Below are 57,671 nucleotides of genomic sequence, written 5' to 3'. Positions count from 1 at the left end.
TCTTCTTTTAATATAATCTCCAAAGCCCTATCTATAGTATGATAAGTTTTTCCTGTCCCTGGAGGTCCATAAAGAATTTGATTTAAAGGCGTATTGTTCTTCATCATATTATAGTCCTTTATAATTTTAAAATCATCTTTAGATAAATTATTTATATAGTTTGATAAGTATAAAAATACATCAAATAACCTATCCTTTATTTCTTCAAATTTATCAATCTTTTCTTCTAATTTATAATCGAGTATATTGTCTTTTTGTATTTTAAGCAATGCATTACACTTCTCTTCTTCTTTGGCAACTATACGCATATAAATATCATCCCTTGACACTCCAAACCATATATAAATACCATGCCAAGCAGATCTACCTTTTTTAAACTTTATATACTCTTCTTCTTTAATTTCTTTATATAATGCAAACCCTTTATATTTATCCTTTTGGAGTGTTTGCAATCCGGTATATAATTTCCACTCATAGCTTTCAAAAAAATTTTGAATATCTTCTATGTCGTCCTTGAAAGTAGAATTGCGATCATTGTAAAATTTCATTGCCAAATCAATCATTTTTTTAAAAATATCTTGGATTTCTTTCTTGTTATTTTCAGAAAATATTTTTGTCATTTAACATCCTTGATTTTTGTTTTTTATAAAAAATAATTAAATTATATTAATATTTAACTTAAATTTACCATATAACAAAAGTTTTAGCTTTTCTTATATCGCTAAAATTTATAGTAGTTTTTTCTTTATTTTCTAAATTTTCTAAAGTGATATTTTCATCATCTACAGCAATGATTTTTGCTTCGAATTTTTCTTTTTCATTGGTTGTGATCTTCACAAGTTCACCTATACTTTTAGCAAAGTGTTCTATCTTACTCAGTTTTCTTTCAAGTCCTGGTGAAGATACTTCTAAAAAATACTCCCCATTTACAGGTGGCTCTACGTCAAAAATAGGCGATAAAATTTCACTAAGTCTTGCACAATCATCAAGATTTACCCCGCCTTCTTTTTGCACATAAATTCTATAAATTTTTCTGCCATTTTCACTTACTAGCTCATCATCATAAAAACTAAGTCCTGCTTCTTTGCAAAGGGCTTCAAGATTCATTTTTATCCTTTTTTATTTTTTCAAAAAGTGCGTCCATGTGGTTTTGATACTCAAGTCTATCATCAAATTTAAAGTGAAAATTCGGACACCTATACCAGCCCTGCTCACTCATGCAGTAATTTTGCAAAGCTCTACTTGCCTTTTTTAAAGAAGATAAAATTTTTTCTTGCTCATGAACATTAAAAAACATTTTATCAAGATACACAAAAGCATCGTATCTGCCTTTTTTACACTCTACATCCACTACACACAAATTTTTCAAATTTTCATCATCTAAATTTGCTAAAGCTTCAGGGATCAGCTCTTTTAAGATACTTTCAGTGCGTAGTTTTTTAATCTCACTTGGATTCATAGACTTGCTTGTTCCTGTACTTCTTTATAGCTTTCTATATAATCACCCACTCTCATATCATCGCACCCTTCTATACCTACGCCACATTCATAGCCTTTTGCCACTTCTTTAGCATCATCTTTAAAGCGTTTAAGCGAACTTACATTGCCTTCATAAACCACAACTCCATCACGGATAAGGCGAATTTTGGCTCCACGGTTAATCACCCCTTCAGTTACCATACAACCTGCGATTTGTCCGATTTTTGGCACATTGATCACTTGTCTAATCTCTGCTTGTCCTAATTGCTCTTCAGAAATAATCGGACTCATCATACCACCAAGCAAGGCTTTTACATCATCTAAAAGATTATAAATCACATTATAGGTTTTAATTTCTACGCCTTTATCTTTAGCACGCTCTTTAACTTCCCCTGTTGGGCGTATGTTAAAACCTAGTACTATAGAGTTTTCACTCGCACTTGCAAGCTCTATATCACTTTGTGTGATCCCTCCTACCCCACTATGAATGATATTCACTTTGATTTCATCATTTCTAAGTTTTTCTAAACTTGCTTTTAAGGCTTCTAAAGATCCTTGTACATCAGCTTTTAAAATAACAGGCAAGGCTTTTAGATTGCCTTCTTTGATCTTAGCTCCAAGCTCATCAATGCTAACTTTAGTAGATTTGCTAAGTTCTTTTTGGCGATTGTATTCGTGGCGTTTATTAGCGTATTCTCTTGCTTCTTTATCGGTTTTTACTGCGATTAAAATTTCACCTGCATCTGCTACTTCACTAAGTCCTACGATAACCCCACATTCGCCTGGTTTGATTTCCTTTAAAGCTTTACCTTGATCATCACTCATCGCACGCACTTTCCCATAAGCCTCACCTGCAACCACAGTACTTCCTACAGTAAGTGTTCCATTTTGCACGATGATAGTAGCTACCGCACCACGCCCTTTTTGCACAGAACTTTCTATAATGCTTGCTTTAGCAAAACTTTTTGGATTGGCTTTAAGTTCTAAAATATCAGCTTGTAAAAGCACGATCTCAAGCAAATCTTCAATCCCCATTCCTGTTTTAGCCGAAACCCCTACAAATTCATAAGATCCGCCCCATTCTACTGGCATGATTTCCATTTCTGCGAGTTGAGTTTTTACCATATCAGGATTTGCTGCTTCTTTATCCATTTTGTTAATAGCAATAATAATAGGCACACCTGCTGCTTTAGCATGATTTATCGCTTCTTTAGTTTGTGGTTTTACCCCATCATCTGCGGCCACAACGATGATTACAATATCAGTGATACTTGCACCCCTTGCACGCATAGCAGTAAAAGCTTCGTGACCTGGAGTATCGATAAAAGTAATTTTACGCCCATTTTTTTCTACCATATAAGCACCCACGTGCTGAGTAATACCCCCTGCTTCACCACTTGCAACGCGTGATTTTCTGATATAATCTAGCAAAGAAGTTTTACCATGATCAACATGCCCCATGATAGTAATCACAGGTGCTCTAGTCACTAAATCTTTTTCATCAATCTCTTCTTCATAGTCTTTTACATAATCAAACTCATCAGCCTCGTTAATGATATTGATCTCTATACCAAATTCAGCAGCCAAAATTTCAATCGCATCTTCATCTAAGAAATCATTTTTTGTTGTCATCATTCCAAGCATGAAAAGTTTTGAAATCACTTCACTAGTGCTTTTTCCTATCTTATCAGCGAATTCATACACACGAATTTCTTTAGAAATAGCAACGCTACTTACTTCTTCTACTTCCTTTTTTTCAATCTTTTTAGGTGGTTTTTTACGACTTCTTCTTTGAATTCCACCTTCAAGTCCAAAACCCGCAGAATTTCCAACAGCTTGTCTTATAAAATTAGGTTGTTTTTTATTGATATTTTGTGGTTTTTCTTGTTCTTTTACACTAAAATCAGGCAACACTACCTCATCTTCATCATCTAAAGAAATATCGCCAAAATCATGTTCATCTAAAAAATTCATTTTTTCGGTACTTTCTTTTTTACTCGCGACAAAAGATTTTTTTTCTTTTTTCTTTTTCTTTAAACTCTCATCAGCATTTGAAAACATGGTTTTTAAACTTAAGCGCTCTTCATTATTGATAGATATATCATTTGAATTTTTTACTTCTTCTTTTTTAACTTGAATTTCTTCTTCGTCTTTTTTCTTTTTAACAATAACAAGTCCGCGTCTTTTGGCTAAAGTTGCACTAGCAAGGCTTTGTGGCTTATGAGCATCAATAATTTCTTGTTTTTCTTCTTTTGCATTTTCTTTTTCAACTTTTAATTCTTCTTTTTTAACTTCTTGTTTAAGCTTTTCTTCTTTTTTAGGTTCTTTTTTTTCAGATTCATTTAGCTTTTCTTGTTCTTTTATATTTTCTTTTTTAGGCTTTTTTGCCGTAGGAGTTTTGATATTTTTCTTAAAAGCTTCTGGAATTTCTCTTGTTTGTATATACTCATAAATAGCTGCCGCAATCTCAGGTTCTACAGCATTTGATGCTGTTTTAATTCCAAGCCCTAATTCATTTGCCTTTTCAATAATTTCCTTACTATCATAACCTAATTCTTTTGCGATTTCATGAATTCTAATCTTTGCCATTTAAAAATATCTCCTTAAGTCCTTGCTGAGTAATTTTAGTATTTAAATTTTTACATATTTTAGAAAATGCTTTTTGCAAGATTTTATCTTCTTTTTCAATACAATTTTGACATAAATACCCGCTTCTTCCATGTTCTGCTTTAGGCACAATATCTCCTAAAACAACTTTAAATCTAAATAACATATTTTGCTCAAAGCGGTTTTTACACACTATGCACATTCTAATTGGTATATGTTTTTTCAAAATTATATCTTTTTTTTATATTTTTTAGCAAATTTCAAAGCCATTATCATCAAATTCTAAATATCGCACACGAAAATCTTTAAATTTTGTTTGCATTTTCTTTGCCAAAGCTAAAGCATCATCTTTGAAAGCTAAAGAAAAAAAGCTCGATCCCGAACCTGAAAGTGTGCTCATTAAAGCTTTATTTTCTAAAGCAAATTTTTGTACTTCAAAAAGCTCAGGTAAGTTTTTCATACGATTGATTTCATGAAGCTTATCTTGACTTGCAAATTTTAAAAATTCATATTTTTTCTCCAAAAAACAAGCGGTTAAAAATGAAGCATGAGAAAGGTTGAAAACCGCATCATTAAAACTTAAATTTTTAGCCAAAGCTTGGCGTGATTGTTCCGTGCTCATTGCCAAATTTGGGATCACAACCACAGCAGCTAAATCTTTATCAATCTCTTTTTTGATGCTATAAACTTTATTTTTTTCAACCAAAGAACACACAAAACCACCAAGAGTAGCTGGAGCGATATTATCTGGATGGTTTTCATAAATTAAAGCTTCATCTAAAATACGTTCTTTTTCTACCTTAAATCCACTCATATAATAAGCACTGGCAATAGCTCCAACAATCACAGCTGAAGAGCTTCCTAACCCTCTTGAAAGAGGAATGTTATTTTGAAAAATAAAGCGAAAATTATCTTTTTTTCCGCTTAGTTTTTCATAAATTTCATAAAAAATATTTACAAATATATTGTTTTTTTTAAGAAAAATATTATCACTGCCCTCACCTCCAATACTAATGCTAAAAACACCTGATTTTTGGATTTGAGTTTCATTAAAAAGCTTTAAACTAAGTCCTAAACAATCAAAACCTGGCCCTAAATTCGCACTCGTAGCGGGAACTAAAATTTTCAAATTTCATCCTAAATTGCATCTAAAAAATAAAAGGGAAGATTATCATTATTTAGTTTAAGCTCTTGTAAATTTTTTGGTAAAAAAAACTCTGCTGGGATATTTTGCTCTAAACAAATTTCACCTTCCTTATATACAAAACAAAAATTTTTATTTGCACTTATGGGTTTATAGCCATTTAATTCAAAAGCACTCACCGCAAATAAAGGAATATTTTTTACTATACTTAAAGTACTCAAACTTACATAAGAAATTTTAATCCCCATATAAGAACCTGGACCATTAGCATAGATTAAACTTGTAAAATCATATTCTTTAAGCAATTCATCTAAAATTTTTGGTAAAAATTCGCTTGCTTTTTCTTCACTTTTATAAGTTTTTATAAGTTTATCATCTTGATAAATTCCGATCATCAAAGGCTTAGATAAAGCATTAAGCAAAAGAGAGGTTTTTATGCAAATACCTTTTCATAAGCTTTTTGGGTTGTTTTTTCAAGGCTTACAATTTCATAAGCATCTTTATCTTTTAAAACTTCTTTAGTAAGTAAATGATTTAAATGATGACTCCCAGCATATGAAGTATAATCCCCAAAAACACGATATCCAAGCAAGGTTAAATCTCCAATTGCATCTAAAATTTTATGTCTTACAAACTCATCTTTGAAACGCAAACCTTCAGGATTTAAAATACGATTTTCATCTACCACTATAGTATTTTCTAAACTTCCACCTAGTGCTAAATTCATACTCCTAAGAGCTTGAACATCTTTTAAAAAACCAAAAGTTCTAGCCCTTGCTATGTTTTCTATATAATTTTTTTTGCTGAATTCAAAATTGTAACTTTGTTCACCTATAACAGCATTGTCAAATTTAATTGTGTAATTAATACGGGGTTCTTTAGTAGGAGTTAAACGCACAAATTTATTACCATCTCTTACTTCTATAGGCTTTTTAATTACCATAATTTTTTTAGGCGCATCAAGTTCTTTTACCCCTGCTTCATCAAGCATCATACAAAAACTAATACTTGATCCATCCATAACAGGAGCTTCATTTGCATTTAAAACTATGCGTACATTATCGATTCCATAAGCATTAATCGCACTCATTAAATGCTCTATTGTAGAAATAAATCCACGATTATCTCCTAAAACAGTTGCCATTTGAGTATTGATCACATTTTCAGGACTTGCCTTATAGCTTGCATTAAGATCGCTTCTAAAAAATACTATACCACTATTTGCTTCTAAAGGCTCTAAAGTAATTTCTATAGGTTCACCCTTATGAAGTCCTATACCTACGCCTTTGACAGTTTTTGCTAAAGTTAATTGTTTCATTAATTTTTTCCTAAAATTATCTTTTTACCATCATTTAAAACATTGTAAATATTATTTTCTATCCATTTTTTATCTTGCCATTGTTCAGGACGCGTTTCAACTCCTTGAACCAAAACTCCAAAATGCAAATGATCACCTAAGGCTAAACCACTTGTTCCTGTTTTGCCTATAATGCTTTGTTTATTAATCATTTCATCTAAATCAACATTTTTAGAAGAACAGTGCCCATAAAGACTATATACTCCAAAACCATGATAAACAATTAAATTTAAACCATAAATTCCATTTTCAGCAGCAAAAACAACCTTGCCTGCGTTATTACTTATGATAGGAGCTTGTGCTACGCTTGCTAGATCAAGCCCCATATGATAAGAATCACTCACAAATTGCCCATTATAAGAATAATACCTATGATCAGCAAAATCCGCTACTTTCATACCATTTTTAAGAGGTAAAAATAAATTCAAATCAAAATTATCAATTTTTTCCTCAGGTACTTTTGAAGTGATTTCATGGATAAGTTCTTCATTGCTATTTCTTAAAGTTTCATTGACAAACTTAAATTTTTCATAACGATTGAGATTATTATCTTTTGGAGCGTATTGATTAGCTAAATTCTCAATCTTTCCATCTAAAAATTTATCCGTTAAATTAATATTTGAAACACGATATTTACGATTAACAAAATAATACCTTATACGTTCTTTTGAAATATTTCCCGCTTTATCCGTAGCGATAACAAATGCGCGAAATTCCTCATCCCTTGCATCCCAAGCAATCAAAGCCGCATAATACCCTTCTTTTACATAAGGTGTAACTTTAAAGATTTTACCTTTATTTGTTTCTATATACACCTTATCTAAATTAGCATCATCGGCCTTAAAAACAACTGCCCCAGCACCGCCTTGCTCGATTTGGTAAGAATTGCTTATGATATTGATTTTTGGAGCCGTATTATCTACTAATACCGCAATTTGTTTTCTTGCTTCATTGCCACTAAAAAATTTCCAAAAACTAGAATCTTTAGCTATCACCTCCAAAACAAAAGATTTTACATTTTCTTTGTAACCAAATTTTGGCAAAGCAACTTGTAAGGTAATATCTTTTAAATTAGAAATCTTTTCATCTGCTATAACCATTGCACTAGTATTGTCGTCTTTATGCAATATAATTTGTACATTTTTGATAGAACTTTCATCATCTTTAACATGCACTAAAATAGGTTTTTTAAGATCAGTATATACAACATCTGGCATTAAAATTTGAGGAGGATTTTTTTCAAAAATACTTAATCTTGAAATAAAAAAAATCAAAATTGCTATTAAAACTAAAATTAAAACAGATAAATAAGTTTTGCCTTTTCTTTTTGCCATAACCTTCCTTAAAAATTTTCAATGTTTTTGTTGTTTTTAGTATAAATTCTATTATATTTTCAGTAAATATCTAGCAAATTTATAAAATTTCTCTTAGAGTATTAGCTTGTTTCATCCATTCTCTTAATTCATCATTTTTGTCTAATTGTATCATTTGTTTACATCTCTCTAATTCTTGTTGAAAAAAATCAATAGAACTTAATAAGTTATCTTTATTTTGTAAAAAAATACTTTCCCACATTTGTGGCGATGATTTGGCAATTCTGCTCATACCTTTAAAAGATCCTCCAGCTAAATGAACAATATTTCTTTTATCTTCTTCTTTCATTACAAAATTTGCCAAAGAAAAACTTATAACATGAGGCAAATGTGAAATGATAGCAGCATGATGATCATGGGCTTTACTATCCATAAAAACAATTTTCATCCCTAAATGAGAAAAAATTTCTACCGCTCTTTTTTGATGCAAATCATCAGCTATTTCACTATCGCAAAGAACACAAACTGCATCTTTATAAAGCTCTTTAAAAGCTGCTTTTGGACCTGAATTTTCAGTTCCTGTCATAGGATGAGCAAAAAGAGTTTGTTTGATTAAATTCTTAGGCAAACTTTCTATAATTTTTCTTTTTGTACTTCCAAGCTCTATAATTGTTACATTAGAAGGCAAATCAACTAACTTTTGCAAAATTTCTATAATAGCATTAACAGGAGTTGCGACAAAAATCATATCACATAAAGCTAAATCTTTAAATTCTATAAGCTCATGAATAAGACCTAATCGCAGGGCATCTTTTTCATTTTCTTTACTTAAATCCATACCATAAACACAAGAAATAAGCTTATTTTCTTTCAAACAAAGCCCTAAAGATCCACCCATAAGCCCAAGCCCTATAATTGCTATTTTCATACTTTCTACCTTAGTTTTTTTGTTAAATTTTTTTTGCTATTATACAGCTTTTAATAAAGCTTTAGGTAAAAAATCAATGAAAAAACATCTTATTAGTATTTGTGCTTTAGTTGCTATAGCCAATGCAGCAACCATTAAAGATATTAAATTTATCGGATTAAATCATTTATCGAACACAAGCGCTATAAATATCACGGGGCTTAAAATAGGCGAGGAAATAAATCCTGCAAAAATCAACACTGCTATTCTTAATCTTTATAAACAAAATTATTTCGAAAATATTGCAGTAGAAAACAACAATAGAATTTTGGAAATTATAGTTACCGAAAAACCAACTATAGCAAAGGTTACTATCACAGGTATAGCTTCAAATGATAGAAAACAAGTTGAAAGTATTTTAGGGATTAAAAGAGGCACACTACTTGATGAAGGAAGTATAAAAGAAGCTATTGAACGCATTAAAGCTTATTATGAAGCAAAAAGTTATTTTGATACTATTGTAGAATACAAAAAAAAGACTTTAGAAAATACCGATGGACTAGAGCTTGAATTTATAGTAAATCGTGGCGAAAATATCATTATTGATAATGTTCATTTAAGTGGAGCCAAGAAATTTTCATATTCTGATATAGAACCTGCTGTTGTTAACAAAGAAAAAGAATTTATGGGATGGATGTGGGGACGCAATGATGGAAAATTAAAAGTTTTTGAACTTAGTAACGATAGTTCAAGAATTGCTGATGAATATATGAAAAAAGGATATTTAGATGTTCAAGTATCCTCGCCTTATCTTAAAACCTACACAGATACTTATCAAGCAAATTTGACTTATTTTATCAAAGAAGGAAAGCCTTATAAAATTAAAAGTATAAGCATAGAAAATCCTTTATTTGATGATAAACAAAATGCACAAACCGTAAAAGATTTAAGATCAAGTGCTGGCAAAACTATCAATATCGAAGACATTAGAAAAGATGTTAAAACCATAGAAACACAAAGTGCTGATTTAGGCTATGCGTTTGTAGAAGTCTATCCTGATATTCAAAAAAATGATCAAACTCAAGAAGCCACCGTTGTATTTAAAGTAATCCCTCATGATAAAGTTTATATAAGAAATGTTATTATTTCAGGAAATTCACGTACTGTAGATCGCGTCATACGCCGAGAATTATATATAACAGAAGGTAATTTATACAATAGAACAGACTTAAGCGAGTCAAAAAATGCTTTAAAAAGAACTTCTTATTTTGACGATGTAAATATTAAAGAAGAAAAAGTTGATGATACACATATTGATTTGATTGTTGATGTTAAAGAAGCTTCTACAGGAGCTATTTCTGGAGGTATTGGCTATGGATCAAGCGATGGTATTTTACTTAATGCTTCTTTATCAGATACAAATATCTTTGGTTCAGGAATAAAAAGCTCTGTAAGCGTAGATAAAAGCGATGATACCTTATCAGGAAGGATTAGTCTCATAAATCCACGCGTTCTTGATAGTCAATATAGTCTGGGTGGAACACTTTATTCAAATGACTATGAATGGGATAATTATTCAGAAAAAAATTACGGCTTTGATATAACAGTTGGACGCCAATTTGCAAGATACTATAATGTAAGCTTAACTTATAATCTTGAACAAAGCGATATATATCACTTAAGTCCAACTCTTTTAAGAACAGGATATGAACTTGGCAAAAGTATTAAAAGCTCTATAACTCCAGCAATCACCTTTAACAATACAGATGATTATTATCTGCCACGATCAGGTATCATTGCTTCAACTAGTTTAGAATACGCTGGACTTGGCGGAGATCAAGAATTTATTTCATCAAGCTCTAAATTTAACTTTTATCAAGGTTTGCAAGACTATATAGGATATGATCTTATTTATCGCTATAAAGCGAGTTTTTATAAAGTATGGGATGAAGGCTATTTGCCAATTAATCAAAGAATTTATTTAGGTGGTATTAGATCGATACGCGGTTTTGAAAGCAGAACGGTAAGTCCTAAAAACCAATGGGGAGATGAAGTAGGTGGAACCATAGCTTTTGCCAATTCCGTAGAACTTAGCTTCCCTTTGATTGATAGAATCAAACTTCGTGGTAGCGTGTTTTTTGATTATGGTATGATAGGGCGTAAAAATTTAGATGAAATAAAAAGAATGAGTACAGGTATAGGCATTGAATGGATTACACCAATTGGACCTTTACAGCTTGTATTTGCCAAACCTCTTAATGATAAAAAAGGTGATGATACTAATAGTTTTGAATTTAATCTTGGAACACGCTTTTAATGAAAGAATTTTTAGATGCTTGCTTGAATGCAAATTTGCAAATACGCAAGTATCTAAACAATATCCCACAAAATGATCTTAAACTTTGCTCTAAATTAGGCTATGATGAAAATCAAGGCTATGAGCTTGACTTAAAATGTGAACAAATTTTCATAAAATATCTTAGTTGTTTTGGGCAAATTTTTTCTGAAGAAAGTGGCTTGATCGGGAAAGATAACCCAAAACAAATGATTCTTGATCCTTTGGATGGAAGTTCAAATTTTGTTTCTAAAATACCATTTTATGGAACTTCTATAGCTCTCATAGAAAAAGATCAGGCAAAAAGCGCTTTTGTTTGCAATCTTGTCAGTCAAGAAATTTTTGCTTTTAATAACAATCAATCTTTTAAATCTAATCTTTCCGATCCAAAATACTCACCCTTAACACCTAATCTATTTTCTAAAATAGGTATAGTTGAAAAAATTTCACTTTATCCAGAACTTCTCGATTTTTTAACAAAAAATCAATTAAAATTTCGCTCTTTGGGCGCAACAGCCTTAAGTCTCGCTTATGCTTCGTATTTTAGTTTTGTATTAATTCTTGGAAAAACACGAATTTTTGATACAGTAGCTGCTTTAACAATTCATCAAAATTTATATATAGAAAAAAATGAAAATTTCCTTCTCCTAAGCCAAGACAAGAAAATTTTTGATATAATCTTAGAATTTTTAAAAAATAATTAGGTGAATATATGAATTTTGCAGATATTTTTTCAAAAATAAGAAGACAACAACCTAGCGTTAAAGAAGCTCCAAATCACTGGGTAAAATGCCAAAGTTGTCATGCTTTGATGTATTATAAAGAAATAGAATCTTGTTTTAATGTTTGCCCTAAATGTAATTATCACATGAGAATTTCAGCTGATGAACGTATTAAACTTTTAAGCGATGAAGGCAGTTTTATTGAGTATGATGCAAATTTAGAGGCTATAGATCCTTTAAAATTTGTTGATAGTAAATCCTATAAAAAACGCCTTAGCGAAGGTGAAAGTAAAACAGGTAGAAAAAGTTCTGTTATTAGTGGAGAATGTGAAATCAATGGTTTAAAAACCCAACTTGTTGTATTTGATTTTTCTTTTATGGGCGGATCTTTAGGTTCTGTTGAAGGAGAAAAAATCGTTAGAGCTGTACAAAGAGCCATCACAAGCAAAACCCCTCTTGTCATCGTAAGTGCAAGCGGTGGAGCTAGAATGCAAGAAAGTACTTATTCTTTGATGCAAATGAGCAAAACTAGCGCCGCACTTAAACTTCTTAGCAAAGAAAAACTTCCTTATATTAGCATTTTAACTGATCCTACTATGGGCGGAGTAAGTGCTTCTTTTGCTTGGCTTGGAGATTTAATCATCGCTGAACCTGAAGCTTTAGTCGGTTTTGCTGGTGCAAGAGTTATTAAACAAACTATAGGAGCAGATTTACCTGAAGGCTTTCAAAAAGCAGAGTTCTTGTTAGAACATGGACTTATAGATGCCATAGTTGAAAGAGGAGAACAAAAACAATATCTTAGCGATGTGCTAAAATTTTTCAGTGGAAAATAATTTGCAAGTTAATATCTTTTGTATTCAAAAAAGTGATGAATTTAAAACTTGGAGTGAGAAATACTCTAAACTTATTTCTAAATACGCCACTTTAAAAGAAATAAATGTTTTTAATAAAAAAATAGCCTTAGCTCAAAATTTAAATGCCATAGAAGCAAAAAAAAGCTATGAAGAAGCTTTTATGCCTTATAAAAAAGGCTATTGTATCGCTCTTGATGAAAAAGGGAAAGAACTTACAAGTATAGAATTTGCAAAACTCATCCAAGATAAAAATGAATTAAGTTTTTTTATAGGTGGTGCTTATGGTTTAAGAGAAGAATTTAATCAAAGTTTGGATTTTAGACTATCATTAAGCAAACTTACTTTAGCACATCAATTTGTTAAAACCTTACTTTTAGAACAAATTTATCGTGCATTTTGCATCAACAACAATCACCCTTATCACAAATAGAAAGTTTTAAAATGAAAAAAAATGAAATACAAAATTTCAAAAATATTTTAGAAGAAAGAAAAAAAACCATCTTAGAAAATTTGCAAAGCAATTCAAATGAAATCGAAGCTCTTCACAATAGCGTCCCAAGCGATAGTGTAGATTTTTCTATCATAGAAACAGGCTCTCAAATTGACTTTACTATCAGCACCAATCTCAAAGAAGAACTTATAGAAATCGAAAATTCTTTAGATAAAATCAAAAACGGCACTTATGGAATTTGCGAATCTTGCGATGATGAAATCGACTCTCAAAGACTAAAAGTCAAACCTCACGCAAGATATTGTATCACTTGCCGTCAAATTGCAGAACAAGGAAAAAAACATGAAAATTAAACTCTTTTTACTTGCAAGTTTTATTTATATAGCACTTATTTTTGCCTTTGCTTGGCATCTAGAACTAGGAAGCTATACTCTAAATATCAGTACTTATACCTTTGAACTACCTATTATGATATGGCTTGTTATTCCTTTATTTGTTTATATGATTTTAGCCGTTTTGCACATAGCATTTTATGGATTTTTGCGTTATTTAAAATTTAAGCATTTTTTTAAAGATGCAGCTAAATTTGAAGCTTATACTCAAGATTTGCTCCTTGAAAAAGATCTTAAAACCACTTTTCAAACAAAAGAATTTAGAGCTGTGGCACAACTTTTTAAAACCCTAAAAACACATGAAAAAATTCCACACTCAAATAAAATCAATGAAATTTTAGATCTTATTGATGGTTTAAATAAAAACGAATTTTTTAACCTTAGTAAATTTAAACTCGAAAATAACAATGTTTTATATTTGCAAAATGAAAAAAATCATCTCAAAAACGATGCAAATTATGCCTATAGCAAACTTAAAAACCTTAATGAAATCAAAGATGAATTTGAAGAAATTGCTTTTAATACTCTTATAGAAAAAGCTAGTTATGAACAAATTAAAAATGTAAAAATCCCTAAAAAGCCTTCTGAAGTTCTCACACTTATCAAGCGTTTTAAAGAAGGAAATTTAGAACTTAGTGCAGCAGAATACGAAGTTTTACTTTCACACAATATACTAAGCGAAAAAGACTATCTTAACGCAGCAAAACTAAGTACTAAACTTTTAAATCCTGATGCTATTTTAGGAATTTTTAACAAAATTAAAAATGAAAAAAGCGAAGCTTTAAGAGCACATTTATATCTTTTAGCTGAATTTGGACTTTTAGATGAGTTAAGAGAGCAAATTCACAATGATGATAAGAAATTTAATGATTTTAAGGCCTTTTTAGCCTTGCGTGAAAAAAATATCAAAATCAATCTAAACCAACTCATACAATGATAGATTTTAGCAAAAAACCTTTATTTTTAGCTCCTATGGCAGGTTTTTCAGATCTGCCTTTTCGTAATGTAGTAAAAAAATTTGGTGCTGATATTACCATAAGCGAAATGATAAGTTCTAATGCCTTAGTTTATGAAAGTTCTAAAACTCTACATATGCTAGAAAGAGCTGAATTAGAAAATCCTTATATAGTCCAAATTGCAGGTGGAGATAAAGAAGTGCTAAAAAAAGCAGTGCAAATGCTAAATGAAATGGATTTTGTAGATGGGATTGATTTTAATTGCGGTTGCCCTGTAAATAAAGTTGTTAAACAATGCGCTGGTAGTGCTTTGCTAGAAAATTTAGAGCTTTTTAAAAATCTTGTAGGAGTAATTAAAGAAAACAATAAAAAAAGCCTTACAAGTGTGAAATTTCGACTAGGATTTAATGAAAAATATCCTGAAAAAATGGCTAAAATTTGTGAAAGCTTGGGGGTGGATTTTGTAAGCATCCACGGACGCACAAGAAAACAGCTTTATAGCGGAAAAGCCGATTATGAATCCATTGCCAGTGCTAAAGAGAGCGTGAAAATTCCTGTGATTGCAAATGGTGATATTAACGCACAAAACGCTAAAGAAGTTTATGAAATCACAAAATGCGATGGACTCATGATAGGGCGTGCAAGCGTGGGAAATCCTTGGATATTTTATGAAATCAAAAGCGGTAAAAGCGTAGATGAAAAACTCAAAAAAGAAATCATACTCACTCATTTTGATGAAATGATAAAACACTACAAAGATCAAGGCGTAAGTATATTTCGCAAGCATTTACACGAGTATTCTAAAGGCTATAAAGACGCTTCAGCCTTTAGAGATGAAGTCAATCGTATCGACAATACAGAAAAAATGCGAAAAAAAATAGAAGAATTTTTTAGTTTAACTTGATTGATTTTTATAATTTAAAAAACCTTAAGCCTTAATATCTATACTTTTTGGTGTAGAATTTAAAGAAAGGATTTTATTAAATTCTCCTGCATCATCATCACTAAATTTCATACCAAAAAGAAGTTCTAATTCTTTACTAGTGCTAAATTTATCTTTTAATAATTTTTTTACAAGTTCGCTTCTTGTATTATCATCTTTGTAAGTTTCTTTGTTTTTACTTTCTGCTTGTATAGGTTTAAAAGGCTTTTCTTTGCCTTCTTCTGAAGTTTCTTTGTTATTTGTATTTTTTAAAGGATTGCTATAATCTACACCTTTTGCCTTTTCTGCTTCTTCTAGTGATTTTACAAACTCATCGTGTCTTTGTTTAAAATCAAGATATTTGGTTTTAAATTCTTCTAGGCTCATATTAGAATTAATAAGCTTATTGTATTCATCTCCTAAATTCTTAATAGTTTTTATTAGTTTATCATCTCCTAAATTTTTAGCTCTATTTATATAATTCCATATTGATAAACTATCTCCCATAGGATTGCCCCAGCCATCTTGCTCGTAGGAATATTTTAAAGGATTTTTATTCATAAAGGACAAAAATTCTTTTATTTCATTGTTGTCCGTATCGCTATTAAGTCCAGCTAATTTACCCAGTAAGGTTGTTTGTCCTTTAATTGTGCTAAGATTATTTATAAAAAACGCAATTAAAGCACCACCTTTAGATATTTTGTTATCATGTATTTGATATTTATTAGAACCCAAATCTGCTATATTTTCATCAGTAAGCTTCCAAATGAAAGCATTATCGCTTTGTAATTCTTGCCAATAATTTACCCCATCTTTTTGGGATAGATTTTTTAAATCCTGTTCTTGAAAGCTTTCTCCTAATCCCTTATCTTTAACAAAAGAAGAAAAAGAGTTATAAGCATTTCCTATTGTTTTAGCAATGTCTATTTGAGAGTAAAAAGGTTGTCTTTTAATAAAGTTATTTACAAAATTATTTAAACCATCTGCATAAATCTTATAATCTTTTGGCAAACCTGCTGCTTCGTTAAAATCACTTGTAAAAAAGCCCTCTTTATCTACGCCATAGCCTAAAATTTTATCTACCGCTTGTGATTTATCACTTACAAGGTTATTATTTGCTATGGCATTAGATGATTTTGTATTTGAAGTAGTATTACTAAAAGTATTTGTGTAATTGTAGTTTGAATAAGAATTTATACCATTAATCATTTTTGCCTTCCTTGTAAATGAAATTTATTAAGATAAATCGGCAAAAATGATTTTTTTTAATATTTTTACTCATATATTTAAAATATAAAGCGCAAGTCTTCTAGCTCTTGAAAAAAATCTTACTTAATTTCCAAAGTCCTTACAATCAAACTTTTAGGCAAATTAAAACACTCTATAAGTTCTTTCTCTTTTTCTCTCATTTCTCCATTATCATTTTCATGATCAAAACCTAGTAAATGAAGCATAGCGTGGATAAAAAGCAAGCTTATTTCTTCTTCATAGCTATGCCCTAACTCTTTAGCCTTCTCTTTTGCCAAATCCACATTGATCACAACAGAACCCAAAGGCAAACTCTCATCGATATTTTCAAGCGGAAAAGAAAGCACATCAGTGGTTTTATCTTGTTTTCTTTGCTCTAAGTTAATTTCTTGCATTTCTTTACTATCCACAAAGACAAGCTCCACATCTTTAGGACTTAAAAAACTTGCTATAGATTCTAAAAAATCACATTTTTCATCACTTAATATCATAAACCTTCCTTAATCAAATGATATAAATTTTCTATTTCTTCATCATCAAAAATCGCACAATTTTTACTGCTATAAAATTGTTTTAGTTTTTTCTCTTCAAACTCAAATCCTAAAGCACATTGAGAATGCGAAGGTAAAAAAGCCCTTAGTAATGTAATGGGATTTTGAATTTTCTCATCACAGGCGAAACAAAAAAAATCTTTATGCAATCTTCCTTCAAATTCCAAAATTTTTAAATAAGCATCAACAATAACACGCTTTGGATTTTGTTTTTCAAACCTTTTCACACACTCATCAAGTAAATCAAAATAAAAACTATCAAGCTCTTCCACATCTTTTAAGTGTCTATATAAAAGACGGATAAATTCTTGCCAAATAAGCATTTTATCCCTTTGCATAATCCATAAAAATCCCAAATGCAATACATCTTTAAGTCTTGGTAAAAAACTAGGATTTTCTTCTAAAGCAAAGTCGATTTTATAGCCACTTAAAATACTAGAATGTCTAAGTCCATAAAAACGATAAGCCTTAATAAGCATTTTAGGACTTAAAATATAAACGATCAAATCCTCATCTTTAACTTTTTGAGTATGAAGTATAAAGCCTTGCATTAAACAATTTCAATACCATAAGCCCTAAGTATATCAAAAGCGGATTTTTCTAAATTTTCATCAAAACTTGCACTTAAATTTTGGTGTAAAATTATCCTTGCATTAGGCTTAGCACCAAAAGCTAAAATGATATTACAAAACACACAAATATGAGAAACAAGCCCTGCAAAATGAAGTTCTTCATAATCGCTTTTTTGTATGAAATTAGCTAGTTCTAAGCTACCAAAAGTATTTTTATAAAAAATTTTATGAGCTTTTTGTAAAAAAGGTTCAAATTCCTTTGGCATTTGCCAACCCAAACTCTCTTTAATACAATGTTTTACAGGTAAATTTAAACCTTCTTTACTTTGTAGATAATGCTCATCATGCGTATCATAGGTTAAAAGCAAATGCGTGTTATTAAAATCGATTTGATTTAAGGCTTTAAGAATATTTTCTTTGATTTTTAAAGCCTTATCAAAACCTAAACTTCCATCAATAAAATCATTTTGATAATCCACTAAAACAAAAGCTTTTTTCATGCTTTTATGCCTTTTGAAGCCAAAAACTCTCCGTGTGTAAATTGGCAAAAGCGGTTTTTAAACTTGTAAAAAGCTTAGGATGATCTTTTTCTAAATTTGCTAAAAGCTGTTTAGCTTCTTCTCTAGCGTGGGGGAATTTTACATTTTTTTCGCTGAGTTTCATACCAGGACAAAATTCATTTCCTATCACGCTAAGTTCATTTTGCGTAGCATTATCCCTAAGCTGTCTTTCTCGCACAAAAATCAAAGGGCGTATCACAATTACACCGCGTTTGCTTTGATAAATAGGCGCTAAGGTTCTTAAAGCTCCATTATGAATAAAATTCATAAAAAAGCTTTCTGCTGCATCATCTAAATGATGGGCTATAGCAAGCTTGTTAAAACCTTTTTCAAGAGCGTAAGTATATAAAGCTCCACGACGCATTCTCGAAAAATAACTACAAAAACTTGAATTTTCTCTTATGGTATCACCTGAAACTTCATAAATATTTGAATCAAGCACGCTATGTTTAATGCCGTGTTCTTCACAATGTGCATGAAGATGAGAATAATCCTCGCCCATGCCATAACTCAAAGTTACCGCTTCAAGTTCAAATTTAAAAGGAGCATGAGCTTGCATACGATTTAAAAGATGGGCTAAAGCCAAAGAATCTTTCCCGCCGCTAAGCCCTAAAAGAACCCTATCTCCATCTTTAATAAGTCCAAATTTAGCATTAGCTTGTGCAACTTGGCGTATGAGTTTTTTGCTAAGATTTATCATAATTTCTCGCACATTTTAAGCACAAAATTGGCTGAAATTTTAGCTGAATTGATCACAAACTCATCAAAATCAAATTCAGCCTTTTCCCCTGCTTTATCACTCATAGCTCTTAAGATAAAACAAGGCACCTTTAAAGCATCACAAACCAAAGCCACGCTTGCGCCTTCCATTTCACAAGCATCCGCATTGAAAATTTCTCTAATTTTTGCTTTTTTTGCTTCATCACAAATAAACTCATCACCCGTTGCAATAATACCTGCACGCAGTTTGATATTTAATTCCTTAGCAACTTCTAAAGCAAGATTGTTTAATTTCTCATCGGTTTTGATAAAAATTTCATTACCTGGAACAAAACCTAAAGGATGTCCAAAAGCGGTAATATCAAGATCGTATTGAGCTAATTTTGTTGCGTAAAGCAAATCGCCAATTTCAAGTTCAGGATTAAAAGCACCCGCAACTCCTGTAAAAAGCAAAGCTTGTGCGCCAAATTTTTCTATCATCACACTAGCACTAAGAGTAGAATTTACCTTTCCGATTTTAGAATACGCTAAAACAAGTTCATGATTTTTATACTTTGCAAAATAATAAGTATTATTAGCGTGTTCTATTTTTGTATAATCTTTAAGTGTTTCAAGCAAAGGAGTGATTTCTTCACTCATGGCTCCTAAAATTGCTATTTTCATCATATAACCTTTAAAAATTCATCAATATCATTCATATTTGTTAAAGCATAAGTTTCTTTTGAAGTGATTTTTTTATTCAAACCCTTAAGCACGCTTGCACCAAATTCTATGAAATAATCTACTTCATTTTCACATGCCTTAATGCTTTGTTTATAAAGCACAGGAGAGATAAGTTGTGCTTTTAAAAGTTCAAGGGCTTCTTCTTTGCTTGTATAAATTTTGGCATTTGCATTAGAAATTACGGCTTTAAAATTTGGTTTTAACACCTTTTCAAGCTCCACACAAAGCTTAGCTGAAGCATTTTCCAAAAGAGGACAATGACTTGCCACGCTCATATTTAAAAGCATAGCTCTTTTAGCTCCTGCTTCTTTAAATACACTTTCATAACTTGCTAAATCAGGTTTTAAACCTGCTACAACGATTTGTCCATCGCAGTTATAATTTGCAGCGAAAATTTGCTTGTTTTCTTTTTGTGCTTTTTGACAAAGCTCTTCAACCTTTTCATCATCAAGCCCTAAAACAACCATCATACCCGCTTCAACTTTTACACAATCTTCTTGCATAAAAAGCCCTCTTTTATTGACCAAAGAAAGAGCCTCTAAAAAATCAAAAGCACCATTGACAGCTAAGGCTGAAAATTCTCCCAAAGAATGCCCTAAAGCAAATTTCGAACTTAAATCAGGTTTTTTTTCAAGTAAAACACTATAAGCCATTAAGGAATTTAAAACGATGGCGGGTTGAGTAAATTCACTTTGATTGAGTTTTTCGTTTTCTTCAAAAAGCAAATGTTTAAAATCAATCTTACAAAAATCACTTGCGTTTTGAAGGAGTTCTTTGGCTTTTATAGAGTTTTCATAAAAATCTTTTCCCATGCCAAGACTTTGTGAGCCTTGACCTGGAAATATGAACGCAGTCTTCATTAATGACAACCGCAACCGCCGCCACCACAGCAACCGCCGCCACCGTGTCCGTGATGATGATCGTGTCCATGTCCGCTTCCACAACCACAACTATGACTTCCTGCAATAATACCTGTAAGAATTTCATCTTCACTTGCAGCTCTAGCATCTACGATATTTAAAGAAAAAAGTAAATCACGACCCGCATAAGGGTGATTATAATCAATTGTCACATCATTTTCACTAATTTCTTTTACAGTTACACGAACAGTTTCGCCATTTTCACCTTCGCCAAAAAGCTCCATACCTACCTTTAAATCAATACCTGCAAATTGCTCTTTTGGTAAAGTTTGAACGGCATTTTCATCGTATTCGCCTAAACCTTTTTCTTTTTTAATTACCACATCAGCATTACTAGGGCAATCAAGCTTCATCACTTCTTCTTCTAAGCTTTCTAAAATCTGACCTTTGCCTAAAATAAAAGAAATAGGTTGAGAGTATAAATTTGATTCTAAAACTTCATTTGTATTTGCGTCTTTTAACTCATAAAACATTGAAACTACACTATTTTTTTCTATAGCCATTTTATCTCCTTAATTTATTTTCTATTAGGTGAAGCTTTTGCTTCGGGTGAATTTGGATAATTAGTTTTTAAAGCTTTATAAAAACCATTTGCTGTTTTTGTATCACCTGTTTTATCCAATGAAATGGCAGTATGATATAAAAGTTTTGGGAAATAATCCCCTTTTGTACTCAAAGAAGAACTTTTTTTATAATAAACAATAGCATTGTTATAATTTTTTTGTTTATACTCGATCTCCCCTAACCAAAAATTTGCTCTTGCAGGTTTATACTGCTTTGTTATGAGAAAATTTAATTTTGCTTTGGAATCTTCAAAAGCATTTTTATCAACATCTTTTATCGCTAATTCTAAAATTTCATTATTTTTTTTCTTTTTCCAAGATTCATCAATTTGTTTTGCTTTATCATCTTGGGTATTTTGAGTATTATTGTTTTCAATGGTACTATTTGAATCTGTAGTTGAAACAACAACACTAGGTGTAATAGTTTTAACGCTTAAATTTGCATCATTTAATTCGTTTTTAGAAACATAATTTGCATTAATAGCATCTACTAAAGAACTAAGTTCGGCTAAAACTTTTTTTACTTGCTTATTATTAGCTTCTTGAATTTTTCTACTTTCTTCAACATAAGCTTTTAATTTTTGAATTTCACTAGTAAAATTATTTTCAATATTTTGATTATTCTCTTCAACTTGACTTAATCTAGAATTTGATTTAGCATATTGAGAATTTATACCTTCTAAAGTACTTTGTAAACCCTCGATTCTTTCGTTAATTTCATTAATTCTAGCATTTGTTTGTATATTTTCATTATTTAAATTATCTAACTTTTCTTTAAATAATTTTTCATTTGAAGTTAAACCATAAGAAGAATTGCTTGTTATATCTCCTGCACCAAAAGCTGAGCTTTCTGCATAAAGTAAAGTAGCTCCAAGAAGAGCTACTGTGAATATTTTTTTCATTAATTATCTTGATAATTTAAATTCAGCACGTCTGTTTTGCGCATCGCAAGCTTTAGTTTTTTCAGTGCACACAGGATTTGTTTCTCCATAGCTTTTAACAGCAATTCTATCAGCATTTACACCTTTAGCGATTAAAGCTTCTTTTACAGCTTTTGCTCTTTTTAAACCTAGAGCTTGGTTATATTCATCAGTTCCCCACTCATCGCAGTTTCCTTCAACAGTAATACTTACACCGCTTACTTCAGTGTTAAAGATATTAGCATTCGTGCTTACAACATTTTGCATATCAGGACGAATGTTGAATTTATCAAAATCAAAATATACTTTATTTAAAGTATCATTAAGTTGAGAAATTTTTGAATCAATATCCCAACCATCACTTCCACCTGAACCACGATTTGAATCAACACTACTATCACCGCTTACGCTAGTGCTTTTTGTGCTACAACCACTAATAACAACTGCAAGAGCTGCAATTGAAGTAAAAAGAATTTTTTTCATTTATGACCTTTCAAAGTTAATAAATTCTTACTATTATATCTAATTTTTAATTAATTTTAACCTAAAATTGAAATTTTTACCAATCAATTGATTGAATTTTTCCAACCCTAAGAGGAAAATAAAAAGTCTTATTTGCATTTACACGAATAACACCTAAAGCACTTTGCGCACCTAAATATTTGATAAATACTATACTTCCACCATCACTAGAAAATCTTGGAAATAAATTTTTTCCATTTGCTGTAAGTTGACGAATATAATCACTATTAATTGACATCAAATAAATATTAAAAACACCTGCTTGATTTGGTTCACGACTTGAATAAACCAAAAAATCTTTATAAGTCGAAACAGCCGAATTGTTTCTACCATGAAAAACAACTTGTTCAGCACTATTACTATTTAAATCTTGCATAAAAATATTAGGATATCCCAAACGATCGCTTACAAATACCACTTTACTATCATCTGAGCCAATAAAATTTCCATTAACATCAATACCAGAATAATTAGTTAATTGTGTTAGATTTTTGGTATTTAAGTCATATAAATAAACATCAGGCTGATCTTTTGGAGCCATGGTAACAAGTAGTTTACTTCCATCTACACTCACATCACTTGCTACAACCATACCGCCACTTGATAAAATTTTACTAGCTTTATTGGTATTTAAATCATAACGGTATAAAGTTGGCTTATCATGATCATAAGCTGTATAATAAAATAGAGTTTGTTCTTTATTTCCCCATTTTGGAAATAAATTAAGCCCACCATCAACAATAACTTTTTGATAAGTTAAAGTATAATCAGCCATAATAATTTGACTTTTTTTAGAGCTAGAATTTCTCGCGATCAAAATTTTATGATCCATCCAATCAACAGGTGCAAGTCCTAACGCATTTACAGAAGCTTTGACGCTTTTATGTGCCAAAAATGGATATTGCTCTAAACCATTTAAAGTATAAGTTTGCTCTGACTTATCAGAACCGCCAGCTTTTATTTTTACATTTAAACTCAAAGTGTTACCATTTTTATTTAAAGCGTATTCAAAAGTATAATTACTTGTCTCAGTTGCATTAGCAACAACTTCAAAATTTGAACTTACTTTCAAATCGTTCACAATGATATTATAAAAGCTTTTCTTTAAATTCTCATCACTTAAATTTGAATTATCTTTAACAATAATCTTTGGTAAAACTACACCAGAATTAACAACATCAATCACTGGATCTTCTGCCCAAAGACTTCCTAAAAAGACTAAAAAAATTGCTACAATTTTTTTCATTTTTTTCTCCTAATCATTTTTAACTTTTGCTTCATCTCTTAAATTCATGGTAATGCTTATATTTTTATTTTGCGGAGGATAAGTAATAAATTTACCTTTTTGACTTTCTAAAAATTCAGCCACTTTAGCATCATATAAAGGATTCCCACTTTTTTCAACTGAAGTATAGCCAAATTTTCCATTTTCATCAATAAAAATTTTTACCTTAACAGAAATTTTTTCACTATTTGGATAATACTGAGTCCATCTTTGAGTGATAATACGCACAACTTTCCCTAAAAATTCATCATAAATTCCAATCTTTTGCGCCTTTGTGCTTTCGCCTTGCGTTGAACTTTCTTCTTGAAGTAAACTATCATTAAGTTGTTTTACAAGTTCGGAAGCTTGAGGTTTTGGGGCACTAGAAGCTCCTGATTTAGCACTTGATTGAATTTTTGTAGTCTTTTCTTCTTGTATTTCTTTGATATTTCCAAAAAGCTCATTAAAATTACTTGCCTTTTGGTCAATATCTTCGGTTTTAACTGTTTTATTTGTAGTCTGAGCAAAAAGCTTTTCTATATCAATTTGCTCTGTTGGTTTTTGTATTTCTTTAGGAGTGTTGCTCTGAGTAATAACTTGTTTTGATGGTTCAGCAAGTTCAATATCTACAAAACTATCTTTTATATCAGTATATTGTATAGCAGGTTCAACCTCGCTTACAAGTCTAAAAAAAACAAGAATTACTATACTAATATATATTGCTAAAGCAAGTAAAAACGAATTTAAATTACTCAAACCATAATTTTTCATGATTATTCAGTCTGTAAAGCAACTTTATTAAATCCTAAATTTTTTACACTTCTTAAGACTGAAATAACATCGTCATATTTTAAGCTTTTATCAGCGCGTATAAAAACCGGATCTTCGGTATTAAATTGTGCTTTTCTTTGAGCAAGATTGTCAGCAAAACTTATAAAATCGTATTTTTCTTGATTTAAAAAAATTTCTTTTTTTGCATTAATACTAATAATTAAACTCTTAACAGTTGGAGCGCTAGTATTTTTTTGACTACCTTGTGGAAGATTAATTTTTTCTTCATAAGTAATGCTTGGAGCTGTTACCATTAAAATCGCAAGCAATACAAGCATAATATCTACTAAAGGTGTGATATTAAGCTCAGGTTTTTCATCATCAAATGGCATTTTTAACCTTATTTACTCGAACTTATAACTTTAATCTCGCTATCAATAATGCTTAAAAGTTCGAAAGCTTTTCTTTTAATGATGAGATGAAATGTATAAGCAGGAATTGCTACTAAAATACCACAACCTGTAGCAACTAAAGCCTCACTGATTTTAGGAGCTATGATACTTAAAGAATTTTGAGTTCCAAGCCCACCAAAAGTTTCAAGTATAGAAATAACTGTCCCAAAAAGACCTATAAAAGGTGAAGTTGAAGCAATAATACTAAGCCAAGTAAGTCCAGCAGAAGCGCGGCGACTTGCTAAATTTTTATAGATTTCTAAATGATTTGAAGTTGTATCATTGCATTTTCTTAAAATCGAATCAGTACGACTTAAATCCTTCTCACCCAAGAGCAAAGTTTCTAAACTTTCTTTTTCTTTATTTCTCCATGTAGCCAAATAAGTCAATCTAGCAAACAAAATACTAAATGCTAAAATAAAATATAAAGAAAGCCATAATAAAACTATATAAGTAATAATACTTGAACTATTGAAAAAATGAAATATAGCTTCAAAATTCATTAATGCATCCTTGCATTATCAAGTTTTGAAAAAGTTGCTGCTAAAGCTGCATTATCAGAACTCATAGATTTAATCAAATCTTTTGCTTGAGCAAGATTTTTTTCAATCTCACTTTCATCACTTCCACAAACCCAAACCGCACCCTTTGCTAACACGCAAATCTTATCTTCATCTACCTTTGCATGTCCAGCATCAATAGCAATTAATTCATGATTTAAATCAGCTTTTTCAATATCAATTACTCCAGATTTTAAAGAAGAAACCAAAGTAGCGTGTCCTTTAAGTACGCCAAATTCTCCCTCGCTACCTGGTAAAGTAACAGATTTTACTTCTCCTTGATAGATTACACCCAAAGGCGTAACTATCTCGAAATTAATCAAATCGTTCATAAATTAACCTTTTAATTTATCCGCTTTTGCAATAGCTTCATCTATATTTCCAACCATATAGAAAGCATTTTCTGGTAAATGATCATATTTACCTTCTAAAATTCCCTTAAATCCTGCTATTGTATCTTCAAGGCTTATATATTTTCCTGGGCTACCTGTGAAAACTTCTGCAACGAAAAATGGTTGTGATAAGAATTTTTCAATCTTTCTTGCTCTTTCAACTACAAGTTTATCCTCTTCGCTAAGCTCATCCATACCTAAAATGGCGATGATATCTTGTAAATCTTTGTATTTTTGAAGCACTGATTGAACACCACGAGCAACTTTATAATGTTCTTCTCCAATGATATTTGGGTCAAGCATTCTTGAAGTTGAGTCAAGTGGGTCAACTGCAGGATAAATACCCTTTTCAGCAATAGCTCTATTTAAAACCGTTGTAGCATCTAAGTGAGCAAAAACAGTTGCTGGAGCTGGGTCGGTTAAGTCATCAGCTGGAACGTAAACAGCTTGAACTGAAGTGATTGAGCCTTTTTTAGTTGAAGTAATTCTTTCTTGGAATTTACCCATTTCACTTGCTAAGGTTGGTTGATAACCCACAGCTGATGGAATTCTTCCTAAAAGTGCTGACATTTCAGAACCTGATTGTGAAAATCTAAAGATATTATCAATAAACATAAGCACATCAAGACCCATTTCATCTCTAAAATACTCAGCCATTGTTAAACCTGTTAAAGCAATACGATTTCTTGCCCCTGGTGGTTCATTCATTTGTCCATAACATAGAGCAACTTTGTCTAAAACATTGCTTTCTTTCATTTCATTATAAAGGTCATTTCCTTCACGAGTTCTCTCACCCACACCTGCAAATACAGAATAGCCACTATGCTTAAATGCAACATTGTGAATAAGCTCCATAATAATAACAGTTTTACCAACACCTGCACCACCAAAAAGACCTACTTTACCACCTTTTGCATAAGGAGCAAGTAAATCCACAACTTTAATCCCTGTTTCAAAAATCTCACTTTTTGTGCTTTGATCTTCAAAAGCTGGCGGATCTCTATGAATTGCCCATTTTTTATCAAAAGAAATTTCTTCACCTTCATCGATCAAATCTCCAGTAACATTGAAAATTCTTCCTAAAACTTTCTCACCAACAGGAACACTAATAGGAGCACCTAAAGCCTCAGCTTTTAAGCCCCTTACCAAACCATCTGTCATATCCATAGCAATAGTTCTAACTCTATTATCTCCTAAATGAGCTGCTACTTCTAAAACAAGTTTATGTTTTTTTCCTTCGCTTTCAAAATTTACAACAATTGCTTCATTAATTTGAGGTAAATAGTCGTTAAAATCTACATCAACAACCGGACCTAATACCTGTGAAATAAATCCTTGCATTATTTATCTTCTCCTTAAAATTTACTATTTCATTGATTCAACACCACTGATAATTTCTATAAGCTCAGTAGTAATGGATTCTTGTCTTGCTTTATTATAAGCTAAATTTAGTTGTTTCACTCTTGCCTTTGCGTTATTAGTTGCATTATCCATAGCTTGCATTCTTGCACTATGCTCTGCCGCCAAAGAATCGATTAATGCATAATACATATTATACTCGAAATATGTTTTCATTAAATCTTCTAAAAGCTCAGTTCCTTCTGGTTCAAGCTCTAAAAGAGAATTATGAGTCTGTTCAATACTCTTTGGTTCAACTGGAATAAGATGATTAATTTTAAGTTCTTGGGTAATCATATTTTTATAACCATTATGAACTAAAATCACTTCATCTGTATTTCCATTTAAAAAATCATCTACAGCAGCATGAATTACTTCACATGCTTTCTCATAGTCAGGACTAGAACTAAGATGGAAATATTTCTCTAACAATTCTATTTTTTGAAAATTAAAATATTCAATCCCAGTTTTACCTATAGCTCTAAGACGAATATTAATATTTTTTGCTTCATATTCTTTTAGCATTTCACTTACTGCTTTTAAAGTCTTAATATTAAAACCACCGCATAAGCCTTTATCTGCAGTGATAAATATTAAATCTACAGTTTTAATTTGTTCTTTTTTATGAAACAAAGATAAACGCACATCATCTTCATTGTGAACAATTTTATTGATCTGAAATGAAATTTCACTCAAAATTTCATCGATTTTTTGTGCATAAATTTTTGATCTTTTAGCTGCTTCTTCTGCTTTTTTTAACTTAGCAGTAGAAACTAGCTTCATAGCATTTGTAGTCTTTTGAGTGTTATGAACACTTTTAATTTTTCTTTTAATTTCTTTTAAATTAGACATAAAAGACCTTATAAATGATTTGCTTTAAACTCATTAATGGCTTTAGCTAGTTTTTCTTCCAAATCAGAATCTAAAGCTTTTTTAGAGCGAATTTGCTCAAAAATATCTGGATGTTTTGCCTCAATAAAAGGATAAATTCCATCTTCAAATTCCTTAATTCTAGAAACAGCAATATCATCTAAGAAACCTTTGGTTCCTGCAAAAATTAAAACTACTTGTTTTTCAACGCTAAGCGGAGAATAAGGTGGTTGTTTTAAGAGTTCAACCATTCTTTGTCCACGTTCAAGTTGTTTTCTACTTGCCTCATCTAAATCACTAGCAAATTGTGCAAAAGCTTGAAGCTCTCTATATTGAGCAAGGTCAAGTCTTAATGTGCCTGAAACTTGTTTTGTAGCTTTAATTTGAGCAGCCCCACCTACACGAGATACTGATAAACCAACATTAATTGCAGGACGAATTCCTGAGTTAAATAAATCAGTTTCTAAGAAAATTTGTCCATCTGTAATTGAAATAACATTAGTTGGAATATAAGCAGAAACATCTCCTGCTTGTGTTTCAATTATCGGCAATGCCGTCAAAGAACCAGCACCTAATTCATCATTTAGCTTGCTTGCTCTTTCAAGCAATCTTGAATGAAGGTAAAAAACATCGCCTGGATAAGCTTCACGACCTGGAGGACGACGTAAAATCAAAGACATTTCGCGATAAGCTACAGCATGCTTGCTCAAATCATCATAAACAATTAAAGCATGTTTTGCGTTGTCTCTAAAAAATTCACCCATGGTTACACCAGTATATGGAGCTAAGTACTGTAAAGCCGCAGGATCTGAAGCACCAGCATTTACAACAATAGTATATTCCATAGCACCATGTTCTTCTAGTCTTTTAACCACTTGTACCACTGTACTTTGCTTTTGACCAATTGCAACATATATACAGATAACTCCTTGACCTCTTTGAGATATAATAGTATCAACAGCAACAGTAGTTTTACCTGTTTGTCTATCACCTATGATAAGCTCTCTTTGACCACGACCAATTGGCACAAGCGCATCAATAGCTTTAATTCCTGTATGTAAAGGCTCATGAACACTTTTTCTCGCCATAATACCTTTTGCTTTTTCTTCAACAAAACGATATTCATTAGCATTGATCACACCTTTAGCATCAATTGGCTCACCTAAAGCATTTACAACACGACCAATCAAAGCCTCACCTACTGGAACTTTAAGTAATTTCTTAAGTCTTTTTACAGAAGCACCTTCTTTTAAACCTTCTCCTTTTCCAAGTATAACAATACCTACACTCGACTCTTCAAGGTTTAAGGCCATTCCTTTATCACCATTTTCAAATTCTACCATTTCTCCAGCCATAATATTCTTAAGTCCATATACCTTAGCAACACCATCAGCTACAGAAATAATCTTTCCTGTTTCTTCAATTTCAAGATTTAAATCAAAATTTTCAATTCTTTCTTTGATTATTGAACTGATCTCATCAGCTTTAAATTTCATTTACTTTTTCTCCTTAGATAATTTTCAATATATATTCGTTTAGCTTATTTTGAAGAGCTTTCATAGAAAAAGAAAGTTCATAACCTAATTCTTCTAATTCTATTTTAACACTATCATCTTGACTGATTTTATTATTTAGTTTAATATTTGCATCAAATTTTTTGTTAAGTTTGACTTCAAGATCTTTAAGATTTTCTTGACTTAATTTTTCTTTAGAATATACAATACCAACAAAAATATTTTCTTTAAAAGCTTTTTGTCTTTCAAGTTCTTTAACTATTTGAGGAATGTATTCTAATCTTGAATTTTCAATCAAAAGTCTTAAAAAATTTTGAAAACTAGAATTTTTAATATCAAAAAAAGAATCAAGAAATTCCATTTTTCTTTCTTTTTTAATCTCATTAGATTCTATAATATTTTTAAATTTTGGCAAAACAAAAGCAGAATTTAAAATACACAAATTCTGATAAAAATCATTTATATCAGCTCTTGAAGCTATCGCTTTTGCATATCTTCTTGCAATTATATTTTCCATATTTAAGATACCTTCTTCATCATAAGTTCTATTATTTCACTCTGTTTTAATGTCATATTTGGATCAGAAAAAATTTCATTTAAAGTATTTGATACTAATTCTTTTTCCATTTTTCTAAATTCATAATCTTTTTGTTCCTCAAAATGTTTTTGAAGTAAATCTAACTCATCTTGAGTCTCTTTCTTAATATTTTGAACTAAAATTTCAGCTTCTTTTTTTGCTGTAATTAAAGCGGCAGCAGCACTTGCCTTAGCTTCTTCAAGTTTTTTCATCGTGTCTAATTTCTTAGCTTTACTTTCTAAAAGTTTTTTTTGAATTTCATCAAGTTTAGAAGAAATTTTTACAATACGGTTTTTGTAAAAATTTTTAAATGGAGTTGCAACAAAATAATACAATATAGCCACAAAAATTAGAAAATTAATAGTCCTTGGAATAATATCATATTCTCCACTACCATTTGATGCACCAAAAGCATATAAAGGTAGCAAAAATATAATAAAGAATAACTTACTCATTTCTCTCCTCTTAAATTTTCTTTATGTTATTTTGCAAAGCTTGCTTAAGCTCAGGTAAATGTATGTTTAAATGTTCTTGCAACTCTTTTTTTTGAACGGCTAAATCTGCATAAAAACTGGCCATTTTTCTTTCTAATTCTTCTTTCTTGCTTCTAAGAATTTGCTCTGCCTCTTCTTTAGCAGCAGCTATAGCACTTTGTTTAATTTTTTGAATTTCTTCTCTAGTGTTAATATGAATAGCTTCTAATTCATCATTCACACCTAAAACTTCTTGAGAATTTTCTTTTACTTTATTCTCATCATTTTTTATAGAATCATTTCTTTCATCCATAAATTTTAAAAGCGGCTTATACAGCATACTATTTAAAATAACTATCATAGCTAAAAAAATAGCCATAGTAGCAAGCATTATGGAAGGATGCATATCTTCAAACATAATTCTCCTTGGTTAGAATTTTCGAAGGACTATTTTACCATAAAAAAGCTAAGATTTTGGTTAAAGCTTTTCAAGCATTTTGATTAATTTTTTAATTTTATCAATATTTTCTAAATGAATTACAAAATCATTATTTTTATTTTTGCAGTCAAATCCAAAGCGATTTAGTATTTGTTTTAATTTTTTTATTTCATCTTCAAATTCTTGATTAGGTAAGCTTTCATTATTTTTTATTTTTTTAACTATTTTTTCAGTATCTCTAACATTAAGTTTTTGACCTATTATGCTATCAACCAACATTTTTTCATCTTTTTGATCTAAACCAACCAAAACTTTAGCATGACCCTGAGAAATTTTTCCAGAAGCAATCAACTCTTGAGTTCTAATATCTAAATTCAGAAGTCTTAAAGTATTTGTTATTTGAGTACGAGACTTATGAATAAGTTCTGCTAAATTCTCTTGAGTAATTTTATGAACTTGCATTAAATCCTTATAAGAATTAGCAAGCTCAATAGGGTTTAAATTCTCTCTTTGTATATTTTCAATAAGAGCCAATTCTCTAAGCTTATTCTCATCAATATCAGCAATAAAAGCTAGAATTTCTTTTTTTCCTAATGCTTTCACTGCTCTTAAGCGACGTTCCCCAGCAATTAAAATAAATTTATTATTTTTTTTAAATACAATAATAGGCTGAATAAGTCCAAATTCTTTGATAGAATTAGCAAGTTCATCTAAAGCTTCTTGATCAAAATTCTTTCTTGGCTGAAATGGATTGGGTGAAATTTGATCAATTTCTATCATAGTGCTTTGATTTTTATCAAAACCCAATTCTTTACTATAAACAGTATCCATATCACTGATTAAACTACTTAAACCCCTATCTTTATTTAACCCCATTATAATTATCCTAATATAGAATACGCCAAATTTTGATAAGCAACAGAACCTGGCGATTTAATATCATAAAGAATTATAGGCTTTCCAAAACTTGGACTTTCTGCAAGTTTTACATTGCGAGGGATCACAATAAAGTCATCTTCGTTTCCATTAATAGTAAAAAGTTGTTTTTTAAAATTTTGTTTCAAATCATCTACAACATCTTTAGAAAGATTATTTTGAGAGCTATACATTGTCGGTAAAAATCCACGAACCCTGAGTTTAGAATTAATAGTTTTTTTGATAATTTTAATTGTATTTAAAACCATAGCTACACCCTCGAGCGCATAAAATTCACACTGTATAGGGATAATTACACTATCACTTGCTGCAAAAGCATTTATAGTAATACTTCCAAGAGCAGGCGGAGAATCAATAATAATAAAATCATATTCATCAATCACTTCTTGAATTTGATTTTTAAGCAGCATTTTTTTCTCATTATTTTCACCTTTAGCAAGCTCTTGTTCTATACCTACAAGACCTATATTTGAAGGAGCTAAATGAAGTTGTGGCAATTCTGTTTTTAAAATAATATCTGAAAGCTTTTTTCTTCCTATAAAAACATGGTAAATATTATACTCATAATTATTACGATTAAAACCAAGTCCTGTAGTCGCATTAGCTTGCGGATCAACATCAATCAAAAGTACTTTTTTTTCAGCCACAGCTAAAGAAGCGGCTAAATTTACTGCTGTTGTAGTCTTTCCTACTCCACCTTTTTGATTTGCTATTGTAATAATTTCGCTCATCTTAAACTATACACCCTTTTATCACCTAGTAAAATTGAACCATCTTCATACAAAAAAGAATTTTCAAGTGAAAAAACTTTACCTTCATGATGGACGCTAAATTTTCTTGATTTTTCAAATTCTAACATATACTTGCTAAAAATATTCTTCCATAAAATTTTTTTTTCTACTTTTTGCAAAAACTCACTCACTAAATCTTTAAGCGAAATTTCTATATCACATAAAGCTGTATTTTGGGGTGAAAATTTCAGATTTAAACCCATACCGCCTATGATAAAATTTGAAATTTTAGCACTTATAACCCCTCCAGCTTTTTTATCATCTAAATATAAATCATTAGGCCATTTAAGCCAAATTTTAGAACCTTTTTCTTGTAAAAGTTCTTTAAGTAAATAAGCAAAATAAATACTTACAGAAGCCAAAGGCAAATCTTTTGGCAAATCTTCTTCTTTAATACAAAAAGAAAGATGTAAATTTCCTTTAGAGCTTTGCCAAGAATTTTCCCTACTTCCAACTCCATTTGTTTGTTCTAAAGCATAAATAGCAAAATTTCCATCAATCTTTCCATTGCGTATTTGCTCGCATAAAAAAAGATGAGTTGAGTCTATACTTTCAACACAAACTATCTTCACTTTTAAGCCTTTTTCCATTTAAATAAGTCCTACCATCAAGAGCTTTTTTTCCACTTTCTTGAAGTTTTTTAATACGCAAAACTCCTTGTTTGCAAGCAAGCAAAAAACTTTCTTTTTCTAATTCTAAAATTTCACCCATCCTAGCATTTTGTTTTAATTCATCCACAAGTTCAAGCTCTAAGAATTTAAGTCCATTTTCCAAGAAAACTCCAGGCCAAGGGGTAAAAGCTAGATATTTTTGATAAAGTTCTCTTGCATTTTGCAAATTTATAAGCCCATCTTCTTTTTTGATTTTTCTACAAAGCGTTGCTAGACTTTCCTCTTGTTTTTTAGGGATAATTTTATCAAAATTTAAAAGAGTAGAGAGGATGAGCTTAGCGGCCAAATTTGCTAAAAGTTCAAAAACTTCACTTGAATTTTTATCTTTTATATCACACTCTAAGCTTTCAAGTACAGCACCTGTATCAAGCCCTTCTTCCATAAGCATGGTGCAAACTCCACTTTTTTCATCTTTATTTAAAATCGCACTTTGAATCGGACTGGCACCACGGTATTTTGGAAGTAAAGAAGCGTGCAAATTCACACAAGGTGCTAAATCCAAAATGGCTTTAGGTAAAATTTTTCCATAGGCAGCAACCACGATAAAATCAGGATTTAAATCCTTAATCTCTCTTATAATATTTTCATCTTTTAAAGAACTTGGAGTAAAAATAGGAATACTAGGATAATTTTGACTTAAAAAAGCCTTAGTATCACTTGGAGTTAAAATTTGCTTTCTACCTACGGCTTTATCAGGCTGGGTAAAAAGTGCTACGAGTTTAAAATTTTCATTTTCTACTAGTGCTTTTAAAATACAAGTTGCATAAGATGGAGTACCCATAAAAATAATTTTTTTCATTTTTTCGCTTTGTGTGAAATTAAAAGTTTTAATTATAACTTATTTGATTTTAAAAGAGAATTTAATAAATTAATCACTCAAACAAAGTTCCACCTATTTGCTTATCTTCTAATAAAAATGTCTTTGCCACACTTAAATCAAAGCCACTTGCTAAAAACATTTTTTTATTGTGTTCAAGTAAAAATTTAGCTGCTTTAAGTTTGGTTACTATACCACCTGTTCCGTGCTCACTACCTGTTTTTATGGTTGCTTGTAGCCATTCTTCTTTAATATGAGTGATTTTTTCTAAACGCTTTGCATCACTAAATTCACTAGGATTTTTATCATAAAATCCATCAATATCGCTTAAAATCACAAGCAAATCCGCATCAAAAAAATGCGTAGCATAAGCACTTAAGCTATCATTATCACCAAAGACAATTTCTTCTATAGCTGTAGCGTCATTTTCATTGATGATAGGTAAAATTCCTAAATTTATCATCATATCGATAGCATTTTTTGCGTGTTTAGTAGCTTTTCTAGAGTCAAAATCCTTGCCTGTAAGTAAAATTTGTCCGCCTAGTTTGTTAAATTTGGCTAAAAGTTCATTATAAACACTGATTAAAAAAGGTTGTCCAATAGCGGCTAAAACTTGTTTATTAATGAGGTTTTTTCTATCGATATCTAGTTTGGTGTGTCCTGCTGAAATAGCCGCTGAAGTTACTAAAATCACTTCATATTTTTCCATGAGTTTAGCTAAAAATGCGACTAAATTTTTAAGACGCTCAAAACTTAAAGTGTTTTCTTCGCTAATCACATGAGAACCCACTTTAACAACTATTCTTTTCATGCTTATTCCTTAAAAAATTTTTATAATTTTAGCCAAAATTTCATATAAACTAGTTATTTTTTGAAAAAATAGGGAGTGTTTGAAATTTTTAATATAAAACACTTCCTAGATTGTTAAAATTTTTATTTGTTATTTCTTAAAGTTTTAATTTCTTCTAAAAGCATGAATTTAAGTTCTTTAAGTCCTGTTTTTTCAAGGCTTGAGACTTTGATTAAAAAGCTTTGTGGGTTATTTATTTCTTTGAGATAATTTTCTAACTCATTAATGTTTAAAGTAATTTGCTCGGCAAATTCTTCTCCTAAATTAACACTATCACTTTTTGAAATCATGATACCAAATTTACGCCCAAAAAGTTCATTGGAAAATTTTTCAAGTTCTTTTCTTAGTACTATAAATTGTTCTTTTAAAGGCATTTGCCTCATAGGATCTAGCACGAAAAGTAAAAAGCTCGTTCTTTCTATGTGCTTTAAAAAGGCAAGTCCTAAGCCTTTACCCCCACTTGCTCCTTCGATAATCCCTGGAATATCAGCCATAACAAAGGAATTATACTCATCTACATCCACGAGTCCAAGTTTTGGAGTAAGGGTAGTAAATTCATAATTTGCAATTTCAGGTTTTGCATTTGAAACAACGCTTATAAGAGTAGATTTTCCTACATTTGGAAAACCTACAAGCCCTACATCGGCAATAAGTTTAAGTTCAAGTCTGACTAAGCGACTTTCTCCTTTTATACCAGGTTGTGCGTAATCGGGGCGTTGATTGGTGGCGTGTTTAAAATGAGTGTTGCCAAGTCCGCCTTTTCCACCTTTTAAAAAAAGCTCTCTTTGTCCTTCTTTGGTAAGATCGAGTAAAATTTCATTAGTTTGTGCATCGATAACTTGCGTTCCTTCGGGTACTATAAGTTCTAAATTTTCACCTTTTTTGCCATTTTTATTGCGTCCCATTCCACCAGCACCATTTTGTGCGCGTAATTCTCTTTTGCCTTTGAAATTTACAAGAGTGTGGGTATTATTATCACATACGAAAATAATATCGCCACCATTTCCACCATCTCCCCCATCAGGGCCACCAAGTGGAACATGTTTTTCACGACGAAAACTTACAGCACCTTTACCACCATCGCCTGAAGCTAAAGTAATTTTAACACTATCAATAAACATTTAAATTGCCTTTGACTTTAAATTTATAAAGCTAAATTTGAGCAAATAAAAAGAAGTTAAATTTATAAATTTAAAGTTTTCAAGACGCTAAAAAAGCGTCCTAAAAACTTATGCAGGGTATACAGAAACTTTTTTTCTATCTTTATCTTTTCTTTCGAATTTTACAAAACCATCAATCAAAGCAAAGATAGTATGATCTTTCCCCATACCTACATTGTTACCTGCATGAGTTGCAGTTCCTCTTTGGCGGATGATGATATTTCCAGCTCTAACAAACTCGCCACCAAATTTTTTAACACCTAAACGACGACCTATAGAATCGCGGTTATTTTGAGTTGAACCTTGACCTTTCTTGTGTGCCATTCTTTACTCCTTAAGCTTTGATATCTTTTACTACAACGCGAGTAAATTGTCTTCTAAAACCGCGTTTGAGTTTAGAATCTTTTCTGCGTCTTTTTTTGTAAATCACAACTTTTTTATCTTTTCCGTGATTGATCACTTCCAAAACAACTTTTGCACCTGCTACGAAAGGCGCACCTACCTTTAATTCTTTATCATTGATAGCAAGAACTTCGCTTACTTCAATACTTGCTTTGCTTTCAGCTTCAAAGTGATCTAGTTTTAGCTCATCGCCAACACTTACTTTGTATTGCTTTCCGCTGTGTTTGATAATAGCATACATTGCTTTTCCTTATAAATTGGTAGTACCATAAAGCACCGCAATAACGGATTTAAAAGCTTTAGTGGTTTAATAAAATTTCGATTTTACAAAATTTTTCTTTAATTTTTGATGAATTTAAGAAAGGATTTAGAGTTTGAGAAAAATCAAACTCTAAAAATTTAAAATCCCAGATTTACTCCGCCACCTTCTTCGGTTTGATAATTTGCATCACGACCTATAGTGTAGCCATTTCCACTATTGCTACCAATTAAAGGTCTACAAATATCGCCCACTTTTACACCACCTTCTGTGATTTTTGCATAAGAAAGTTTAGGGCTTGTGCGAGTGATTTCAATACTTCCTGTTTTGTTTTCTACTCTTCCTATATTTTCTTTTGTATAAGTATCTTTTATAGCCTTGCCAAGAGCAAAACATTCATAAACATCACCTTGATTTAAGCTTTGAGAAAATACTACTTCATTGTTTTCAACGCTTGCAACTTTCAAAGGATAAATTGCATTTAAAATATCTCCTGCAATACGATTTGCAATTTGTTTGAGTGCAGCTTCATTGGCACTAAGACTATTGTCTTTAAGATTGACTTTCATACTTAAAGTATTAGAAAATTTAATTTGTCTTGTAGCAAATAAAAGCACACGATAATCTACGATAACTTCAATTTCAGTTTTGCTTTTTCCTGTTAAATTGCTTGTTTTTTGTTTACCTTCAAGTCCTGAAATAGAAAACAATAAAATATAATCTGTTGCTAACACATTTTTAAGTTTATAAACTTCATCGCTAGCTGCGTCGCCACTTTTGATTAAAGCTTTTTCCATTTCATAATAGCCACTAGAATCACGGTCTAAAACATTAAATTTACGACTTTGCAATAAATCGGAAATGATTTTTTGTTGCAAAGCTGAGCCTATACCTCTTTTTGCAGCATCTGGAGTAGAATCAAAAACAGTAATACTTCTTCTATTATCTGCACTTAAACCTGGAGCTTGATACTTTTTTGTTGTTGTGGTTTTAAAAATCGTTACATTGGCTGTATATTTACCATTTGCATCTTGTTCAACACTATTGATTTCATAAGTATCGGCTCTACCTTTGGTGGCTTTTGAAATTTGCTCGCTGTAATTATCTTGTATGTTTGAACCTGAATTATCAGTTGAAACACTAGTGTTAGATTTCTTAAGAGAATTGATGCTTACTCCGCTCATTTTTCCTATAGCTTCTATAATGGCATTGTTTATCGCATCTTCCCTAGTCAAGCCTGTGCCTTCGCCTGTGCTTGATTTTGTTGAAGTTGTGGTTATAACTTTAGCATTAAGACTTAGGCTTAAAAATAAGCCTAAAAAAAGAATTTTAATTATTTTCATCTTTTACCTTTAAAAATCATCCATGCTATTTACAACATTAGAGCTTCTTTGTATGCTAGAAGATTTTTTAGCTTCATTTTTTGTTGTATTTGACTTTGAATTTAAAGCCTCATTTGTGTTAGCTAAATTTTCATAAGAATAAAATCTCACAGCTCCTACATGTTCAATACCATTTTCACTTGTATAACTCCATTTTTTAAGAGTACGAATACCACGAATTTTACCGCTTGCGCTTGCTTTTATTTTACTATTTACTTTATCAATAATATTTGTTATGTTTTGAGTTTGTTCTTGAGTGGAACTATCATTAACATTAATACTTTGTTTGATGATTTCCTCGTAAGTATCACCAGTTGTTCTTTCATCTTTAAGACTTAAATTTGTATTAATAAACTCTATAATAGCAGCATCAGCCATAGTAAGTGCTGTTTCTTTGGCTCTATCTTCTAAAATATTTGTTTTTTTAGCATTGCTAGGATCTGCTACATAACCCCAGTTTCCATAACTTAAAATAATAGGCGCACCATTTTCATCATAAACTAAGCGAATTCCATATTCATTTAAAAAGCCTTTTGTATCTTTTGGCAGATACTCACTTATTGCCTTGCCTTTACCCTTAATAGCACTCTGTCTTGCTAGTGCCATATCTTTTGCTAATTGGCGAGTTTTATTGGAAATAACAGCAATAACACCTACATCATACTCACCTCTTCTTTGTGTAACTATAGTTTGCACAGGAACAAGTCCACTCATAGAACCTATGGCATTTGTCATGGTTTTATTAAGAAATTCTTGCTTTAATAAAGTCTTTTTTCTGTCTTCGCTTAAAGAATTTGTATCTATACCTAAATCTTTTAATGCCTTATCAAGCTGAGCACCAGCTAATTGTGTAAGTTTATTTAAAATTTGATCAACCTTATCACCTTTTGGCAATTCATCAAATTCCTTAGCATTAGTAGAATTATCTGCTTCATAATTTTGAATCTTGCTTGTAGCAATTCTTCCAAAAGCATCTCTTATAAATTCGCTTTGTAAATTTAACATTGCTTTTTGATAAGCATTTTGTAAAGCTTGTGCAAATTGTGGATCAGTATCATTTACAGCAACAGTACTTTTTCCTGTATAAAAAGTTTTTCCATCTTTGGTTATACCATATTCTATACCGAAATTATCCGCAAATTCTTCAAAAAAATCTTCAATTGATTTTGGGGTAATATCCTTAGTGCTTGCATCAGACATTTCATTTTGAGTATTTATATCTTGTTGTGTAATTTCTACAGGCTGGGAACCTTGTGCATAAAGTAAACTTGCCATAACTAAAGAGCCGATAAATAATATTTTTTTCATTTCATATCCTTTTAAAAATCATAAAAAAAGCTCAAGCTAAACACTTGAGCTAAAAATTTTATTCATAAATTAATTTTTATTTTACCAAGTAACTGATTTGCTAGAACCGGTTTTATCAATAGTTTGCTCATCTTCCCAATAAACTAAACCTGATGTTAGATCAGTAAGTCTTAACAAGAAAAAGTATTCTACTTGAGTTTTACCATTGCTAAGTTTTACATTATCTTGTCTAATTTTACCCGCAAGAGAAAAATCAGGCGATACCAATGTCCCTTTTTTTGCTATGGTTTTTTGATTAAACTCATCATTATCTCTTAATTCTCTTACATCTTCACTCATGCTATCAAGTGCTCCGCCTGCAGCAACTGCTGAAGTTAGAACAAATTTACCTGATTTTCTTAATGCAGAAGTGATTTTTGCGGTAAGTTTTTCAGTATCGATTCTTTGCGGGGTATCATTCACAACCCTACCAATAGCAATAACCTTTCTTGTACCTGGTTTAATATTTGCAAAAGCAGGATCGCTTAACATACTATTTATCATAGTTTCAGCTGCACTTTCAAAATCTTGTCTATCAAGACCCAAGGTTAAAGCATCGCCTTTTTTCACTTGACTTGCCTTTCCATCTGTATAAGCTGTTTGCGCACAACCACTAAAAAGCAAAGCTCCAATAAGAGCTGTTCCTAAAATTTTTGTTTTTTTCATGATTTATCCTTCCTAAAATGAGATTAATTTTTTGCTTTAATTTCTAATCTAAAATCCTTCGCTCTTGTATCAGATGCAAGTTTACGAAGAATCACCTCTTGTCCTGCTGGAATTCTAAGGGCTTGATAGTCCTCATTTAAAACATCTCTTAGCACAAAACTATCTTTATCTAACCAATCCACTTTATAAATTAAATCTTTAGCAAAAGTACTGCGTAAAATCACTTCAAATTCTAAATAACCATTGCTATTTATACGCTTTTGAAACTGTTTTACTAAACTTTTTGGTAAATTTGAACCTAAAATTACAGTATTTTGATTTGAATTTATTTGATAACTTGGCGCACAAGCACTAAGTAAAAACATTAAAATAAATAAAATATTTTTTTTCATCTTTTAGCCTTATTTTTCCATGATAGCAACACTTGCAGGTAAATACGGAGCAAAAGAACGCACTACAACAAGAGCATTTTTATTTTTATCCAATGATTTTTGAAACAAAATATTGCCTTGTGGATCTTTGATTTCTAAATTTCCGTCGTTTTCTATTGTTGCTATGGCAATACTTTTTGGCAAACCTCTCCAAGAACGCACATCAGCTTTGTTGGTTGCAGCAGTTGCTACTGCTGTTGCAAGACTTAGCCATCCACCTGTAGAGTCATTATTTGCAACAGCTACATTTAAAGTGGTTTTAATTATAGTTTGAGCTAAGGCTTTAGCAATCATTGCAGGCATATTTATTTTAAATTCAGTAGCAACAATATTGTCTAAATCTACAAAATCATTTGTATTTTGACCATTTATATTTAAATTTGCAAAAGAAGCTTCCCTTTTTTTCAAGGTTTGTAAAGCAATATTTGTGCTAATAATTTTTTTATCCACTATAAAAGGTAAGGTTAAAGCAAATTCATCCTTAACTACACCAAATCCATTTTCATAAACTACAAAAACATATTTTTTAGCTTTTTTGACTTTTATTTTTGTGGCATATTCTTTAAAAATTTTAGCCTCTTTTTTGATAGTTTTATTTTTTGGATAAATAATAGCTACTTCTCTCAATAAATCTGCAGCTTTTCTATAATCTTTATCCATAAAGAAAAATATTGAAGCAAGATAAGTCGCATAAGGATTTATGAAATTTTTTGTTGTATCAAACTCTTTAAACAAGTTATCGTATTGTGCTTCTATAACTTTTGAGTTTTCATTCATATTTTTATCATAATTTTTATCTTCTTTTGCCTTATCTAAATCAGCACGATTTTTCTCAATTTCTTTAGCAAAATATTCTTTTGCCTTATCTTGACGCATTAAAGCACGATTAAACTCAACTCTTGCATTTTCATAATCATCTTCTTCCATATAGTTTAGAGCTTTATATATATTAACCATAATTCTTTCATATAAAGAACCATCATAATCAACTATAGTATCATTAAGCAAGGTTGTACCAACAAATTTAGCTGCTTTAGAGCCTACATTTTCTAAATCCACATCATATTTATAAGATTCTTCCGCAGCATCAAAAAATACATTACTTTTGTTAAAATCACCACAATTTCTAGCAATCAAACCTGCATTTAATCCTGTATAAATGACATCATCATTTTTTTTAATTTTTTCTAAATTTTGATTGAAAAAATCATCACCACAATATTTTTGTGTTAAAGCATTTTCAAATGTTGTATTTTGTTTAACCTGATTAACACAAGCTGTTAAAAAAAGGCAAACAATACCTGAAAAAATCAACCCAACTTTTATCTTCATTAAATTCCTTTCTTAAAGAAAATTAAAAATGAATATTATAGCGTAGTATATACTTAAAAACTAATGAAAAAATTTTAACCCTAGGAGAGAAAAACCTAGGGTTTGATTTAAATAAGCATAGGAGCTAATACAAAGCCTAATGCTACAGCAATTGCAATAGCTAAAACTCCTGGTATAAAGAAAGAGTGATTAAATATAAATTTACCAATTCTAGTCGTTCCTGTATCATCCATTTGCACAGCACCGAGTAAGGTTGGATAAGTTGGAAGCACAAAAAGTGCCGAAACTGCTGCAAAACAAGCTACAAGCATATAAGAATCATGCGGATTTGCTGCTGAAATTCCTAAAGCAGTGATAATTACAGGTACAATGGCCTTTGCGGTTGCTGCTTGAGAATATAAAAGCATGCTTGCAAAGAAAAATGCAACTGCTAACATAGCAGGGGTTTGTTTAACCCAGTCGCCTGCTACTTCTTTAATAGAAGCTTCGTGTCCTGCAACAAAAGTATTTCCAAGCCATGCTACACCAAAAACACAAACACAAGCAGTCATACCACTTTTAAATACGCTGGTATCAAGAATTTTACCTGGTTCAACTTTACAAAGCCAAGTGATCAAAGTTGCTGCAGTAAGTAAAAAGCTCATAATAGCTGCATCTCTTGGAACCACAACAGGATCAATCCATTTAATATTGCTTGAAATTGCGGTTGCATAAAGTACAACTGCCAAAACAGTGATCAAGAAAATTCCTACTGAAAGTTTAGCACCTGGTTTATCTTCACCATGTAAAATAGCTCCTGCATCTTTAACAAGTCCTGCTTTTAAGCGTTCTTGATAAACGCTATCTTTGCTTAAATCCATAGGAGTGATTAAACTCACTATAAAAGCTGTAAGCATACAAGCTATAAAAGTTGTACTGATCCAAATTCCAATTAAAGTTGGATAATTCCATCCAAGTGGCTCTAAAACGCCACTCATATAAACCACAGCTGCACTCACAGGAGAAGCAGTGATTCCAATTTGCGAAGAAACAACCATTAATGAAAGTGGAACACTAGGTTTTATATTTTGAGATTTTGCAACATCAACTACAACAGGCATTAAAGAAAATACTGCATTTCCTGTTCCTGCTAAGATTGTAAGCAACCATCCACAAGCTGGAGCTAAATAATTTATAAATTTAGGGCTTGATCTTAAAATTTTTTCTGTCACCCTTACCATATAATCAAGTCCACCTGCTTGTTGCATAGCAGAAATTGCTGCAATAGCTGCAGCAATAATTAAAATAACATCCCAAGGAATATTACCAGGTTTCATACCTAAAACAAGTCCTAGTATAACTACACCTAATCCTCCAGCATAACCTATAGCAATACCGCCTAGGCGAATACCGATAAAAATCGCCCCAAGAAGGACGATTACTTGCAAAATTATCATTATATCCATATTAAATCCTAAAATGCTATTTTTTAGCTTCCATGTGAGGATTTAGCATATTTGATGGAGTTAAAATTTCATCAATTTGTTCTTTACTTAAAAGCCCTCTTTCAAGCGCAATATCAGCCACTCTTTTTCCAGTATTCATTGCCTCTTTAGCTATAGAAGCTGAATTTTCATAACCAATATAAGGATTTAAAGCTGTTACTATACCTACTGAATTATAGACGAAGTCTGAACAAATTTTTTCATTTGCAGTAATACCATCTATACATTTATCAGCTAAAGTATACATTGCTTTTTCTAGCATTACAATAGAATTAAATAAGCTATACGCTGCAACTGGTTCAAAAACATTAAGTTGTAATTGTCCACCCTCACAAGCAAAAGTTACAGTTACATCTGCTCCAATAACAAAATAACAAACTTGATTAACTACTTCAGGAATAACAGGATTTACCTTACCTGGCATAATAGAACTACCTGGTTGCATTTTTGGAAGATTAATCTCATTAAGACCACATTTTGGACCACTGCTTAAAAGTCTTAAGTCATTACATACTTTAGAAAGTTTTGTTGCAACACGTTTTAAAACACCTGAAATTTGTACATAAGCTCCCGTATCTTGAGTCGCCTCGATCAAATCCTCAGCCACAGTATATTCAAAACCTGTCACTTCTCTTATTTTTCTTTCTACAACCTTCGGATAATCAGGATGAGAATTAATTCCCGTTCCAATAGCAGTTCCACCCAAATTGATCTCTAAAATTAATTTTCTAGCTTCTAATACTCTTTGTATATCTTCGCCTATCATTACAGCAAAAGTTTTAAATTCACGACCTAAAGTCATAGGTACAGCATCTTGCAGTTGGGTTCTACCCATTTTAAGAACATCTTTAAATTCTTCAGCTTTTCTCTCATAAGCTTTTTTTAGATGTTCCATAGCTTTTGCCAAATCACTTAAATAATCATGCAAGGCAAGGTGTAAAGCTGTAGGATAAGCATCATTAGTACTTTGACTTAAATTAACATGATCATTTGGATGAAGATATTGGTATTCACCTTTTTTATGACCCATAAGTTCAAGTCCTATGTTCGCTATAACTTCATTAGCATTCATATTTGTACTTGTTCCAGCACCTCCTTGGATCATATCTACTACAAATTGATCATAATACCCGCCTTCTAAAATTTTATCGCACGCTTTAATAATCGCATCTTGGATATTTTTATCTAAAAGACCTAATTCATGATTTGCCATAGCTGCAGCTTTTTTTACTCTAGCCAAAGCTCTAACAAAGCGAGGAAAATCTTTTAATCTATCATGAGAAATATCAAAATTTTCAACAGCTCTAAAAGTTTGCACTCCATAATAAACCTCATCAGAGATTTCTAATTCCCCAATAAAATCATGTTCTTTTCTTGTTCCCATTTTGAACCTTTCATAAAAGTATTTTAATTTAAAATCAAAAATTTTTGATTTAAATCATAAAATAATGATATTGCATTTTTAGTTAATAATTGGTTAACAATAAAACTACTTTCAAATACAATAAATTAAGTATTTTTATATCCTATTATGTCTTTATATTTAATTTTTATTAATATAAAAAATTTTATTTACTTCAAAAAAAATTAATATATTTTTGCAAGCTTTTTTGTTAGAATAAAATTTTTAATAATTTAAATAATTAGGGATAATATGGAAGAAATTACAATAAACATAGATAAGATTAAAATAAATGATGACTGGAAAGAATTTTTAAGAGACGAATTTCAAAAAAAATATTTTCTAGAAATCAAAAAACAATACCTAAATGCGATTAATCAAAATATAATTATTTATCCACCTGCAAATTTAATCTTTAATGCTTTTAATTTATGTCCTTTAAAAGAAATTAAAATTATTATCCTAGGACAAGATCCTTATCATCAACCAAATCAAGCAATGGGGCTTAGTTTTTCGGTTCCAAAAAATGTAAAAATCCCACCAAGTCTTAATAATGTTTTTAAAGAATTGCAAAATGATTTAAACATCACCCCAGCAAAAAGCGGAGATTTAAGCTCTTGGGCAAAACAAGGAGTTTTGCTCTTAAATTCTATTCTTAGCGTTGAAGCAAATAAAGCAGCTAGCCATAGTTCGTGGGGTTGGCAAGAATTTAGTGATGCTATAATACATAAATTAAGCAATGAAAAATCAGGGCTTGTTTTTATGCTTTGGGGAAATTACGCAAAAAACAAGGAGATTTTGATTGATAATGCTAAGCATTTGATTTTAAAAGCAGCCCACCCAAGCCCTTTAGCTAGAACAGGATTTTTAGGTTGTAAGCATTTTTCAAAGGCTAATGAATTTTTAAAAAAAGTTGGTAAAATTCCTATAGATTGGAAAATAGTTTAAAAAATTATTTTAAATTTTAATAAAAATATTAAAATATATTTATTTATTTAAAAATAAATCATATTTCTATGAAATATATTGTAATAAAATAACTCAAAAATTAATTCTTAAGGAGAAAAATGAAAACCATTGGTATTATAGGCGGAATGAGTTTTGAAAGCACTATTACTTATTATAAAACAATAAATCAAGCTATAAATGATAAATTAAAATCTTTAAATTCTGCAAAAATTTTACTTTACAGTGTTAATTTTGAAGAAATAGAAAATTTACAAAGCCAAGATAAATGGCAAGAAGCTGCACAAATTTTGACTCAATGTGCTAAAAAATTAGAACTTGCAGGGGCTAATTTTATAATAATTGCAACTAATACTATGCATAAGGTTTTTGATGAAATTCAACAAAATATAAATATCCCTATTTTGCATATTGCAAAAAGTTCTGCTAAGGCTTTAAAACAAGAAAACATACAAAAAATTGGTTTATTGGGTACTAAATACACAATGACGCAGGATTTTTATAAAAAAATACTGATTGAAGAAAATATTAGCGTTATTACTCCTAGTGATGAAGATATAAAAATCGTTAATGATATTATTTTTAATGAGCTTTGCAAAGGTGAAATCAAGCAAGATTCTAAAGAAAAATATTTAAATATTATAAATAAACTACAAGAAAAAGGGGCAAAGGGAGTACTTTTAGCTTGCACTGAAATTGGTTTATTAATATCCAAAAATGATACAAATATCAAAATTTTTGATACAAGCCTTATTCACGCCCTTGATGCTGCCAATGAAGCTTTAAAAGATTTATGATTAAAAGATGCTCAAAAATGGGCAAATTGCAATATTTTGAAAAGATTTATACTTATATCGGTTTAAATCTTATCTTGCTTTATAGTTTGCTATCTTTTTCTAATTGATTGATATTTAGCATTATAAATTTATAGCTTAGATAAATTACTAAAGGCCAAGCCAATAAAAACAAAGCATGTAACATTTTTTCTCCTTAATATGCGTGATCATCGTTTGCGATTTCTTCGCGTGTGATTTTTACTTTATCCATTGCATTCCAAACATAGATAATATAAGCTAAAACAAAAGGTACAAGTAAAGATACATAAGCCATGACGCTTAGAGTATAATAGCTTGAACTTGCATTTTTTAAAGTTAAAGAACTTTGCAAATCATTTAAAGATGGGTAAAAAGCACTTTGACCTAAACCAATGCTTGATAATAAAGCAAAAACCGTTAAAACCGTTCCAAGTCCTAGGGTAAAAATAGCTTTAGAGCAACCTTTTGCTCCTTGAACCATACCTAAAAGCACTAAAATCACACCGATAGCAAGCAAGATAGCAAAAATCATTTGATTTAAGAAATTATATAAATACAAATTCGCACTCATGCTTACAACTCCATTGGCATCTACGCTAAAACCATCTTTTAAAAAAATCCACGCTAAAAAACCTAAGAAAAAAGGTAAAAATAAAATACTATTGATCATAAGTTTTTTCATAGCTCTTATTTTGATATTCTCATCATTGATATTGTTCATAAAATACGCTGCGCCTAAAAGTCTTGCTAAAAATACTAAAGCTAAGCCTAAGAGATAATTAAAAGGATTGAGTAAAAGTTCTAAGCCGTGCAAAGGGTTTTGCCAAGAAACAAAATTATGCTCATTTAAGATAAATTCAGAACCGCTAAAAAAGCTACTTACTGCAACTCCGATTAAAAATACACCTAAATAACCATTGATTTTAAGAAAAATTTCATAGGTTTTAGAGCCATAAACATTATTTTCTTTTTTACGATACTCATAAGCCACAGCTTGTAAAATAAAACAAAATAAAATACAAAGCCAAGCCCAATAAGCTCCGCCAAAACTTGTACTATAAAAAAGTGGAAAAGCTGCAAAAGCTGCTCCGCCAAAAAGCACGAGAGTTGTAAAACCAAGCTCCCATTTACGCCCTAAAGAATTGACTAGCATGGTTTTTTCAAGCTCATCCTTGCTAAGCTCATCGATTAAAGTCTGTCCACCTTGGACAAAAAACATAAAAACCAAAAGTCCGCCGAGCAAACTTAAAATCAACCACCAATAAATTTGCAAACCTTCAAGTTCTAAACCAAAAAACATTATTTTTCTCCTTTGCCCATAAGTGGAGTATGTCCTGCATGTGCGTCAAAACCTTTTTTAATCTGAGTAAGTATGATTTTAACTTCTGCAATCAATAAGGCTGTAAAAAGTACTGCAAAAATCCAAAATGAAATTTGAACATTGACTTTTCCAAGTTGTGTTGCTGCGATATGTACGGGAAGTAAGTCTTGAATTGCCCAAGGTTGTCTGCCTACTTCAGCAACAATCCAGCCTGCTTCAGCGGCGATATAACCCAATGGAATGGATAACAAACACACCCAAAGTACTTTTCTAAATTTCTCAATATCATTTGCCATAGTAAGATAAAGTGTAACGATGAAAAGTAAAAAGAAAAAACTTCCTAAAGCAACCATGATGTGAAAGCTATAAAAAGTTAAAGCCACAGGCGGAATAGTATCACTTGGTTTTTCTAAATATCCATAACCAAAATCTTTAAAATGAGTTTCTAAAATGGATTTGTGATTTTCCATAGCTATTGTATCATTGTTTTCTTTAGCAAGTTTATAGTCTTTTAGAGCTTGTATAGCGATTTTTCCTCTATCGATACGATTTTGCATAGGTTCTATACCTTTACTTTCATTTCCATAGATCAAATCTTCAATTCCTGGAACAAAAGAATTTGGATCACGGTTTCCTAGTATAGAAAGAGCGTAAGGTATAGTAATGTCAAATAAAAACACACTTTCGTTATTATCTATGGTTTTTTTAGGATTTAAAATTCCAAAAGGCACAAGCCCTGCACGATGTTCACCTTGATAAACCCCTTCCATAGCTGCAAGTTTCATAGGTTGAGTTTGAGTTACACGATAAGCACTTTCATCTCCACTGAAAAATAAAAAGATTGAACAAACCAAACCAAAACTAGCTCCTACAACTAAGCTTTTTTTAGCCTCGATAATATGGCGTCCCTTTAACATAAACCAAGCTGAAATTCCCATTACAAATAAAGCTGAAATCACATAACCACTGCCTATGGTATGTAAAAATTTTGAAATAGCTACAGGAGAAAGCGCTACTTCAAAAAAGTTTTGCATTTCATTTCTTGCTGTATCAGGGTTAAAGCTCATTCCTACAGGATATTGCATCCAACCATTTGCCACTAAAATCCAAAAAGCAGAAAGATTGCTTCCTATAGCCACACACCAAGTTGAAAGTAAGTGAAAACCCTTACTTACTTTATCCCAGCCAAAAAACATAACTGCAAAAAAAGTAGCCTCTAAGAAAAATGCCATAATACCTTCAACCGCCAAAGGTGCACCAAAAATATCGCCCACAAACCAGCTATAATTTGCCCAGTTTGTTCCAAATTCAAATTCCATTATAATACCTGTAGCTACACCGATAGCAAAATTTATGGCAAATAATGAAAGCCAAAATTTGGTGATTTTTTTCCATCTTTCATTTTTGGTTTTTACATAGATGGTTTCCATGATAGCAATCATAAAAGACAAGCCTAAGGTTAAAGGCACAAACAAAAAATGATAAAGTGCAGTTAAAGCAAACTGCGCTCTTGACCAATCAACGCTACTAAGTTCGTTCATTTATTTTCCTTCGAGTGTAAGATTTTTGAGTACAAAAGTGCTTTTTTCTTTGTCGCTTTTAAAAATAGAATTAAAATTTACATCAAAAACAAAAAGTTTTAAAATCACAAACATAACAAAAAGTTTGATAAAGATAATTTTCCAAAGAGTTTTTCCAAGAGTTAAATTTTTAAAACCTTCTTTGTAAAAATTAAAAATTTGAGAGATACTAAAATATAAGTGTTTAAGATACATGATAATTCTACCTTTAAAAACAACAAAAATAAAACATTTTTAAAAAGCGAAAAATTATAATGAAATTTATGTTATTATTTTCTTAAAAATTTAAATACATATCAAGGTTTTTAATGCAAAAAATTATAGTTTTTATTTTATGTTGTTTTATGACTTTTTTTCTTTATGCATGTTCTTCTAAATTTGAAAATGTAAATCCTTTGGGGCGTTCATTTGGAGAATTTGAAGATACTGATCCTTTAAAACTAGGACTTGAACCTACTTTTCCTACCAATCAAGAAATTCCAAGTTTAATTAGCGGTGCTGATTTAGTACCTATTACTCCTATTACCCCACCTTTAACTAGAACAAGCAATAGTGCCAACAATAATGCAGTAAATGGGATCAATCCTCGCTTTAAAGACGAAGCTTTTAATGATGTTTTAATTTTTGAAAATCGCCCTGCGGTTTCTGATTTTTTAACCATTTTAGGCCCTAGCGGAGCAGCTTTAACGGTTTGGGCTTTAGCACAAGGAAATTGGATTTGGGGCTATACTTTAATCGATAGTAAAGGATTTGGCGATGCTAGAGTTTGGCAACTTTTGCTTTATCCTAATGATTTTGCAATGATTAAAAATGCCAAAACCAATACTTGTCTTAATGCTTATGGTAATGGAATTGTCCATTATCCTTGCGATGCAAGCAATCACGCACAAATGTGGAAACTTATCCCTATGAGCAATACAGCGGTTCAAATTAAAAATTTAGGAAATGGAAAATGCATACAAGCACCTATTACAAATCTTTATGGTGATTTTCACAAGGTTTTTAAAATTTTTACCGTAGAGTGTGCAAAAAAAGATAATTTTGATCAACAATGGTTTTTAACCACTCCGCCTTTTACCGCAAAACCTTTATATCGCCAAGGAGAGGTACGATGAAAAAAATTATATGTTTATTTTTATCTTTTAACCTTGCTTTTGCAAATTTAGAAAATTTTAATGTTGGCACTTGGAATTTGCAAGGCTCATCCGCAGCCACAGAAAGCAAATGGAGTGTTAGCGTAAGACAACTTGTAAGTGGAGCAAACCCCTTAGATATCTTAATGATACAAGAAGCAGGAACTTTACCAAGAACAGCCACTCCAACAGGACGCCATGTGCAACAAGGTGGAACACCTATTGATGAATATGAGTGGAATTTGGGAACTCTTTCAAGGCCTGATAGGGTTTTTATTTATTATTCTCGCGTTGATGTAGGAGCTAATCGTGTAAATTTAGCTATAGTTTCAAGAACGCAAGCTGAAGAAGTGATTGTTTTACCTCCACCTACTACAGTTTCAAGACCTATTATAGGAATTCGCAATGGAAATGATGCTTTTTTCAATATCCATGCTTTAGCCAATGGAGGAACAGATGTAGGAGCAATTATCACAGCTGTAGATGCACATTTTGCAAATATGCCTCAAGTTAACTGGATGATAGCAGGGGATTTTAACCGTGATCCTTCTACTATAACAAGTACAGTGGATAGAGAATTAGCAAATAGAATTAGAGTGGTTTTTCCAACTAGTGCAACTCAAGCAAGCGGAGGGACTCTTGATTATGCAATTACAGGAAATTCAAACAGACAACAAACCTATACTCCACCGCTTTTAGCTGCGATTTTAATGCTTGCAAGTTTAAGATCTCATATAGTTTCGGATCATTTTCCAGTAAATTTTAGAAAATTTTAGGACATTTAATATGAAAAAAATTATTACTTTGTTTTTTATGTTTATAACTTTAGCCTTTGCAACTCCTACTGGAGATTTGAAAGATTTTACCGAAATGGTTTCTATAAGAAGCTTAGAAACGGGAATTTTTTTAAGCGCCTTTAGGGATACCTCAAAAGATCCTATTGATCAAAATTGGAATATTAAAGAAATTGTTTTAAGCAACGAGTTAAAACAAAAAGATAAATTAGCTGATGAACTTCCTTTTGGTTATGTGCAATTTACAAATCCAAAGGAAAGCGATCTTTGTTTGGCTATCTTAGAAGATGGAACCTTTGGAGCAAAATCTTGTCAAGATGATCTAAAAGATGGTAAATTAGAAACTGTATTTTCTATAATGCCAACAACAACTTCAGCTGTGCAAATTCGTTCTTTAGTTTTGGAATCTGATGAATGTATAGTAACTTTTTTTAATCCAAATATTCCTATACAAAAACGCTTTGGAATAGCCCCTTGCACCCTAGATCCTAATTTTTTTGCTGAAGTAAATGAACTAATGATTATAACCCCACCTTTAACAGCTGCTACCCCTTTAGAATAAGATTTTTATCTTGTTCTATTTTTATATTTATTTAATATTTATGATATTACTAAAATACACAAAATAATTAATAACAATACAATGTAATTTACTTTGCTCTATAATTTTTTTATTTTAATTTAATTTTTTGTTACAATAAATTTATACATAATAATTATCAAGGAGGAAAAATTGGAACAAATTTTAACATGGCAACAAATTTATGACCCTTTTTCAAACATTTGGCTAAGTGCTTTAGTAGCATTTTTACCTATACTATGTTTTTTAGTTTGTTTGGTTGTTTTAAAACTTAAAGGCTATCAAGCAGGTTTTTTAACTGTTATACTTGCTACTTTGGTAGCTTTATTTGCCTATAAAATGCCTTGGAATTTGGTGGGTGCAAGTTTTATTCAAGGCTTTACAAATGGTATGTGGCCTATAGCTTGGATTATCATCGCGGCAATCTTTCTTTACAAACTTTCTATCAAGTCAGGTTCTTTTGAAATCATTAAAAAAAGCGTGATGAGTATTACTCCAGATCATAGAATTCAAGTGATTTTAATAGGTTTTTGTTTTGGTTCATTTTTAGAGGGTGCTATAGGTTTTGGTGGTCCTGTGGCTATAACTGCTGCACTTTTAGTAGGACTTGGCTTGCGTCCTTTGCAAGCTGCAGGGCTTTGTCTTATCGCAAATACTGCTCCTGTTGCTTTTGGTGCGGTGGGAATTCCTATTATTGCTATGGCAAATCTTGTTGGCATAGAACAGCATTCAGTTTCTGCCATGGTAGGTAGAATGCTAGTTCCTTTAAGCCTTACTATACCTTTTTTCATAGTTTTTTTAATGGATGGATTTAAAGGCGTTAAAGAAACTTTTCCAGCTATTTTAGTTGCGGCGCTAAGTTTTACAACTACTCAATTTTTAAGCTCAAATCACTTAGGAGCGGAATTGCCTGATATTATTTCAGCTGTGGTTTCTTTAGCGGTTACAACTATATTTTTAAAATTTTGGAAACCAAAAAATATTTTTAGATTTGATAATGAAAGCAATTTCACTCAAGATAACACCCTAAGTTTTAATCAAATTTTAAAAGCTTGGTCACCTTTTATTTTACTCATTATTTGTATTATCATTTGGACACAACCTTGGTTTAAAGCTCTTTTTGATAAAGATGGTATTTTAAGTTATACAAGCATTACTTTACAATTTAGTAATATCACAACTGGAATTTTAAGTCCTTCAGTTACTGGCATAGGAGAAGCTAAGCCTTTATCTTTGGCCTTGGGTGTAGATTTAATCAATGGAAAAACCGTAGCTCAAGCAGGAACAGCAATTTTACTTGCCGCTTTTCTAACTATAGCTATTTTAAAAATCAAAGCCGAAGATGCTGCAGAATGCTTTTGGGCTACTTTAAAAGAAATGGCCATACCTTGTATCACTATAGGTTTAGTTGTGGCTTTTGCTTTCATTTCTAAAAATAGCGGTATGAGCACTACCTTAGGGCTTGCTTTTGCACACACAGGCGATGCTTTTTCTTTCTTTTCACCAATCATTGGTTGGATAGGGGTATTTTTAACAGGCTCTGATACAAGTGCTAATTTACTTTTTGGAACCTTGCAACAAGTAAGCGCTCAAAAACTAGGTATTAGTGAAGCTTTATTTTTAGCAGCTAATTCAGTAGGTGGAGTCGTTGGAAAGATGATCAGTCCGCAAAGCATTGCTATAGCTTGCGCGGCGGTTGGACTTGTAGGAAAAGAATCTGATCTTTTCAAATTCACATTAAAATATTCTGTAGCTTTTATTGTTTTAATAGGAATTTGGACTTGCATTATAGCTTTTTTCTTACAAGGAATCATCCCTGAAGTTATAGTGAAATAATTAAAAATTTAAGTTTTATTTCAACAAATATTCGTTTTTAGAATATTTGTTGGAAATTTTACTTTGCTTTTATTTTTACAGGATTAGAATATTTATCCTAAATTATCCCAAAAGGAGAGATGATGAAAAAGGTGTATTTTTACGCCACATGCTTAGGAACTGCTGCTATGCAACAAAGCGTTTTAAATGCAATAAAACTTTTAAGGCGTGAAGGTATTGAAGTGATTTTTAAAAAAAATCAAACCTGTTGTGCTCAACCTTCTTTTAACTCAGGTTATTTCGATGAAAGTCGTGAGATTGCTTTATATAATGTAGATTTATTTGATAAAGATTATCCCATCGTTGTGCCAAGTGGTTCTTGTGCGGGTATGATGAGTCATGACTATAAAGAACTTTTTAAAAACAGACCTGAATTTTCTAAAGTCAAAGATTTTAGCTCTAGGGTTATAGAACTTTCACAATACCTTGATGAAGTTTTAAAAGTAGATTATGAAGATAAAGGTGCACCTATAAAAGTAACTTGGCATTCTAATTGCCATGCTTTAAGAGTGCAAAAAAGCATACAAGCAAGCAAGAATCTTATCAAAAAACTAAAAAATGTAGAATTAGTAGAACTTCAATACGAAGAAGAATGTTGTGGTTTTGGCGGAACTTTTTCAGTAAAAGAGCCTGAAATTTCAAATGCTATGGTAAGAAGTAAAATTAAAGATATACAAAATAGCGGTGCAAAATATCTCATCAGTGGCGATGGAGGTTGTCTTTTAAATATAGATGGTACCATGAAAAGAATGGGTTTAGATATAAAAGGCATACATTTATATGACTTTTTACTTAAACGCTTAGAAGGAGAAAGACTATGAGTCAAAAAATTCCTCACGAACAAATCGTTCAAATTAAACTCAATGACAAGCAAATGCAAGAAAATTTAATGACTGCCATGCATACTTTACAAAAAAATAGACTCAATGTTATTGATGCTAGATTTAAAGACTGGCAGGGTTTAAGAGCTAAAGCTAAACAAGCTAAAAACAATGCCTTAATGAGTTTAGAAGAAAGGCTTTTAGAATTTGAAAAAAATGCTACAAAAAATGGCATTAAAGTGCATTGGGCAAGTAGTGATGAAGATGCCTGTGAAATCGTCTATGAAATCATGAAAGAAAAAAATATTACCAAGCTTTTAAAAGGTAAATCTATGGCAAGCGAAGAAATAGGCCTAAATCACTACCTAGAAAAAAAAGGTTTAAAAGCTATAGAAACCGATCTTGGAGAGCTTATTTTACAGCTTAATGAAGAGCCTCCTTTACATATAGTTGTACCTGCTATACATAGAAACCGCCATGAAATCGGAGAAATTTTCAAAGAAAAATTAGGAGCAAATTTAGAAAACGATGAACCTGAAAGTTTAAATGCGGTAGCTAGAGAACATTTAAGAAAAGATTTTGAAGGCTTAAAACTTGGACTTAGTGGGGTCAATTTTGCCATGTCAAGAGAAGGAGCTTTTTGGCTTATAGAAAATGAAGGAAACGGTAGAATGTGCACTACAGCACCTGATATTCATATCGCACTTTGTGGCATAGAAAAAGTCATGGAAAGCTTTGAAGATGCGGCTACTATGGTTTCTTTACTCACTCCTTCAGCCACAGGACAATTTATACCAACTTATAACAATATCATTACAGGCCCTAGAAAAAATGGGGATTTAGATGGCCCTAAAGAAGTACATGTGATTTTATTTGATCACAATCGTTCTAAAATGCTAGCTCATGAGGATTATTACGAAGCTTTGCGTTGTATTCGATGCGGGGCTTGTATGAATTTTTGCCCTGTTTATGATCAAATCGGCGGACATGCCTATCAAACCACTTATCCAGGACCTATAGGAGAAGTAATCAGTCCTAATATTTTTGGCATAGATCATACAGGAGATATTTTGAATTTCTGTTCACTTTGTGGGCGTTGTTCTGAAGTTTGTCCAGTGCAAATTCCTTTGGCTGATCTTATTCGCAAATTAAGATGCGATAAAATAGGACAAGGTAAAAATCCACCTTTAGGAGCAAACAAAGTTCATCACAATGCCCTAGAAGCCTTTGCTTTTAAACAATTTAAAAATATCGCAACCAATGGCGATAAATGGCGTTTTTCACTTTCAAAAGCACATTATTTCAACTGGGCAGTGCAAAATTTCGCAAACGTTTTGCCTGTGATTAAAAAATGGTACGCTTTTAAAGAATTACCTCAAATTAAAATGGATCTTTATAAAGAAGTGCAAAAACTAGAAGGAGTAAGCTATGAGTAAAATCGATGAAATTTCAAGCAAAAGTAAAGCAAGTATTTTAGAACATCTTAAAAAAGCTTACAAAGAAACAGACTTTACGCGTATTGAAAGTATAGATCCTGTAGAACATATCCAAACCACCCAAGATATGCTTACAGAAATGAAGCAAAAAATGAGCGATAACAAATACATCGTTGAAAATGCTACAAAAGATACCTTAGAAGAAAAAATCAATGAAATTGTCGCAAAATATGGCTTTAAAAGTATGATTTATGGGGCGGATTTAAATTTAGATTTAGAACAGATCAAGGCAGAAAAGAAGATTTGCTTTGATAAAGAAATCGAAAATCTAAGATCTGAAGTTTTTCATAGTGATTTTTCCATCATTCACGCAAGAGCAGGGGTAAGCTCTCATGGAGTTGCACTTATACCTTCAAGTAAAACCCAACCTAGAATGCTAAGCCTTGCACCTAAACTTTGCGTAGTATTACTTAAAAAAGAAAATGTTGTTAAAAGTCTTAGCGAAGCTTTAAATTTAGTAAAAAAAGAAAATGAAATTTTACCTACTAATATCTTATTTATAGCAGGGCCTTCAAGAACAGCAGATATAGAACTTATCACTGTTTTTGGTGTTCATGGGCCACAAATTGCACATATTATTATTTACTGATTCTATACTAGAATCAGTAAGTCTTAATTTTTAATATTAATTATATATATTTTTTATACTATACAAATATAAATAAAATAAATAATTTCTAATTAATAATATTTTAATAAAATATTATGTAATATTTCACTCAAATATATTAAATTAATTTTAAATACAAAAATTAAAGAAGGTGCTTTTGGATAAATTAATTCCAACTTGGAATGAAAAATACAGTATTCATGATACAATGATTGACATTCAACACCAAAAACTTTTTGAACTTGCAGGCAAGGTTGAAAGTGCTGTTTATAAATTTGTAAAACGAGAAGAACTCAAAGAAA

The 57,671-nt window shown here is 31.1% G+C and carries 65 protein-coding genes and 1 pseudogene (1 of these 66 running past the window's edge); 17 read left to right on the top strand and 49 right to left on the bottom strand.

The window, feature by feature from the left end:
- The 10 genes from SR63_RS04525 to SR63_RS04480 all read right to left on the bottom strand — a co-directional run.
- On the bottom strand, nt 1-620 hold the beginning of the coding sequence (locus SR63_RS04525; protein WP_014516901.1) for an McrB family protein. It extends 1,237 nt beyond the left edge of the window; only the first 620 of its 1,857 coding nucleotides appear in the window; it begins with the start codon at nt 618-620; its stop codon lies beyond the left edge, outside the window.
- A 64-nt stretch (nt 621-684) separates the two neighbouring features.
- Nucleotides 685-1,107, bottom strand: coding sequence for a ribosome maturation factor RimP (gene rimP, locus SR63_RS04520; RefSeq protein WP_014516900.1), 423 nt, complete (start codon nt 1,105-1,107; stop codon nt 685-687).
- Complete coding sequence (rbfA, locus tag SR63_RS04515) at nt 1,097-1,459, bottom strand: 30S ribosome-binding factor RbfA (protein WP_002778650.1); 363 nt, start codon at nt 1,457-1,459, stop codon at nt 1,097-1,099. Before rbfA ends, rimP begins: the two co-directional genes overlap by 11 nt.
- Nucleotides 1,456-4,068, bottom strand: coding sequence for a translation initiation factor IF-2 (infB, locus tag SR63_RS04510; protein WP_014516899.1), 2,613 nt, complete (start codon nt 4,066-4,068; stop codon nt 1,456-1,458). The genes rbfA and infB overlap by 4 nt, the downstream gene beginning before the upstream one ends.
- Nucleotides 4,055-4,312 carry a DUF448 domain-containing protein gene (locus SR63_RS04505; RefSeq protein ID WP_002870410.1) on the bottom strand — a complete coding sequence of 86 codons (258 nt, stop codon included), beginning with the start codon at nt 4,310-4,312 and terminating at the stop codon, nt 4,055-4,057. The genes infB and SR63_RS04505 overlap by 14 nt, the downstream gene beginning before the upstream one ends.
- A 24-nt stretch (nt 4,313-4,336) precedes the next feature.
- Nucleotides 4,337-5,215: a homoserine kinase gene (gene thrB, locus SR63_RS04500; protein WP_002881044.1), complete on the bottom strand. Its 879-nt coding sequence runs from the start codon at nt 5,213-5,215 to the stop codon at nt 4,337-4,339.
- 8 nt (nt 5,216-5,223) lie between these two features.
- Nucleotides 5,224-5,625 carry a tRNA threonylcarbamoyladenosine biosynthesis protein TsaB gene (locus tag SR63_RS04495; RefSeq protein ID WP_002851789.1) on the bottom strand — a complete coding sequence of 134 codons (402 nt, stop codon included), beginning with the start codon at nt 5,623-5,625 and terminating at the stop codon, nt 5,224-5,226.
- Between the two features lie 38 nt (nt 5,626-5,663).
- A complete protein-coding gene (gene lpxC / locus SR63_RS04490; RefSeq protein WP_014516898.1) occupies nt 5,664-6,548 on the bottom strand; it encodes a UDP-3-O-acyl-N-acetylglucosamine deacetylase in 885 nt (294 codons plus the stop codon).
- A complete protein-coding gene (locus tag SR63_RS04485) occupies nt 6,548-7,921 on the bottom strand; it encodes a M23 family metallopeptidase (protein WP_147498373.1) in 1,374 nt (457 codons plus the stop codon). Before SR63_RS04485 ends, lpxC begins: the two co-directional genes overlap by 1 nt.
- A 79-nt stretch (nt 7,922-8,000) precedes the next feature.
- The gene (locus tag SR63_RS04480; RefSeq protein ID WP_002860956.1) at nt 8,001-8,828 is read right to left on the bottom strand and encodes a prephenate dehydrogenase; all 828 of its coding nucleotides are present in this window, start codon (nt 8,826-8,828) and stop codon (nt 8,001-8,003) included.
- A 76-nt stretch (nt 8,829-8,904) separates the two neighbouring features.
- Between SR63_RS04480 and bamA the strand changes: the two genes are divergently transcribed.
- The 7 genes from bamA to SR63_RS04445 are packed head-to-tail and all read left to right on the top strand — an operon-like array spanning nt 8,905 to nt 15,421.
- Nucleotides 8,905-11,124 (top strand): outer membrane protein assembly factor BamA, encoded by a 2,220-nt coding sequence (gene bamA / locus SR63_RS04475; RefSeq protein ID WP_002877212.1) that lies wholly within the window; start codon nt 8,905-8,907, stop codon nt 11,122-11,124.
- Nucleotides 11,124-11,846, top strand: coding sequence for an inositol monophosphatase family protein (locus SR63_RS04470; protein ID WP_002877211.1), 723 nt, complete (start codon nt 11,124-11,126; stop codon nt 11,844-11,846). Before bamA ends, SR63_RS04470 begins: the two co-directional genes overlap by 1 nt.
- An 8-nt stretch (nt 11,847-11,854) precedes the next feature.
- The gene (accD, locus tag SR63_RS04465) at nt 11,855-12,697 is read left to right on the top strand and encodes an acetyl-CoA carboxylase, carboxyltransferase subunit beta (protein WP_002877210.1); all 843 of its coding nucleotides are present in this window, start codon (nt 11,855-11,857) and stop codon (nt 12,695-12,697) included.
- A gap of 1 nt (nt 12,698) precedes the next feature.
- Nucleotides 12,699-13,148, top strand: a complete 450-nt coding sequence (locus SR63_RS04460) for a 23S rRNA (pseudouridine(1915)-N(3))-methyltransferase RlmH (RefSeq protein ID WP_002870404.1) — start codon at nt 12,699-12,701, stop codon at nt 13,146-13,148.
- 11 nt (nt 13,149-13,159) lie between these two features.
- Complete coding sequence (dksA, locus tag SR63_RS04455) at nt 13,160-13,522, top strand: molecular chaperone DnaK suppressor DksA (RefSeq protein WP_002870403.1); 363 nt, start codon at nt 13,160-13,162, stop codon at nt 13,520-13,522.
- The gene (locus SR63_RS04450) at nt 13,512-14,498 is read left to right on the top strand and encodes a hypothetical protein (RefSeq protein WP_002877207.1); all 987 of its coding nucleotides are present in this window, start codon (nt 13,512-13,514) and stop codon (nt 14,496-14,498) included. Before dksA ends, SR63_RS04450 begins: the two co-directional genes overlap by 11 nt.
- On the top strand, nt 14,495-15,421 hold the full coding sequence (locus SR63_RS04445) for a tRNA dihydrouridine synthase (RefSeq protein WP_002877206.1): 927 nt from the start codon (nt 14,495-14,497) through the stop codon (nt 15,419-15,421). Before SR63_RS04450 ends, SR63_RS04445 begins: the two co-directional genes overlap by 4 nt.
- Before the next feature lie 24 nt (nt 15,422-15,445).
- On the opposite strand, the gene SR63_RS04440 is transcribed toward SR63_RS04445, so the two are convergent.
- From SR63_RS04440 to aspA, 36 genes are all read right to left on the bottom strand, one after another.
- The gene (locus SR63_RS04440; RefSeq protein WP_022552196.1) at nt 15,446-16,648 is read right to left on the bottom strand and encodes a Cj0814 family flagellar-dependent secreted protein; all 1,203 of its coding nucleotides are present in this window, start codon (nt 16,646-16,648) and stop codon (nt 15,446-15,448) included.
- 119 nt (nt 16,649-16,767) lie between these two features.
- Nucleotides 16,768-17,178 carry an rRNA maturation RNase YbeY gene (gene ybeY / locus SR63_RS04435; RefSeq protein ID WP_002876979.1) on the bottom strand — a complete coding sequence of 137 codons (411 nt, stop codon included), beginning with the start codon at nt 17,176-17,178 and terminating at the stop codon, nt 16,768-16,770.
- Nucleotides 17,175-17,789 carry a recombination protein RecO gene (gene recO / locus SR63_RS04430; protein WP_002876980.1) on the bottom strand — a complete coding sequence of 205 codons (615 nt, stop codon included), beginning with the start codon at nt 17,787-17,789 and terminating at the stop codon, nt 17,175-17,177. The genes ybeY and recO overlap by 4 nt, the downstream gene beginning before the upstream one ends.
- The gene (locus SR63_RS04425) at nt 17,789-18,310 is read right to left on the bottom strand and encodes an isochorismatase family cysteine hydrolase (protein ID WP_002785057.1); all 522 of its coding nucleotides are present in this window, start codon (nt 18,308-18,310) and stop codon (nt 17,789-17,791) included. The genes recO and SR63_RS04425 overlap by 1 nt, the downstream gene beginning before the upstream one ends.
- A 4-nt stretch (nt 18,311-18,314) precedes the next feature.
- The gene (locus SR63_RS04420; protein ID WP_002860947.1) at nt 18,315-19,070 is read right to left on the bottom strand and encodes a tRNA 2-thiocytidine(32) synthetase TtcA; all 756 of its coding nucleotides are present in this window, start codon (nt 19,068-19,070) and stop codon (nt 18,315-18,317) included.
- Entirely contained in the window at nt 19,067-19,756 is a 690-nt protein-coding gene (pfs, locus tag SR63_RS04415; RefSeq protein WP_002859787.1) for an aminodeoxyfutalosine nucleosidase, read from the bottom strand. Before pfs ends, SR63_RS04420 begins: the two co-directional genes overlap by 4 nt.
- Nucleotides 19,753-20,625: an ACP S-malonyltransferase gene (locus tag SR63_RS04410; protein WP_230099754.1), complete on the bottom strand. Its 873-nt coding sequence runs from the start codon at nt 20,623-20,625 to the stop codon at nt 19,753-19,755. The genes pfs and SR63_RS04410 overlap by 4 nt, the downstream gene beginning before the upstream one ends.
- A gap of 47 nt (nt 20,626-20,672) precedes the next feature.
- Entirely contained in the window at nt 20,673-21,236 is a 564-nt protein-coding gene (locus SR63_RS04405; protein WP_002871106.1) for a peptidylprolyl isomerase, read from the bottom strand.
- Nucleotides 21,237-21,250: 14 nt separating this feature from the next.
- Entirely contained in the window at nt 21,251-22,198 is a 948-nt protein-coding gene (locus SR63_RS04400; protein WP_002851738.1) for a tetratricopeptide repeat protein, read from the bottom strand.
- Between the two features lie 3 nt (nt 22,199-22,201).
- Nucleotides 22,202-22,699, bottom strand: coding sequence for a peptidoglycan-associated lipoprotein Pal (gene pal, locus SR63_RS04395; RefSeq protein ID WP_002851617.1), 498 nt, complete (start codon nt 22,697-22,699; stop codon nt 22,202-22,204).
- 76 nt (nt 22,700-22,775) lie between these two features.
- A complete protein-coding gene (gene tolB / locus SR63_RS04390) occupies nt 22,776-23,984 on the bottom strand; it encodes a Tol-Pal system protein TolB (RefSeq protein WP_002860943.1) in 1,209 nt (402 codons plus the stop codon).
- A gap of 9 nt (nt 23,985-23,993) precedes the next feature.
- Complete coding sequence (locus tag SR63_RS04385; RefSeq protein ID WP_002876984.1) at nt 23,994-24,773, bottom strand: TonB C-terminal domain-containing protein; 780 nt, start codon at nt 24,771-24,773, stop codon at nt 23,994-23,996.
- A 2-nt stretch (nt 24,774-24,775) separates the two neighbouring features.
- Nucleotides 24,776-25,165, bottom strand: a complete 390-nt coding sequence (locus SR63_RS04380; protein ID WP_002866730.1) for an ExbD/TolR family protein — start codon at nt 25,163-25,165, stop codon at nt 24,776-24,778.
- Between the two features lie 8 nt (nt 25,166-25,173).
- Nucleotides 25,174-25,728 (bottom strand): MotA/TolQ/ExbB proton channel family protein, encoded by a 555-nt coding sequence (locus SR63_RS04375; protein ID WP_002854361.1) that lies wholly within the window; start codon nt 25,726-25,728, stop codon nt 25,174-25,176.
- Nucleotides 25,728-26,117 carry an ATP synthase F1 subunit epsilon gene (atpC, locus tag SR63_RS04370; RefSeq protein ID WP_002866728.1) on the bottom strand — a complete coding sequence of 130 codons (390 nt, stop codon included), beginning with the start codon at nt 26,115-26,117 and terminating at the stop codon, nt 25,728-25,730. The genes SR63_RS04375 and atpC overlap by 1 nt, the downstream gene beginning before the upstream one ends.
- Before the next feature lie 3 nt (nt 26,118-26,120).
- Nucleotides 26,121-27,518: a F0F1 ATP synthase subunit beta gene (gene atpD / locus SR63_RS04365; RefSeq protein ID WP_002852005.1), complete on the bottom strand. Its 1,398-nt coding sequence runs from the start codon at nt 27,516-27,518 to the stop codon at nt 26,121-26,123.
- A gap of 24 nt (nt 27,519-27,542) precedes the next feature.
- A complete protein-coding gene (atpG, locus tag SR63_RS04360) occupies nt 27,543-28,427 on the bottom strand; it encodes an ATP synthase F1 subunit gamma (RefSeq protein WP_002866727.1) in 885 nt (294 codons plus the stop codon).
- 8 nt (nt 28,428-28,435) lie between these two features.
- Nucleotides 28,436-29,941, bottom strand: a complete 1,506-nt coding sequence (gene atpA / locus SR63_RS04355; RefSeq protein WP_147498372.1) for a F0F1 ATP synthase subunit alpha — start codon at nt 29,939-29,941, stop codon at nt 28,436-28,438.
- Nucleotides 29,942-29,954: 13 nt separating this feature from the next.
- Nucleotides 29,955-30,476, bottom strand: coding sequence for a F0F1 ATP synthase subunit delta (locus tag SR63_RS04350; protein ID WP_002866726.1), 522 nt, complete (start codon nt 30,474-30,476; stop codon nt 29,955-29,957).
- A 2-nt stretch (nt 30,477-30,478) separates the two neighbouring features.
- The gene (locus SR63_RS04345; protein ID WP_002851681.1) at nt 30,479-30,991 is read right to left on the bottom strand and encodes a F0F1 ATP synthase subunit B; all 513 of its coding nucleotides are present in this window, start codon (nt 30,989-30,991) and stop codon (nt 30,479-30,481) included.
- Nucleotides 30,992-31,001: 10 nt separating this feature from the next.
- Complete coding sequence (locus SR63_RS04340; protein ID WP_002857723.1) at nt 31,002-31,427, bottom strand: FoF1 ATP synthase subunit B'; 426 nt, start codon at nt 31,425-31,427, stop codon at nt 31,002-31,004.
- Nucleotides 31,428-31,487: 60 nt separating this feature from the next.
- A complete protein-coding gene (locus SR63_RS04335) occupies nt 31,488-32,324 on the bottom strand; it encodes a ParB/RepB/Spo0J family partition protein (protein WP_002851919.1) in 837 nt (278 codons plus the stop codon).
- Between the two features lie 5 nt (nt 32,325-32,329).
- Nucleotides 32,330-33,115 carry a ParA family protein gene (locus tag SR63_RS04330; protein WP_002851697.1) on the bottom strand — a complete coding sequence of 262 codons (786 nt, stop codon included), beginning with the start codon at nt 33,113-33,115 and terminating at the stop codon, nt 32,330-32,332.
- Nucleotides 33,112-33,765, bottom strand: coding sequence for a biotin--[acetyl-CoA-carboxylase] ligase (locus SR63_RS04325; RefSeq protein WP_002854541.1), 654 nt, complete (start codon nt 33,763-33,765; stop codon nt 33,112-33,114). Before SR63_RS04325 ends, SR63_RS04330 begins: the two co-directional genes overlap by 4 nt.
- Nucleotides 33,728-34,645: a methionyl-tRNA formyltransferase gene (fmt, locus tag SR63_RS04320; protein WP_002866723.1), complete on the bottom strand. Its 918-nt coding sequence runs from the start codon at nt 34,643-34,645 to the stop codon at nt 33,728-33,730. Before fmt ends, SR63_RS04325 begins: the two co-directional genes overlap by 38 nt.
- Before the next feature lie 73 nt (nt 34,646-34,718).
- A complete protein-coding gene (proB, locus tag SR63_RS04315) occupies nt 34,719-35,474 on the bottom strand; it encodes a glutamate 5-kinase (RefSeq protein ID WP_002851769.1) in 756 nt (251 codons plus the stop codon).
- 122 nt (nt 35,475-35,596) lie between these two features.
- Entirely contained in the window at nt 35,597-36,634 is a 1,038-nt protein-coding gene (gene obgE, locus SR63_RS04310; protein WP_002866722.1) for a GTPase ObgE, read from the bottom strand.
- Nucleotides 36,635-36,742: 108 nt separating this feature from the next.
- Nucleotides 36,743-36,997: a 50S ribosomal protein L27 gene (gene rpmA, locus SR63_RS04305; RefSeq protein ID WP_002800974.1), complete on the bottom strand. Its 255-nt coding sequence runs from the start codon at nt 36,995-36,997 to the stop codon at nt 36,743-36,745.
- 10 nt (nt 36,998-37,007) lie between these two features.
- Nucleotides 37,008-37,316, bottom strand: coding sequence for a 50S ribosomal protein L21 (gene rplU / locus SR63_RS04300; RefSeq protein ID WP_002778820.1), 309 nt, complete (start codon nt 37,314-37,316; stop codon nt 37,008-37,010).
- 158 nt (nt 37,317-37,474) lie between these two features.
- Nucleotides 37,475-38,677: a CsgG/HfaB family protein gene (locus SR63_RS04295; RefSeq protein WP_002866721.1), complete on the bottom strand. Its 1,203-nt coding sequence runs from the start codon at nt 38,675-38,677 to the stop codon at nt 37,475-37,477.
- Nucleotides 38,678-38,686: 9 nt separating this feature from the next.
- Nucleotides 38,687-40,024, bottom strand: a complete 1,338-nt coding sequence (locus SR63_RS04290) for a DUF6844 domain-containing protein (RefSeq protein ID WP_002866720.1) — start codon at nt 40,022-40,024, stop codon at nt 38,687-38,689.
- 81 nt (nt 40,025-40,105) lie between these two features.
- A complete protein-coding gene (gene lpoB, locus SR63_RS04285) occupies nt 40,106-40,729 on the bottom strand; it encodes a penicillin-binding protein activator LpoB (RefSeq protein ID WP_002851945.1) in 624 nt (207 codons plus the stop codon).
- A 23-nt stretch (nt 40,730-40,752) separates the two neighbouring features.
- Nucleotides 40,753-41,121, bottom strand: coding sequence for a DUF1425 domain-containing protein (locus tag SR63_RS04280; RefSeq protein ID WP_063674871.1), 369 nt, complete (start codon nt 41,119-41,121; stop codon nt 40,753-40,755).
- 9 nt (nt 41,122-41,130) lie between these two features.
- A complete protein-coding gene (locus tag SR63_RS04275) occupies nt 41,131-42,492 on the bottom strand; it encodes a COG3014 family protein (RefSeq protein WP_002866718.1) in 1,362 nt (453 codons plus the stop codon).
- A gap of 107 nt (nt 42,493-42,599) precedes the next feature.
- Nucleotides 42,600-43,937: an anaerobic C4-dicarboxylate transporter gene (locus SR63_RS04270; RefSeq protein ID WP_002857725.1), complete on the bottom strand. Its 1,338-nt coding sequence runs from the start codon at nt 43,935-43,937 to the stop codon at nt 42,600-42,602.
- Nucleotides 43,938-43,953: 16 nt separating this feature from the next.
- Nucleotides 43,954-45,360, bottom strand: a complete 1,407-nt coding sequence (gene aspA / locus SR63_RS04265) for an aspartate ammonia-lyase (protein WP_002854440.1) — start codon at nt 45,358-45,360, stop codon at nt 43,954-43,956.
- A gap of 270 nt (nt 45,361-45,630) precedes the next feature.
- Between aspA and ung the strand changes: the two genes are divergently transcribed.
- Both ung and SR63_RS04255 read left to right on the top strand, forming a co-directional pair.
- Entirely contained in the window at nt 45,631-46,326 is a 696-nt protein-coding gene (ung, locus tag SR63_RS04260) for a uracil-DNA glycosylase (RefSeq protein ID WP_002876992.1), read from the top strand.
- Between the two features lie 119 nt (nt 46,327-46,445).
- Entirely contained in the window at nt 46,446-47,141 is a 696-nt protein-coding gene (locus SR63_RS04255; protein WP_002895094.1) for an aspartate/glutamate racemase family protein, read from the top strand.
- Nucleotides 47,142-47,334: 193 nt separating this feature from the next.
- On the opposite strand, the gene cydB is transcribed toward SR63_RS04255, so the two are convergent.
- The 3 genes from cydB to SR63_RS04240 are packed head-to-tail and all read right to left on the bottom strand — an operon-like array spanning nt 47,335 to nt 50,255.
- Nucleotides 47,335-48,459: a cytochrome d ubiquinol oxidase subunit II gene (gene cydB / locus SR63_RS04250; protein ID WP_002865974.1), complete on the bottom strand. Its 1,125-nt coding sequence runs from the start codon at nt 48,457-48,459 to the stop codon at nt 47,335-47,337.
- Nucleotides 48,459-50,021 (bottom strand): cytochrome ubiquinol oxidase subunit I, encoded by a 1,563-nt coding sequence (locus SR63_RS04245; protein WP_002865973.1) that lies wholly within the window; start codon nt 50,019-50,021, stop codon nt 48,459-48,461. The genes cydB and SR63_RS04245 overlap by 1 nt, the downstream gene beginning before the upstream one ends.
- Nucleotides 50,022-50,255: a DUF4492 domain-containing protein gene (locus SR63_RS04240; RefSeq protein WP_002851632.1), complete on the bottom strand. Its 234-nt coding sequence runs from the start codon at nt 50,253-50,255 to the stop codon at nt 50,022-50,024.
- Nucleotides 50,256-50,368: 113 nt separating this feature from the next.
- On the opposite strand from SR63_RS04240, the gene cdtA reads away from it, so the two are divergent.
- The 8 genes and pseudogenes from cdtA to SR63_RS04200 form a co-directional block, all read left to right on the top strand.
- Nucleotides 50,369-51,175: a cytolethal distending toxin subunit Cj-CdtA gene (gene cdtA / locus SR63_RS04235; protein WP_002854626.1), complete on the top strand. Its 807-nt coding sequence runs from the start codon at nt 50,369-50,371 to the stop codon at nt 51,173-51,175.
- Entirely contained in the window at nt 51,172-51,969 is a 798-nt protein-coding gene (gene cdtB / locus SR63_RS04230) for a cytolethal distending toxin nuclease subunit Cj-CdtB (RefSeq protein WP_002865972.1), read from the top strand. Before cdtA ends, cdtB begins: the two co-directional genes overlap by 4 nt.
- Nucleotides 51,970-51,979: 10 nt before the next feature.
- Nucleotides 51,980-52,549: a cytolethal distending toxin subunit Cj-CdtC gene (cdtC, locus tag SR63_RS04225; protein ID WP_147498371.1), complete on the top strand. Its 570-nt coding sequence runs from the start codon at nt 51,980-51,982 to the stop codon at nt 52,547-52,549.
- 171 nt (nt 52,550-52,720) lie between these two features.
- Complete coding sequence (locus tag SR63_RS04220) at nt 52,721-54,403, top strand: lactate permease LctP family transporter (protein WP_002865970.1); 1,683 nt, start codon at nt 52,721-52,723, stop codon at nt 54,401-54,403.
- Between the two features lie 119 nt (nt 54,404-54,522).
- The gene (locus SR63_RS04215) at nt 54,523-55,263 is read left to right on the top strand and encodes a (Fe-S)-binding protein (protein WP_002859761.1); all 741 of its coding nucleotides are present in this window, start codon (nt 54,523-54,525) and stop codon (nt 55,261-55,263) included.
- A complete protein-coding gene (locus SR63_RS04210; RefSeq protein WP_002865969.1) occupies nt 55,260-56,699 on the top strand; it encodes a LutB/LldF family L-lactate oxidation iron-sulfur protein in 1,440 nt (479 codons plus the stop codon). The genes SR63_RS04215 and SR63_RS04210 overlap by 4 nt, the downstream gene beginning before the upstream one ends.
- Nucleotides 56,692-57,348, top strand: coding sequence for a lactate utilization protein C (locus tag SR63_RS04205; protein ID WP_002865968.1), 657 nt, complete (start codon nt 56,692-56,694; stop codon nt 57,346-57,348). Before SR63_RS04210 ends, SR63_RS04205 begins: the two co-directional genes overlap by 8 nt.
- Nucleotides 57,349-57,526: 178 nt before the next feature.
- Nucleotides 57,527-57,671 (top strand): annotated as a pseudogene (locus SR63_RS04200) (chemotaxis protein); the annotation flags it as partial.

Source organism: Campylobacter sp. 2014D-0259, from assembly GCF_008000505.1.
Taxonomy (GTDB): domain Bacteria; phylum Campylobacterota; class Campylobacteria; order Campylobacterales; family Campylobacteraceae; genus Campylobacter_D; species Campylobacter_D jejuni.
The sequence above is the reverse complement of the archived record's forward strand: the minus strand, read 5'-3'. Positions and strand labels throughout refer to the sequence as shown.

Bases quoted from the DNA above. Each gene is read 5' to 3' on its own strand.
- SR63_RS04240 (WP_002851632.1), bottom strand. From the start codon at position 50,255: ATGTATCTTAAACACTTATATTTTAGTATCTCTCAAATTTTTAATTTT.
- SR63_RS04335 (WP_002851919.1), bottom strand. From the start codon at position 32,324: ATGGGGTTAAATAAAGATAGGGGTTTAAGTAGTTTAATCAGTGATATG.
- SR63_RS04385 (WP_002876984.1), bottom strand. From the start codon at position 24,773: ATGAAAAATTATGGTTTGAGTAATTTAAATTCGTTTTTACTTGCTTTA.
- SR63_RS04255 (WP_002895094.1), top strand. From the start codon at position 46,446: ATGAAAACCATTGGTATTATAGGCGGAATGAGTTTTGAAAGCACTATT.
- SR63_RS04290 (WP_002866720.1), bottom strand. From the start codon at position 40,024: ATGAAAAAAATATTATTTATCGGCTCTTTAGTTATGGCAAGTTTACTT.
- rpmA (WP_002800974.1), bottom strand. From the start codon at position 36,997: ATGGCACACAAGAAAGGTCAAGGTTCAACTCAAAATAACCGCGATTCT.
- atpD (WP_002852005.1), bottom strand. From the start codon at position 27,518: ATGCAAGGATTTATTTCACAGGTATTAGGTCCGGTTGTTGATGTAGAT.
- pfs (WP_002859787.1), bottom strand. From the start codon at position 19,756: ATGATGAAAATAGCAATTTTAGGAGCCATGAGTGAAGAAATCACTCCT.
- rbfA (WP_002778650.1), bottom strand. From the start codon at position 1,459: ATGAATCCAAGTGAGATTAAAAAACTACGCACTGAAAGTATCTTAAAA.
- SR63_RS04470 (WP_002877211.1), top strand. From the start codon at position 11,124: ATGAAAGAATTTTTAGATGCTTGCTTGAATGCAAATTTGCAAATACGC.
- SR63_RS04375 (WP_002854361.1), bottom strand. From the start codon at position 25,728: ATGAATTTTGAAGCTATATTTCATTTTTTCAATAGTTCAAGTATTATT.
- SR63_RS04380 (WP_002866730.1), bottom strand. From the start codon at position 25,165: ATGCCATTTGATGATGAAAAACCTGAGCTTAATATCACACCTTTAGTA.
- SR63_RS04205 (WP_002865968.1), top strand. From the start codon at position 56,692: ATGAGTAAAATCGATGAAATTTCAAGCAAAAGTAAAGCAAGTATTTTA.
- atpA (WP_147498372.1), bottom strand. From the start codon at position 29,941: ATGAAATTTAAAGCTGATGAGATCAGTTCAATAATCAAAGAAAGAATT.
- lpxC (WP_014516898.1), bottom strand. From the start codon at position 6,548: ATGAAACAATTAACTTTAGCAAAAACTGTCAAAGGCGTAGGTATAGGA.
- SR63_RS04485 (WP_147498373.1), bottom strand. From the start codon at position 7,921: ATGGCAAAAAGAAAAGGCAAAACTTATTTATCTGTTTTAATTTTAGTT.
- dksA (WP_002870403.1), top strand. From the start codon at position 13,160: ATGAAAAAAAATGAAATACAAAATTTCAAAAATATTTTAGAAGAAAGA.
- lpoB (WP_002851945.1), bottom strand. From the start codon at position 40,729: ATGAAAAAAACAAAAATTTTAGGAACAGCTCTTATTGGAGCTTTGCTT.
- SR63_RS04445 (WP_002877206.1), top strand. From the start codon at position 14,495: ATGATAGATTTTAGCAAAAAACCTTTATTTTTAGCTCCTATGGCAGGT.
- cdtB (WP_002865972.1), top strand. From the start codon at position 51,172: ATGAAAAAAATTATATGTTTATTTTTATCTTTTAACCTTGCTTTTGCA.
- rimP (WP_014516900.1), bottom strand. From the start codon at position 1,107: ATGAATCTTGAAGCCCTTTGCAAAGAAGCAGGACTTAGTTTTTATGAT.
- SR63_RS04410 (WP_230099754.1), bottom strand. From the start codon at position 20,625: ATGGGAAAAGATTTTTATGAAAACTCTATAAAAGCCAAAGAACTCCTT.
- SR63_RS04420 (WP_002860947.1), bottom strand. From the start codon at position 19,070: ATGATAAATCTTAGCAAAAAACTCATACGCCAAGTTGCACAAGCTAAT.
- cdtC (WP_147498371.1), top strand. From the start codon at position 51,980: ATGAAAAAAATTATTACTTTGTTTTTTATGTTTATAACTTTAGCCTTT.
- SR63_RS04340 (WP_002857723.1), bottom strand. From the start codon at position 31,427: ATGTTTGAAGATATGCATCCTTCCATAATGCTTGCTACTATGGCTATT.
- SR63_RS04210 (WP_002865969.1), top strand. From the start codon at position 55,260: ATGAGTCAAAAAATTCCTCACGAACAAATCGTTCAAATTAAACTCAAT.
- bamA (WP_002877212.1), top strand. From the start codon at position 8,905: ATGAAAAAACATCTTATTAGTATTTGTGCTTTAGTTGCTATAGCCAAT.
- SR63_RS04400 (WP_002851738.1), bottom strand. From the start codon at position 22,198: ATGAAAAAAATATTCACAGTAGCTCTTCTTGGAGCTACTTTACTTTAT.
- infB (WP_014516899.1), bottom strand. From the start codon at position 4,068: ATGGCAAAGATTAGAATTCATGAAATCGCAAAAGAATTAGGTTATGAT.
- SR63_RS04425 (WP_002785057.1), bottom strand. From the start codon at position 18,310: ATGAAAAAAGCTTTTGTTTTAGTGGATTATCAAAATGATTTTATTGAT.
- recO (WP_002876980.1), bottom strand. From the start codon at position 17,789: ATGCAAGGCTTTATACTTCATACTCAAAAAGTTAAAGATGAGGATTTG.
- SR63_RS04330 (WP_002851697.1), bottom strand. From the start codon at position 33,115: ATGAGCGAAATTATTACAATAGCAAATCAAAAAGGTGGAGTAGGAAAG.
- SR63_RS04275 (WP_002866718.1), bottom strand. From the start codon at position 42,492: ATGAAGATAAAAGTTGGGTTGATTTTTTCAGGTATTGTTTGCCTTTTT.
- SR63_RS04325 (WP_002854541.1), bottom strand. From the start codon at position 33,765: ATGGAAAAAGGCTTAAAAGTGAAGATAGTTTGTGTTGAAAGTATAGAC.
- obgE (WP_002866722.1), bottom strand. From the start codon at position 36,634: ATGTTTATTGATAGTGTTAAAATTACTTTAGCTTCAGGCGATGGTGGT.
- cdtA (WP_002854626.1), top strand. From the start codon at position 50,369: ATGCAAAAAATTATAGTTTTTATTTTATGTTGTTTTATGACTTTTTTT.
- SR63_RS04280 (WP_063674871.1), bottom strand. From the start codon at position 41,121: ATGAAAAAAAATATTTTATTTATTTTAATGTTTTTACTTAGTGCTTGT.
- accD (WP_002877210.1), top strand. From the start codon at position 11,855: ATGAATTTTGCAGATATTTTTTCAAAAATAAGAAGACAACAACCTAGC.
- SR63_RS04345 (WP_002851681.1), bottom strand. From the start codon at position 30,991: ATGAGTAAGTTATTCTTTATTATATTTTTGCTACCTTTATATGCTTTT.
- SR63_RS04245 (WP_002865973.1), bottom strand. From the start codon at position 50,021: ATGAACGAACTTAGTAGCGTTGATTGGTCAAGAGCGCAGTTTGCTTTA.
- SR63_RS04405 (WP_002871106.1), bottom strand. From the start codon at position 21,236: ATGGCTATAGAAAAAAATAGTGTAGTTTCAATGTTTTATGAGTTAAAA.
- aspA (WP_002854440.1), bottom strand. From the start codon at position 45,360: ATGGGAACAAGAAAAGAACATGATTTTATTGGGGAATTAGAAATCTCT.
- rplU (WP_002778820.1), bottom strand. From the start codon at position 37,316: ATGTATGCTATTATCAAACACAGCGGAAAGCAATACAAAGTAAGTGTT.
- cydB (WP_002865974.1), bottom strand. From the start codon at position 48,459: ATGTTTTTTGGTTTAGAACTTGAAGGTTTGCAAATTTATTGGTGGTTG.
- ybeY (WP_002876979.1), bottom strand. From the start codon at position 17,178: ATGATATTAAGTGATGAAAAATGTGATTTTTTAGAATCTATAGCAAGT.
- ung (WP_002876992.1), top strand. From the start codon at position 45,631: ATGGAAGAAATTACAATAAACATAGATAAGATTAAAATAAATGATGAC.
- SR63_RS04295 (WP_002866721.1), bottom strand. From the start codon at position 38,677: ATGAAAATAATTAAAATTCTTTTTTTAGGCTTATTTTTAAGCCTAAGT.
- tolB (WP_002860943.1), bottom strand. From the start codon at position 23,984: ATGAAAAAAATTGTAGCAATTTTTTTAGTCTTTTTAGGAAGTCTTTGG.
- SR63_RS04215 (WP_002859761.1), top strand. From the start codon at position 54,523: ATGATGAAAAAGGTGTATTTTTACGCCACATGCTTAGGAACTGCTGCT.
- proB (WP_002851769.1), bottom strand. From the start codon at position 35,474: ATGAAAAGAATAGTTGTTAAAGTGGGTTCTCATGTGATTAGCGAAGAA.
- SR63_RS04450 (WP_002877207.1), top strand. From the start codon at position 13,512: ATGAAAATTAAACTCTTTTTACTTGCAAGTTTTATTTATATAGCACTT.
- atpC (WP_002866728.1), bottom strand. From the start codon at position 26,117: ATGAACGATTTGATTAATTTCGAGATAGTTACGCCTTTGGGTGTAATC.
- SR63_RS04270 (WP_002857725.1), bottom strand. From the start codon at position 43,937: ATGGATATAATGATAATTTTGCAAGTAATCGTCCTTCTTGGGGCGATT.
- pal (WP_002851617.1), bottom strand. From the start codon at position 22,699: ATGAAAAAAATTCTTTTTACTTCAATTGCAGCTCTTGCAGTTGTTATT.
- fmt (WP_002866723.1), bottom strand. From the start codon at position 34,645: ATGAAAAAAATTATTTTTATGGGTACTCCATCTTATGCAACTTGTATT.
- SR63_RS04480 (WP_002860956.1), bottom strand. From the start codon at position 8,828: ATGAAAATAGCAATTATAGGGCTTGGGCTTATGGGTGGATCTTTAGGG.
- SR63_RS04440 (WP_022552196.1), bottom strand. From the start codon at position 16,648: ATGATTAATGGTATAAATTCTTATTCAAACTACAATTACACAAATACT.
- SR63_RS04495 (WP_002851789.1), bottom strand. From the start codon at position 5,625: ATGATCGGAATTTATCAAGATGATAAACTTATAAAAACTTATAAAAGT.
- SR63_RS04350 (WP_002866726.1), bottom strand. From the start codon at position 30,476: ATGGAAAATATAATTGCAAGAAGATATGCAAAAGCGATAGCTTCAAGA.
- atpG (WP_002866727.1), bottom strand. From the start codon at position 28,427: ATGTCTAATTTAAAAGAAATTAAAAGAAAAATTAAAAGTGTTCATAAC.